A 57,671-nucleotide genomic window follows, 5' to 3' on the forward strand; every position below is an offset into this window, starting at 1 on the left:
TCTTATTCTTTTGTTCTAACATCTCTGTTAAAACGGCTGTCAATTCAATATGTCTACGAACGTGTTTCAATTTTATTTCGCTTGTATTTCAAAGCGGGTGCAAAAGTAGAAAACTTATTTCTAACTGGCAAATGTTTTTTGAAGTTTTTTTTAAGAAAATTTTACTTTCCTTTTCCACTTCTTATTTACCAATCTGTCAATGAACTTTCCGTGTTTTGCGGGGTGCAAATGTAACTTCTGTTTTTAAATCTCACAAGCTTTTTTGAATCTTTTTTTGAAAAAATTTTTCTTTCCAAAATTCGTTTGCTTGTCAGTATTTCAGTGAACGTCTATCGCTGTTGCGGGTGCAAAAGTAGCACCTTTATTTACATTTACAAGCCTTTTTTTTATATAATTGCAATCTTTTTTATAAAGCGCTGGTTTGGCGGTTTTTACAATGCAAAGTTTTTTTGGCTGTGTGGGAGTTTTGGTATCTTTTGCCCATGTTTTGCCTTGTTTTGCTTGGTTTTGCCGCAAAGGCACTAAGGCACGAAGGTTTTATGGTTTGCTTTTTTTATGGGTTCTTTGGGTTGAAAAAGTCTCAAAGCTGTATTTTGGACTGGTTTTGTTTCGTGAAAAGATGCCAGCTTTACTCTTAAACTCAGATTTTCTTCTCAAAACTACTGCCCTAGCCCCGATAGAAGTGGAAATCCTTTTGCTTTTTTCTTTAAAAAGCAAAAGATTGCAACGGATAGCGGGAATAGCTCCTTATAAAAACTAAACTCCAATTCTGCAAAATCCAAATTTCAATTGGTGATGGAAAGAATCTTCTCCTTATATAGGTAGCAAAAAATAAACCCGACAGTTTTGAAAACTGTCGGGTAGGGAAGAGTAAATCTACTCTTATATATAGTATGTAAAAACATACCTTATATATAAGTATGGATAATTAGTTTAGAGCGTCGATTACTTCTTTAGTGATTTGGATGCTTTTTAGTTTTTTCTGATGATCAAAAATTGGGCTGGTTACCATTAGTTCATCAATTCTTGAATAGTCGATGAACTTTTTGAGATCTGTAATTAGCTGTTCTTTGTTTCCTGTGAAAGTACATGCAGTCATTTGATCGACATGAAAACGTTCTTCCTCGCCCATTATATCATCTAAAGATGGTACAGGTGGCTGTAGCCCTTTGCGATCGCCACGAATGAGATTTAAAAACATCTGATATAAACTTGTTGATAGAAATTCAGCTTCTTCATTTGTATCGGCTGCTATAATATTGACACATGCCATTGTCTTTGGCTTATCTAAAGTGGCGGAAGCCTGAAAATTTTCACGATAAAACTCGAAGGCCTGAATCATTTGACGTGGTGCAAAATGCCCTGCAAAAGCATATGGTAATCCATAAGCAGCGGCAAGAGCTGCACTTTCCATACTTGAACCTAAAATCCAGATTGGAATATTTGAGCCTTCGGCCGGAAAAGCGCGCACTTTTGCTGTAGCATTTTCGACTGAAAAATAATCCTGAAGCTTGCTTACGTTTTGCGGAAATCGCTGCGCCTGTTCAAAAAAGTCTTTTCTAATTGCTTCGGCAGTTGGCTGGTCTGTTCCGGGCGCTCTACCTAATCCCAAATCAATTCGGTTTGGATAAAGCGTTTCTAAAGTTCCAAATTGTTCGGCTACTACTAAAGGGGAATGATTTGGCAACATGATTCCACCCGAACCTACACGGATATTTTGAGTTTGTCCAGCAATATATCCTATTAAAACGACGGTGGCGGTACTTGCAACATGTGCCATATTGTGATGTTCGGCCAGCCAAAAACGCTTGTAACCTAATTGATCCGCGAGTTGGGCTATGTCTTTTGTTTTTTGAAATGTTTCTTTTGCATTGCTATCTTGTGTGATGATAGCGAGTTCTAGTATGGAGATTGAAATTGGGTTTTTCATGAAAATTTTTGATTTATACAAAATTAATTCATTTATAGAGATGTCTTTTCTTTTCTAGTGTTAATAGAATTATAATGTTTTGCTGTGAAGTTAAAACGATAACAAATAAATATTTTAATAATTAATTATCGTTTTACAATAATTAATTATACATTTGCAACAACAAAACTAATTTAAGCGCAAATGAAAACCACCCATATTGTTTCTAAAATATTATTTTACGTTACTCGATTTCTGGCTATTGTTTATTTTACATTATCATTTTATTCTTTGCTTACTTTAAGTACGGGATGGTTTTTGAATTTTAAAGATGACGGAAAGTATTTCCAGATTTGTTATCCTTTTACAAATCATCCGCTAATGTTGGGAGATTACAATCTACCTTATATTATTTTTGATTTTCTATCGCCTTTAAGTCTTTACGGACTTTTCTTTTTATTGATTAGCAATGTGTTTAAAGTGTTTTTTCAGCCTAAATTATTTACTCAAAATGGTATTAAACATTTGAGAAGATTTTATTTGGGTAATTTATTTTTACCTGGTATCATCATATTTATTTCTTCTATTTTTGTTTCGCTTGATAATGAGATCTCAATATTTATTGTATTACATTTTATGTTGGGGATATTTGCTTATTTTTTAGCTGCTATTTTTAAACAGGGATTAAATCTTCAGAACGAACAAGACTTATTTATATAATCATGCCAATAATTGTAAATGTTGATGTAATGCTCGCGAAACGCAAGATGCAAAGTAAAGAGTTGGCTGAGAAACTAGGAATCACACCTGCCAATTTATCGATTCTTAAAACCGGAAAAGCCAAAGGAATCAGATTTGATACTCTGGAAGCTATTTGTAAAATTTTAGATTGCCAGCCCGGTGACATTTTAGAGTACGCAAGCGAATAAATCTTTTTAAATCTTAACAAAAAAAATCGACTCTTTGATGTCGACAGGGATTCTATTGCCTAATTTTTTTTAATAATTATTTCAATCAATCATAAATCAATCAAAAAATGAACAGTTTATCAATCAAAAATCTCAGCAAAATGTATGAGAACGGCACGCAGGCAATAAATGAGGTGTCGCTGGAAATTACTAACGGAATGTTTGGCTTGCTAGGGCCAAACGGAGCCGGGAAATCGACTTTAATGCGAACGATTGCAGCTTTACAGGAACCAACTACGGGAATTATTGAATTTAACGGCGTCAATATTCTTGAAAACCCAACGTTTATCAGACAGCATTTAGGATATCTACCACAGGAATTTGGGGTTTATCCTAAAATTTCGGCTTATCGTTTATTAGATCATTTAGCGATTTTGAAAGGAATGGTGAATAAACAAGAAAGAAATGATCAGATTCTAACTTTATTACAGCAAACCAATTTATTGCAATACAAAGACAAAGCGGTTCATTCGTTTTCTGGCGGAATGCGTCAGCGATTTGGTATTGCACAAGCCTTGCTGGGAAATCCGAAGATTATTATTGTCGATGAACCAACAGCTGGTCTTGATCCCGAAGAAAGAAATCGGTTCAATAATCTTTTAAGCGAAATTGGCGAAAGCATTATTGTGCTTTTGTCTACTCATATTGTTGAAGATGTTCGGGATTTGTGTACCAGAATGGCACTTATTTCAAGTGGAAAATTGATTTTAGAAGGCAATCCAACTGAAACAATCCATTTGTTGAAAGATAAAATCTGGATGAAAGCGATTCATAAATCTGAATTAGCAGAATATAAAACACATTTGAATATTATATCCTCGCATTTGAATTCGGGAAAATTGAATATTCATGTTTTTTCGGATCAGCAGCCAGATTCTGGTTTCAACTTAATTTCTCCTGATTTAAGTGATGTTTATTTTACTGTTTTATCAAATCAACTTAAAAAATAAGGTTATGCTTTTAAAATTAATACAATTTGAATGGCATAACAATACCAGAAACTGGAGTTTTTATGCCACATTTTTAGCTTACATAATCTTGGGATTTTTTATGAGTGCTTTTGCGAATTTTTCTTTTTCAGGCGCTTATAAAAATAGTCCTTATGTGCTTACTTACGCCATTGGCTTGATTTCTTTGACGACGATATTCTCGATTACGTTGCAAGTTGCGCAAAATTTTCTAAAAGAATATGAAACTAAATTCGACTCAATTATCTTCACCACTTCTATTTCTAAATTCAATTATTTAGGAAGTAAAATTATTGTCGCTTTTAGTATTGCCGTTGTTTCTTTTGGAATGTTTATTATCGGAATGGTGATTGGACATCAAATGCCCTGGCTTTCAAAAGATGAAATCGGTCCTTTTTATATTATTAATTATCTATGGCCTTATTTGGTTTTGGTAATTCCTAATATATTATTGTGCCTCTCTATTTTAACGACTTTGGCTTGGTTAACCCGAAGCAAACTCTTTATTTATGTTGGTGGTTTTCTGATTTACATTTTATATATCGCGGGTTCACTTTTCTCTAACTCTCCTATTTTTGCAAATGCATCGCCTTCATCTGCTGCTGCGATGTCTTTTGCTGCAAAAATAGATCCGTTTGGATTGGCTGCATTTTTGGAACAAACACGATATTGGAGTGCTATTGAAAAAAATAATAATCTTCTGGAGTTGTCAGGTAATTTTTTATTGAATCGAATACTGTGGATAAGTGTTTCTTTTTTATTATCATTTCTCTCTTATAAATTATTTTCTTTTCGAAAGATAAAAGTGAAAAAGGCAAAATCATCTAAGGTTTTAAAAACTGAAACTGCTTCATTTTCTATAGAATCTCCAAAAAATATCGAATGTAGAACTTTTAGACACAATTTCCTGGTTTTAAAAAGCTACATCAAAATGGATGTTTCCTTAATTATAAAAGGAATTCCGTTTCTTTTAATTTTACTTTTATTTTCTGGATTACTTTTAATTGAAATTTCAGATGAGATTGATGGCGGAATGAGATTGGCGCAAAACATAACCAATACGGCTTTGATGATTAGTACAATTATGGATCGTTTGCCTTTTATTCTCATTATTGTTTTACTTTTTTATAGTAATGAATTGATAAACCGAAGCGAAACTTCCCGATTTGAAATGTTGGAAAATTCAACTCCGTATCAACAGACGATAGTTTTAGGTTCTAAAATCATTTCACTTTTTACAATTCCGCTTCTTATAATTGCTTTCAGTATTTTAATTGGTTGTGGCTTTCAAATTGTTCGTGCAAATGCTTCTATAGAATTTGGACTCTATTTTTCTCTATTCTATTTTTTAGGTTTTCCTATTTTAATAATTTCTGTTTTAATTGTTTTTATTCAAACTGTTATATCTAATAAATATTTAGGTCTTTCGGCAGCGGCTCTTATTACGCTTTTGATAAGTAGCGGAATTGGGGAACAATTAGGGATTTTACATCCTTTATTAAGATTTGGAAATTCTTTTAAAAGAGAGTATTTTGATTTGAATGGTTTTGGAAAATATACTATTCCGTTTCATGTTTCGATGTTGTACAATTCTGGATTGGCTTTGATTTTATTAATTTTCACAGGAATTTTATGGAAACGAAATACTTCAATCCTGAAATCATTCCGAAGACATTCGTTTAATTCCTTTCAAAAAATAACTTTTGCTTTAGGAATTCTTCTTTTTATTGGTTTTGGAATTTATTTGTTTTATAAAACTAATATTGAATATCCGTATTTAACTGAGGAAGACCAGAACAATTGGAGCGAACAATATGAGTTGAAATTTAAAAAATATATTAATTTACCTCAACCAACGATAACTTCCGTTAAAAGTAATGTTGCTCTGTTTCCTGAAAAAAATAGTTATGAAGTGTCCGGGAAATATCAACTGATTAATAATTCTAAAAAACCAATTGATAGTTTACTCCTATATATAGATCGAAATTCAAAACTAACTTCAATTGAAATTCCGGATGCTGAAAAATTAAACGACGTTTCTCAATTCAATCATTATTGGTTTCGTCTAGCAAAACCGCTTAAACCTCAACAAAAAATGGAAATTTCATTTTCATTTAAATCAGGCTGGTCTCCGTTTAAAGGTCATACTTCTTTTAATTCGATTATAGAAAATGGTTCTTTTATGCGAATAAGTCGTTATTACCCAACTTTTGGTTATCAGGATTCGAATGAAATCAGCAGTAAAAAAGAACGTTTAAAAAGACATTTGAAACCTCAAACTCCACTAAAAAAACTAGAAGATAAAACACCAATTCCGTATAATTTTATTGATTATGATGCTGTGGTTTCTACTTCAACAAATCAAACTGCCATTGGTGTTGGTGATTTAATTGCAAAGTGGGCAAAAAACAATCGCAGTTATTTTCATTATAAATCAAATGGAAAGATTCCGTTTCGGTTTGCTTTCGCTTCCGCGGAATATCAAATTCAGCAATCAGATTATAAAGGAATTGCAATAGAAGTTTATTATGATAAACGACATTCCCGAAATGTTCCTAAACTGATACAAGATTTAAAAACCACTTTGGATTATTGTCAAAATAACTTTGGAAAATATCCTTATGAAACGATTCGCTATGTCGAAGTTTCTGCTTTCGCCGATGGTTTTGCTGCAACTTCTTATCCTTCGTCAGTATTTATGAAAGAGAATTTTGGTTTTTACAGTGATCTTTCCCATAAGTATAAAGAAGATGTTATCAACCAATTAACAGCGCATGAACTATCTCATGAATGGTGGGGAAATGCACAGATTAGTTCGGAACAAAAAGAAGGAAGCTGGATTTTGACCGAAACTTTAGCGCAATACACTGAACTCATGCTTTATGAAAAAGAACATGGTGTAGAGAAAACTCTTGAAACTTTAAAAATTCATCTGGATTTGTATTTAAGCAGCCGAAGTTACGATCCGGAAACACCTCTTTATAAAACAAATTACGATACACCGCATTTACCTTATGATAAAGGAATGCTTGTGATGCATCAATTGCAAATGTTAATCGGAGAGAAAAAATTAAATCTTGCCTTAAAAAACTTTCTGAATCATTATAAATATCCCAACCAAATTCCTGATTCTGAAGATTTATTAAAAGAAATTTATTCGGTAACTGATCAAAAATTATATTACAAATTAGATGAAATGTTTAAACAAATAATTACGTATTCATCTAATATTGTTTCGACTGAAAGCAATAAAAAGAATAGTTTTTATGAAATTTCTTTTAAAGTAAATTCTAAAAAATATTCTGAAAATGCAACCGGAAAAAGAAAACTGATTAAAAATGATTCTATAATTGATATTGGTGTTTACGATGAAAATGGTAAATTATTCTCTTATCCTTTTTTAATAAAAAACAATGTGGTTGAGGGAAAAATTAAACTTTTAACCAAACCTCAACTTATTGTTGTTGATCCGTATTTAAAAAATTTTGACACCTTTATTAAGGACAACGAAAAGGAAATTAACTAAAGTTTTGTCAAAGATTAGATTTTATTTCAGCAACTAATTAGTAAAAATCTGCGAAATCTGTGTGTGTTTTTATCTTAATTCATTTCTCTTTTAATTTCTAATTTCTTGATTTTTGAATTTAATGTTGATGGATGAATATCCAGGATTTCAGCGGCTCCGCCAATTCCGGATATTTTTCCATTGCATTTTTTCAGAATGTATAAAATATAATCACGCTCATTTTCTAAAATGGTTTTGATTGAAAATGATTCGTTTGCTTGTTCTGGATGCATTTTTGAAGATGTAGAAAGTTCAATGTCTTTAATTGTATTTCCGTCTGTAAGTAAAATAGCCCTTTGTATTACGTGTTCTAATTCACGAATATTTCCCGGCCAATTGTAATTTGTAATTTGCTGTAACGCAAAATCTGAAAGTAATGGAGATTTTCGCCCCATTTTTTCACTATATATTCTTATAAAATGATTCGCTAACTCAGGAATGTCTCCTCTTCGTTTTTTAAGCGACGGAACTATAATCGGGAAAACATGCAGGCGATAATACAAATCCATTCTAAATCTTCCGGCAGCTACTTCTTCTTCCAAATTTTTATTGGTTGCAGCAATTATTCGAACATTTATTTTTATAGGCGATGCTCCGCCAATTCTCTCGATTTCTCTTTCCTGCAAAACACGCAATAATTTTACCTGAAGTTCCATTGGCATCTCTCCTATTTCATCCAGAAAAATTGTTCCGCCATCGGCCAGTTCAAATTTCCCAATTCGTTTATCCATCGCTCCGGTAAAAGCACCTTTTTCATGACCAAAAAGCAATGATTCGGCCAAATTTTCAGGAATTGCACCACAATTTATAATTACCAAAGGTTTATCTTTCCTGGGCGACAATGCATGAATGCTTTGTGCTATCTTCTCTTTTCCCGTTCCGCTTTCTCCTAAAACTAAGACTGAAGTATCAGATGGTGCGACTTTTCTAATATAATCAAAAACAGTAATCATTTGAGGACTATTTCCAATAATCCCTTCAAAACCAATTGTTTTATCCGCGGGTTTTTCTTTTTTAATAATTGCTTCTTTTTGATCTGAGTCTGCATTTGTTTTGGGATACATTTTAGTAATAAACTGAACAAATGTATTTTCTAGATTACTCAAAACATTTATGTTTTCTGGAGAATAAACATTAAAATTTCGACTGTAAAAAGTAAAATGAAATTTTTGAATTGCTGCAATTGAAAGAGGAAAAACCAAATAAGATTTAATTCCAAAATTATGCGATATCAAACCTTTTATAGGTGCAACCTGAAAATTATTGATTAATGATTCTTCACTATAAACAACAGGCTTTAAATCTATTTTTGATTTTTTATAAGTCTCGTCTAATTCTTTTATAGAAATATCGGCAATTTTTGAAAACTTTTCGGGATTAATAATCTGGTAATCATCTATATTTTTACGCATGACGCCCAAATTTGCATAATGCGCTGTATTTAAAAAACCAACTTCTAAATAATCAAAAGAGATAAAAGTCTGCACCACTTTTGCAAATGCCAACAAAGCATCTTCCCATTTAAGATTGGATTTTATAATTTCTGCAATATTATTCTGCAACTGAAACTGCTGCATTAATTGCGATTCTAAACTATATTCCTGACGGTAAAAAGCAATTTCCAACGTTGTTAAAACATCCTGCTCGCGAAATGGTTTCACGATAAAACCATAAGGCTGGGTAATTTTAGCCTGATCTAAAATACTTTTGCTTGAATTGGCAGATATGTAAATGAATCCAATATGGTTTTCTTTTAAAATTTGAGCCAGTTCAATTCCGTTTCTGCTTCCTTTCAACATAATATCAACAAAAACCAAATCCGGTTTTTCTGTTTGAATTTGTTCCAAAGCCTGATCAACAGAACGTGAAATTCCGATTACTTCGTAATTTGCCTTTTCGAGAATTAACTGCAAATCATGAGCTTCAATAAATTGATCTTCAACAATTAAAATTCGTTTTTTTAAAGTAGGTTGAGATGAATTATTGGGAAACTCAGAAACCGTTTTCATAATTGTGGCATTTTTAGTGTTATAAACCTATAATTTGTTGGTATAAAATTAGTTAATTATTACAACTAAAATAACATTTTTATCAAATATAAATCATTAAAAACAACTTTAATGTGAATTTTCTTCATGTTTTTTCATAAGATCAGCTATCATTTGCTTTATATTTGTTTACAAAAACTTCCAAAAAACTAATTCTCACCAAATTATGAAGCAATTCTATTCTCTCTGTTTTTTACTCTCCATTATTCTTCCATCTTTGGCGCAAAATTCAGCATCAGTTGCTAAATATGATTTAAAGAAAAAAAGATTGCTCATTCAGGCTAGTTCAATGTATTTGTATAATGCTAATCAGGGTGCAATAGATGCAGACAGTGCTGTTGTTTTAGCTTGTAAAGCTTATAAATTACCTGTTTCATTAGCTTATGATGAAGGATTTAATGATGGCGGAAAACTAATTGGAAGCGAGTTTCTTGAAAAAAGAAATTTTAAAATGGCAGTAAAACTCCTGTCTACATTAAAAGGCGAAAATCGGATTATCTTATTGCTTCAGCTTGGAAATTTTTATCTTTTTAAACCCGGTACTAAATTTGAAGATCTCGAAAATGCAAAAATTTATATTACAGAAGCAGTTCAGCTTAGTAATAAAATAAAAAAATGGCAATATCAAAGTTTACTCTTATTAGGTAAGTATTATTTTCAGGCAAATAATCAGGCTGAAGGGAAAAAATATTTTCTGCAGGTTATTACCGAATGCCGAAAACAAAATGATAAACTCGGCCTTGCTAATGCTTTAGATGCTTATGGAACTCTTTTATCCAACTTAGATCCTGAAAAAGAAAAAATTCTGCAAGAAGCTGTCTCACTCTATGCTTCTTTAGGATTAGAAGAAAAAAGGATCGAAAATTATATGAAGATTACGACCATTTATTTTTGGACTGGGAGAATCAATGAAGCGAAAAAAAGATTTTACCAAAATTTGATTGATCTGCGAAAAATTAATTTTACGCATCAGCAATTTGCAGAAACAACAATTGTTTTTATTGAACTAAATCAGCGTAACATCCCAAGTGCACTCTACTATGCATTAAAAAGTGTTAAAAGAATGGAAACTGAAAAGGATTATACTTTTGGGGATATCTTTTATACTCGTTTGGGTGATGTATACCACATATACGGACATAATGAAGAGGCTCTTGAATTATATCAAAAAAGCATTAAAATTGGGCAACAAACCCTAAATAGTGGCACCTGGTACAAAAGTTTTTTAGCTGCCGTGGCCGCTTTGTCTCTAAAGAAAAACAATGAAGCTCTTGCTTATCTTAATACAGTAACTGCTGATTATCCCCCAAAAAGTATTTTTGATAAAATGCTGGTAGCTTTTACAAAAGCTAATTGTTACGCTACTTTAAAAAAGTATGATCTGGCAGAAAAATATTTTATCGAAATGGATTTTTATGCTAAACAATTAAAGACACCCGAAACCTTTAGAGAAGTTATTCATGCTTATGCCACGATGTCTTATTTTTACTCATTTACAAATAACGCACAAAAAGCCAAACTTTATGCCGATAAGGTTTTTATGCTCTCTAAAACCAACAATAAACATTACGACTCCGAAATTTTTCAGTATACATTGTATAAAATTGATTCCGCTAACGGTAATTATCTTGGTGCTTTAGAACATTACAGAAATGTAAAAAAACTAAGTGATTCTACACATGGCGTCTCGAAAACCAAGCAAATTGATGAGCTCAAAATTGAATATGAAACTAAAAATAAAGAACAAAAAATAAAATTTTTAAATGATCAGGATAAATTGCAAAAAAGTGAACTGCAAAAATCTAAACTTTTAAATAGTGTTTCTATCGGGAGTTTGATTTTATTACTTATTACAATTGGATTACTGTACAACAGATACCGATTAAAACAACGAAATCATGCCAAATTGGAACTAAAAGAAAAAGAAATCAACCAGAAAAATATAAACCTCAGACATTTACTGGATGAAAAAGAATGGCTTTTGAAAGAAATTCATCATCGTGTAAAAAATAATCTTCAAACGGTTATCAGTCTTTTAAATTCACAATCAGCATATTTGGATAATGATATGGCTTTGTCGGCCATAAAAAATAGTCAGCACAGAATTCATTCGATGTCATTGATTCATCAAAAATTATATAATTCTGAGAATATTTCGACGATTAACATGCCTAATTATATTAGAGAATTGGTCGAATATCTAAAAGAATCTTTTTCGCTTGGGCAAAGAATCAGATTTGAATTAAAAATAGATCAGCTGGAATTAGATGTTGCACAAGCCGTTCCGCTTGGGCTTATTTTGAATGAGGCCATTACCAATTCTATTAAATATGCTTTTCCTGATGAACGAAACGGGATGATTTATGTAACACTTGAAGCAACAACCGAGAATCATTATTTATTAACAATTTCGGATAACGGAATTGGAATTGATACTGATTTTAGTGCCAAAAAACTAAACTCGTTTGGAATGAGTTTGATAAAAGGTTTAAGTGATGATTTAGAAGCTAAATTTTCGATGGAAAACAATAACGGAACTATTTTGAAAATTGAATTTTCACAAGAATTTCCAATGAATAAAAAAGAAAAGTAATTTAAAACCTAAATTTGTAATGTTAAAATGAATTTCGATTTTAACCTTTTCCTAAAATGATACACAAAATTTTAATTATAGACGACGAAGAAAAACTTAGAAGTCTATTGGCACGCATTATAAAATCGGAAGGATTTGAAGTTATTGAAGCCAAAGATTTAAAATCAGGTTTTAAAAAATTGGAACAAACAGATATTGATGTCGTATTGTGTGATGTAAAATTACCGGATGGAAACGGCGTTGATTTTCTGCAAAATATAAAAGGAAGTTTTCCTTTGGTCGAAGTTATTTTACTTACCGCTTTTGGGAATATCCCAGATGGTGTTCAGGCCATGAAAAACGGCGCTTTTGATTATATTGTAAAAGGCGATGACAACGACAAAATTATTCCACTTCTTTATAAAGCTGTAGAAAAGGTACAATTACAAAAAAAAGTAAAACAGCTTGAAAAACGTATTGGTGATAAATATTCGTTTAATACTATTATAGGGAAATCAAAAGGAATTGAACAGGTTATTGATTTGGCAAAAAAAGTCGCCAAAACCGATTCGACTGTTTTACTAACAGGTGAAACCGGAACTGGAAAAGAAGTTTTTGCACAAGCAATTCATGAAAACAGTAATCGTGTTGGAAAATCTTTTGTGGCCTTAAACTGTAGTACTTTCAGTAAAGAAATTCTTGAAAGTGAACTTTTTGGACACAAACAAGGAGCTTTTACAGGAGCTTTAAAAGATAAAAAAGGATTTATTGAAGAAGCAAATGGCGGTACTTTATTCTTAGACGAAATTGGAGAAATGCCAATTGAACTGCAGGCCAAATTATTACGCGTTTTGGAAACCAGTGAATATATTCCCGTTGGAGATACGACTTCAAAAAAATCAAATTTTAGATTAATTGCCGCAACAAACCGAGATTTAAAAACAGAAAGTGATGAACATCGTTTTCGTTCTGACTTGTATTTTCGTTTGAATATTTTCGAAATAAAACTACCGCCACTGCGAGAAAGAATTAAAGATATAGCGTCAATAACTAATTATTTTGTCAAGCAATTTTCTGAAAAAACGAATAAAAAAACATTAAGTATTTCAGATGATTTTCTTCAGAAATTAGAAAATTATTCCTGGCCGGGAAATATTAGGGAACTAAAAAATGTAATCGAGCGTTCTGTCATTTTAAGCAATGAAGATATTTTAACTTCAGATGTTTTGCCTTACGAAATGCAGCATCAACCTGAAAAACCTACAAAATCAATGTCGGCTTTTTCGATGCAAAGCGTTGAAAAATTGCACATTCAGAAAGTTTTAAATTATACAAAAGGTAATAAAGCAGAAACGGCACGATTGCTGGAAATTGGGATTGCGACTTTGTATCGAAAGTTGGAAGAATTTGGGATTGAAAATTTAAAAATTTAAAAAATCCCAAATTCCAAATTCTAATATCAGTTTCAAACTAAGCTCCAGCGGAGCAAAATGTTTATAGCAAATATAATCTCCTTTTTGACCGAAGCTCCATCGGAGCGATATATCGATTGATAAGATGCCACCCCGATGGGGTTCTAACAACAAATCTATGTTTTTCTATAAATATCGCGTTCCTCCGGAACTCAAATTTTAAAATTAAATCCCTATCATTTCAATAAAAGCTTATCATTTTGATAGGCTTTTTTTATGCTTAATTTTTGGCACAAAACCACATTCCTTTTATTTACAATACTTTATCTACAACTTTACTTTTTCGGAACAAATTTTGGCATAAGGAGGAAGAACAAAAAAATTCATTCAAAATGAAAAATCAAGTCACCTCAATCTACAAACAAGCCGAACGCTTTGCCGAGATTACTAAAAAATCTATTATTTCTGGAAATATTGTACGAGCCAAAAAATGCCTGACACTTGCTGAACGGTTATTTATTACAGGAAGTTTTGAAACCAAAAATGCAATTTCGAATGTATACATTTTCTCGGTTTCTTCTTTTATGGAAATGCGTCACTGCAATATTTCACATCTCTTTCCACAAACGCTAAAAGCAGAATATATCAAACAAATTAATACTTCAGGTGTATAAAAAGTTTAATCGGTTAACTGTTTAATTGGTTAATCGGGTGACAATCTAAAATCTAAAATCTGAACTCTAAAATCTAAAATAATTATGATCACTTTTCTTTTACTCGCATTGGCAGTTTTACTGTTTGCTATTTGTTTTAAATCTGTTGAATTCTTTGAAAAAATCTAAATCATGACAGCACTATTTATTGTTTCCATCGCCGTTTTCTGCTATTTGGTTTATGTATTAATCAAACCCGAAAAATTTTAGAAAATGAAAAAGTCACAGTCAGGAAAAAAGCTGCTACTGTATGTATTTGCGGCTTGGACATTAGCCTTTGTAATACTCATTATGTCTTTATAAAGCTCCAAATTTTATTTAATTTCTAACAAACAAAATATGAACACAGAATTATTAGGCGTCATTAGTATTTTTATCGTTTCGATAGTTTTAGCAATTCCGGTTGGAAAATATATTGCTAAAGTTTTCCTGGGCAATAAAACTTTTATCGACCCGGTTTTCAATCCAATTGAAAAATTTATTTTTAAAATTAGTGGAATTAATTCCACAGAAGAAATGAACTGGAAACAACATTTAAAAGCACTTTTGAGTGTAAATATGGTTTGGTTCTTTCTTTGCTTTTTTGTTTTGCTTTTTCAGGGATCTCTATTTTTAAATCCTGATAATAATCCATCCATGACGCCGGATTTAGCTTTTAACACCGCTATTTCGTTCGTTGTAAACTGTAATTTGCAGCATTATTCAGGCGAAACCGGACTTTCATACTTGTCACAAATGGTTTTAATGTTCCTTCAATTTGTTTCTGCAGGTGTAGGAATGGCCGCTGCAGCAATGGTTTTCACTGCAATGCGAGAAAAAACAACCGACAAATTGGGTAATTTTTACAATTATTTTATCAAAAGCTGTACTCGCATTTTATTACCGCTTTCTGCGATTGTAGCGGTTGTTCTTTTATTTAGTGGTACTCCTATGACTTTTGAAGGCAAAGATACCATTACCACTTTACAAGGTGATTCGGTACAGGTTTCACGCGGGCCGGCTGCAGCGTTTATTGCTATTAAACATATAGGTACAAACGGAGGAGGTTTTTTTGGAGCCAATTCGGCACATCCTTTAGAAAACCCTACTTATTTTACCAATGCGGTTGAACTTTGGGCACAATTAATTATTCCGTTTGCGATGATTTTTGCTTTAGGTTTTTATCTAAAGAAAAAGAAACTAGCCTACGTAATCTTTGGCGTAATGACAGTTGGTTTTTTACTCCTTGTTATTCCGACTGTTATCAGTGAATTGAATGGAAATCCAACCATAGAAAAAATGGGAATTGCTCAGGCAACCGGAGCAATGGAAGGAAAAGAAGTTCGCTTTGGCCCAGCCATTTCAGGTTTTTGGAGTATTGCTACAACCGTAATTTCGACAGGTTCTGTAAACAGTATGCACGATAGTTCGATGCCAATTTCAGGAGCGATGCAATTGCTTGCAATGATGGTCAATGCCTTTTACGGAGGTTGTGGTGTTGGAATTCTGAACTTCTATATTTTCATTATTCTCGCTGTATTTATTTCCGGATTAATGGTCGGTCGAACACCTGAATTTTTAGGGAAGAAAATCGAAGCCCGCGAAGTTAAAATTGCTGCTTTTATTGCTATTCTTCATCCTTTATTAATTTTAGCGGGAACCGCTTTGGCTTCTTATTTTGCTGCAAATGATACCGCAATGGGCTATTGGTTTAGTGGAAACGCCACAGGCTGGTTAAACAATCCCGGAAACCACGGATTCTCAGAAATGCTATATGAATATACTTCGAGCGCAGCTAACAACGGTTCTGGTTTTGAAGGTTTAGGAGATAACAATCCGTTTTGGAATATTACTACAGGAATCGTTTTATTGTTAAGTCGTTTCATTCCAATCATCGGACCATTAGCAATCGCAGGATTATTGGCGAATAAAAAATACATTCCTGAAAGTGCAGGAACTTTAAAAACTGATACTACCATTTTTGGAGTTATGGTTTTTGCCGTAATCGCAATTATTGCAGCTTTATCGTTCTTCCCGGCATTGGCGCTTGGGCCTTTAGCTGAATATTTTATACTAAAATAGAAATGCTGAATATTTTAAACATAGCCCGTGGTTTCAACCACGGGAAACGAATTGCAGGGATAAAGATTGTGATATACGTTGCTCCCTGTGGTTAAAACCACTGGCTATGTTTACAATTGATGAATTTATTTCCGCATAACATTTAACAAATAACATTTAACTTTTTACAAGAAAATGACAACTAATAAATCCGCATCATTGTTTGAAAGCAAACAGGTAAAAGAAGCCTTAGCGCAGTCTTTTGTCAAATTGAATCCAAAATTGATGATCAAAAATCCGGTAATGTTTACCGTAGAAATTGGAACCGCCATTATGTTTGCTGTTTGTATTTCCATTTTAATGGGCGCAACAGATCAAGGTAGTTTCACTTATAATTTAATTGTGTTTTTAATTTTACTTGCCACACTTTTGTTTGCCAATTTTGCCGAAGCCATTGCCGAAGCCAGAGGAAAAGCACAAGCCGACAGTTTAAGAAAAACCCGTGAAGAAACTCCGGCAAGACAAATTTTGCCAAACGGAGAAATCAAAAACATCAGTTCATCTGAATTAAAAAAAGGAGATGTTTTTGTTTGTGAAGCCGGTGATTTAATCGCTACCGATGGTGAAATTATCGAAGGTTTGGCAACTATTGACGAAAGTGCTATTACCGGAGAAAGCGCTCCTGTAATTCGCGAAGCCGGAGGTGATAAATCTTCCGTTACCGGAGGAACAAAAGTGTTATCTGATAAAATAAAAGTAATAGTAACTTCTGAACCCGGTGAAAGTTTTCTGGATAAAATGATTGCTTTGGTTGAAGGCGCAAGCCGTCAGAAAACACCAAACGAAATTGCATTAACTATTTTATTGGCAGCATTTACCTTAATCTTCGTGATTGTTTGTGTTACGCTAAAACCGTTTGCAGATTATGCGAATGCGCCAATTACAATCGCTGCTTTTATTGCCTTATTCGTTTGTTTGATTCCAACCACAATTGGTGGTTTACTTTCTGCGATTGGTATTGCGGGAATGGACAGAGCATTGCGTGCCAACGTAATTACAAAATCTGGAAAAGCGGTTGAAACTGCCGGAGATATTGATGTTTTGCTTTTGGATAAAACCGGAACAATCACAATTGGAAACAGAAAAGCAACCAATTTTTATCCTGCAAAAGGTATTTCAGAAGAAGATTTTATAAAGTCTGCAGTGTTAAGTTCACTAGCAGATGACACTCCGGAAGGTAAAAGTATCGTGGAACTGGCAGGTGCCGAAATTGCCAATAAATTATCAATTGAAGGTGCTACTTTAATCAAATTTACCGCAGAAACCAGAACTTCCGGAGTTATTTTAAAAGACGGAACCAATATTAGAAAAGGAGCTCAGGATGCTGCAAAAAATATCGCAAAACAAGCCGGAAATTCTTTTCCCGAAGATACCGCTCAAAAAGTAATTGACATTTCAACAAACGGAGGAACGCCGTTGGTTGTTATCAAAAATAATCAGGTTCAAGGCGTTATCGAATTGCAGGATATTATTAAAACCGGAATGAAAGAACGTTTTGACCGATTGCGAAAAATGGGTGTAAAAACAGTTATGGTCACGGGAGATAATCCGCTTACGGCGAAGTTTATTGCCGAAGCTGCCGGTGTTGATGATTTTATTGCCGAAGCAAAACCTGAGGATAAAATGAACTACATCAAAAATGAGCAAAACTTAGGGAAATTGGTTGCCATGATGGGCGACGGAACCAATGACGCTCCTGCTCTTGCGCAAGCCAACGTAGGTGTTGCCATGAACAGCGGAACTCAGGCGGCAAAAGAGGCCGGAAACATGGTCGATCTTGACAATGATCCAACGAAATTAATCGAGATTATCGAAATTGGAAAACAGCTTTTAATGACACGTGGAACTTTAACTACTTTTTCTATTGCAAATGACGTTGCGAAATATTTTGCTATTGTTCCTGCTCTTTTTATTACTGCGATTCCTGCGCTTCAAGGTTTGAATATTATGCATTTGCATAGTCCGGAAAGTGCCATTTTATCGGCTGTAATTTTTAATGCGATTATCATCCCAATATTGATTCCGTTGGCGTTGAGAGGAGTTGATTACAAACCAATTGGAGCAAGTGCAATCCTTAAAAGAAACTTATTGATTTATGGTTTAGGCGGTTTGATTGTTCCTTTTATCGGAATTAAATTAATTGATTTGCTTGTTGCACTTTTTATTTAAGGTTCTGAGATGCTAAGGCTCTAAGGTACTAAGGTTTCCTATTAGAGTCGTAAAATCTAAACCTTCAAACTCAAATTAAAAACGCGGACTTTGATTACTCGGCTTGGAAAAAAAACTTAGAAGCTTAGAATCTTAGTCCCTTAGAATCTCAAAACATGAAAACTATATTCTCACTATTAAAACTTACCGTACTTATTTTAATTCTATTTGCGGTTATTTATCCTCTTGCAATTTACGGAATTGCACAATTTGCTCCGAATCAAGGAAAAGGAGAAACGATTTCGGTTAACGGAAAAGTGGCTGGTTACCAAAAAATTGGTCAAAAATTCGATAAGTCGAATTATTTCTGGGGAAGACCCTCAGCTGTAGATTACAATGCTGCCGGAAGTGCCGGAAGCAACAAAGGACCAAGCAATGCCGATTATTTGGCTTTGGTTCAAAAAAGAATTGATACGCTTTTACTTGTTCACCCATACTTGAAAAAATCTGATATTCCATCAGATATGGTTACGGCTTCTGGAAGCGGATTGGATCCGAATATTTCTCCGGAAGGCGCCTTGATTCAGGTGAAACGTGTTGCTAAAGAGCGAAAATTAGCTGAAGCTAAAGTAAAAGCTTTGGTGGAAGCGAATATTAATACTCCGAAAGTAATGGGAACTCCAACGGTTAATGTTTTGGAATTGAATGTGGCTTTGGATGAGCTTTCTAAAAAAGGCTCTTAGGTTCTGAGTTGCTAAGTTACAAAGGTTTTAAAAACCTGTCGGGTTTGACAGAGCGTTATTAGTCTTTGCGAGGAACGAAGCAATCTCACTTGCAAAATCGACAATGACTTGTAATAGTGTGGTTGCTTCGTTCCTCGCAATGACAAACTGAAATGTTATATAATTAATACCTACAAGGTTTTGAAAACCTTGTAGGAAACGAAAATGCCTTTTTTACCCCAAAAGCCCTAGCCCCGATAGTAGTGGAAATCCTTTTTCTTTTTTCTTTAAAAAGAAAAAGATTGTAACGGATAGCGGGAAATAGCTCCTTAAAAACCTACAAATAATAAACTAATGAGGATGAGATTGCTTCGTCCTCGCAATGACAAACAAAAATGAAAAAAATTATACTTACCGCTTTAATCGCATTTGGTTTTAGCAATTTACACGCACAGGAAGAAACAAAAAGTCCGTTTACATTTTCAGGATATGTAGACGTTTATTACAGTTATGATTTTGCGAAACCGGAAGATCATACGCGCCCGGGATTTTTTTACAGTTACAACCGAAGCAATGAAGTGAACCTGAATTTAGGTTTGGCAAAAGTGAATTATTCGAAAGAAAATATTCGTGGAAATTTTGCTTTGATGGCGGGAACTTATGCGCAATATAATATGTCGCCGGAACAGGATTTATTGAAAAATGTTTATGAGGCTAATGTTGGTGTGAAGATTTCGCAAAGTCATAATTTATGGATTGATGCGGGAATTATGCCTTCGCATATTGGTTTTGAAAGTGCAATTGGAAAAGATTGCCAGACTTTAACCCGAAGCATTTTGGCTGAAAACTCTCCGTATTATGAAGCGGGCGTAAAAATTGGCTACACATCAGAATCTGGTGCGTGGTATTTGGCCGGAATGTATTTGAACGGCTGGCAGCGAATTCAGAAAGTCGACGGAAATCAAACGCCTGCTTTTGGAACGCAAATTACTTATAAACCAACAGATAAAGTGGTTTTGAACTGGAGTACGTATATTGGAAATGAACAGCCGGATATTGACAAAAAATGGCGTTATTTCAACAACTTTTACGGACAATTTAAATTTACGGATAAAACAAATATTACGGCTGGTTTTGATGTTGGATCACAGCAATCAGCTAAAAATAGTAACAAATACGATACTTGGTTTTCACCGGTTTTGATTCTGCAATACAAACCAACAGATAAAATTCAGTTGGCTGCACGTGGCGAATATTACAGTGACGAAAAAGGTGTTATTATCGCAACAGAAACGCCAAACGGATTTAAAACTTACGGATTTTCAGCTAACTTTGATTACTTAGTTTCTGATAATGTAATGTTTAGAATCGAAGCCAGAAATCTTTCGAGTAAAGATCAGATATTCACAAAAGACAATCTTCCAACGGATACAAATACGTTTGTAACGACTTCGCTGGCGATTAGTTTTTAAACATTAAAAATTATTTTTTACCATTAAGATATTAAGTTAATGAAGGCAAAATTTAATTTTCTCAATAGGCTCATTTAGTCAAAGCTTAACTTTCTTAATATCTTAATGGTAAAATAAAAAAAACTTAGTGCCTTAGCGCCTTCGTGGCAAAAACATATGGAACAGGAAAAAAATAACGCACAGCACTTTCTCGATTTAATTCAGAAATCACGAAAAGGAAAGTTTAAAGTCTACATTGGGATGAGCGCCGGTGTGGGGAAAACTTTTCGTATGCTTCAGGAAGCGCATTCGTTGTTGAAAAACGGAATTGATGTGAAAATTGGCTACATCGAAACGCATATGCGCAAGGAAACGCATGAACTTTTAGCTGGTTTGCCCGTGATTCCGCGGCGAACCATTTTCTATAAAGGAAAACAGCTTGAAGAACTTGACGTACAGGCGATAATTAACTTAAGACCCGAAGTTGTTATTGTCGATGAATTGGCGCACACGAATATTGAAGGAAGCAAAAACGAAAAACGCTGGCAGGATGTTTTGGAGATTCTGGAAGCGGGCATTAATGTGATTTCGGCAGTAAACATTCAGCATATTGAGAGTTTAAATTCAGCTGTAAAACGCATTACGGGAATTGATGTTCAGGAACGAATTCCTGATAATGTTTTGCGTTTGGCTGATGAAGTGGTGAATATCGATTTAACATCGGAAGATTTGATTGCGCGTTTGAAAGAAGGAAAAATTTATACGGCTGATAAAATTCAGACGGCTTTGACCAACTTTTTTAAATCGGAACAAATTCTGCAATTGCGGGAATTGGCTTTAAAAGAAGTGGCAAGTCAGGTAGTTCGAAAAGTCGAAAACGAGGTGCCTCAACTGCACGCTTTAAAACAAGAAAAACTATTGGCATGCATTAGCAGTAACGATAAAACAGCAAAAATCGTCATTCGAAAAGCCGCACGTTTGGCGAGTTATTACAACGGTTCGTGGTATGTTTTGTATGTAGAAACTCCGAAAGAAAGCAGTACCAAAATTGCTTTAGACAAACAACGGCATTTGATTAATAACTTTAAACTGGCCGTGCAATTAGGCGCAGAAGTGATTAAAACAGAAAACAAAAATATTGCCGATGCGATTTTAATGACCGTTGAAGAAAAACAAATTACAACTGTCTGCATCGGGAAACCGCATTTGAATTTATTTAAAGTAATTTTGTCTACGACGATTTTCAGACGCTTATTAAATAGCTTGTCTTTATCTAATGCTGACCTTGTTATTTTGTCTTGAAATGTTTTAAACCATATAAGTCATATAAGTTCATTTTAATAGGGGCGTTGAATTTAACCGCAAAGTTCGCAAAGGTTACGCAAAGTTCATTTAAGATTTTGCTCGTAGCAAGGTCACAAACTTTCTTATATTTTCTATTCTTTGCGTCAATATTGCGCATTTTTATATTTTCTTATATGACTTATATGGTTCAAAAAAAAAATTAAATGTTTTATAAAATGAGAATTAAAACTAAATTAAATCTGGGAGTTGGGTTATTATTTTTACTAATAATTATACTCACATTGGTAAGCGCTTTTTATATTTTTTCGATAAAAAAAGATACTGAAAATATTCTGAAAGCGAATTATAATACGCTGGAATATTCCCGTAATATGCTTTTGGCATTAGATGAAATTAACGCTAATAAAGAAAATGCGATTGTTACTTTTAAAGAAAATCTCTTAAACCAAACGAAAAATGTTACCGAAGCCGGAGAGAAAAAAGGCACCGATAGTCTACAGAAAAACTTTGCTCTTTTAGAAAAAAACAGTGCTGATGAAAGTTTAAAGATGCAAATTCGCCAGGATATTTTTGAAATCATGAAACTCAACATGAATGCCATAAAACAGAAAAGCGACATTGCCAAACATACCGCCGAAACTGCCAATTTATGGATTGCCATTGTGGGAACTTTGTGTTTTTTAATCGCCTTTAATTTATTGATTAATCTGCCTCATAATATCGCCAATCCTATTAAGGAATTAACGCTGAGTATTAAAGAAATTGCGAACAAAAATTATTCAGAACGTGTTCATTTTACCAATCACAATGAATATGGAGATTTGGCAAAATCGTTTAATACCATGGCGCAAAAACTTCAGGAATATAACAATAGTAATTTGTACAAACTCTTCTTTGAGAAAAAACGACTGGAAACTTTAATCAATAATATGCACGACCCAATTATTGGTTTGGATAATCAGGGAATTATTTTGTTTGCGAATGATGAAGCGCTGAAAATTATTGGCCTAAAACTGGAAGATGTTATTGGGAAATCAGCTTCTGATTTGGCATTATCCAATGATTTAATACGTTCGTTAATTTTAAAAGAATTAGATTCTGATTCGCAGAAAAAGAAACCTTTGAAAATTTTTGCTAACGGAAAAGAAAGTTATTTCGATAAGGAAACGATCAATATCACGATAACGCCAACGGGTGAGGAAAAAGAAATTAATATTGGAGATGTTATTATTCTGCGAAATATTACGCTGTTTAAAGAGCTTGATTTTGCCAAAACCAATTTTATTGCCACGGTTTCACACGAATTAAAAACGCCAATCGCTTCGATAAAACTGAGTTTGCAATTGCTTCAAAACAATAAAACGGGCGACATGAACGACGATCAGAAACAATTGGTCGAAAGTATTAAAGATGATAGTCAGAGGCTATTGAAAATTACAGGCGAACTGTTGAACTTATCACAATTGGAAACCGGAAATATTCAGTTGAATATCGAAAAAAGCAATCCGTATGCTATTGCAAATTACGCTGTTGAAGCCGTTAAAATTCAAGCAGAACAAAAACAAATAAGACTTATCATTGATGCCGATGAAAACTTGCAGGATGTAAAAGCCGACAGTGAAAAAACAGGATGGGTTTTAATTAATTATTTATCGAATGCTATAACTTATTCTTCTGAAAAAAGTACAATTTTGATCAAATTAAAAAATGAAAATGATCAGATTCTATTTCAGGTTATCGATACCGGAAAAGGAATTGATGCCAGATATAAAGATAAAGTTTTCGACAAATATTTTCAGATTCCGGGAAGTCAAAAATCCGGAACGGGATTGGGTTTAGCCATTAGCAAAGAATTTATCGAAGCGCAAAATGGGATAATTGGTGTTGAAAGTAATTTAGGTTTAGGGAGTACGTTTTGGTTTTCGTTAAAAGTTTAAAAAAAGAGCCAGCGGCTCGACCAATTTTGTAGGGCTGGATTTTAATCCAGTTCCCACATAAAAACATGTAAACATCTAATTTTATAGTTTTTAAAAAACCCAGCGGAGCGATATCAACGAACGAATATGCCACCCCGATGGGGTTTATTTACGTGTGATAATAATTTTCTATAAATATAGCATCCCTTTGGGATTTAATTTATATTGTCTTTGAAATTGATATTTGACATTTCCATTGAAAATCAATTTGGGGCAGAGGTATTATTTTTAATCTCCATCACCTCTCTTTTTACCTCCAAAAGCAAATCTTTCATACTTTGCGATTCCGTTTGTTCGTGTCGTTTATCGCTGCGGCCGATGTTGCATTCATATTCCCAGATTTCTAAAATATCTGAGGCTTTTACTTCATAATTTGGATAAAAACGATTGTCTGATTCCAGAACTAAACTATTTTTTTTGTTCTTGTTGAGACGCTTGTAAACCATTCCTTCGTTTTTGGTAATCAGGATATAGGTTTTGCCATCCATCACCTCTCCCAGCCTTTCTACATAACGACCGATAATAATAGAACCATCTTCGTGTGGCGGCATCGAATCTCCTTCCACAGGAAATCCGCGGTGTTTTCCTGGTCCCAAAAACGGTAGCGAAACTTGCTGCAGACTTTCAATATATTCCGGATCGGCGTATCCGTTAAGATAGCCTGCTTTTGCTTTTTGAGATACAATTTCAATATAATTCTCTCCAAAACTATCTACTTGTATGGGCAAAATAAGTCGGTTGCCTTCTAATTTTATCAAGTTTTCTATATTGATTTTACGTATATCGACAGATAATAATAAATCGATACTCATATGAAAATATAAAGCGATTTGCTTTAAAATATCATACGGTGCTTCTGAAGTTCCGTCTTCGTATTTAACGTATCTTCCTCTGGTAATTCTAAGGTTTTCAGCTAATTTTTCCTGTGATATTTTATGCTTAACCCTCAATGCTCTGATATTGTCTGAAAATAAGGACATAATTAATTTGTTATAATTTGGAACAGCAAATATACAAAAAAATGTTATCATCTGTACTAATTTTGTATCTACAAAAACAAGGAAATGACACGGGCGATTGTACACATGGATTTGGATACCTTTTTTGTATCCTGCGAAAGATTAACCAACTCAGAATTAAGAGATAAAGCTCTAATTATTGGTGGTGGTGATCGCGGTGTTGTGGCTTCTTGTTCGTATGAGGCAAGACGTTTCGGAGTTCGTTCTGCGATGCCTATTCACATGGCGATGAAACTTTGCCCGCAAGCCAAAATCATCAAAGGCGATATGGAATTATATTCGAAATTATCGCATGATGTAACGCAGGTAATTCAGGAAAAAGCGCCGATAATGGAAAAAGCCAGTATCGATGAATTTTATCTTGATATTACGGGAATGGACCGTTTTCACGGAAGTTATAAATGGACCAATGAACTGGCTCAATCTGTTATTAAAGAAACCGGATTACCCATTAGTTTTTCATTATCAATCAATAAAACGGTTTCTAAAATTGCTACAGGCGAAGGCAAACCAGTTGGAAATTTACAAATTCCTGAAAATGAAGTACAGGCTTTTTTGAATCCGTTATCGATTCAGAAAATTCCAATGGTGGGCACGGTGACTTTTCAGCTTTTATCCCGAATTGGCATTCGAACCATACAAACTTTATCTGAAATGCCTGCTGAAGTTTTACAGCAAATGATTGGTAAAAATGGTTTGGATATCTGGAAAAAAGCCAACGGAATTGATCACACCCCGGTTGAACCTTATACAGAAAGAAAATCTATTTCGACCGAACATACTTTTTCGCAGGATACAATTGATATCGTCAAACTTAAGTCGTTATTAGTAGGAATGGTCGAAAAACTGGCTTTTCAACTTAGATCAGAGCAATGGTTAACCTCAACAATTACGGTTAAAATACGCTACGCCAATTTTGATACCGAAACCAAACAATGCAAAATTGCTTATACATCTGCCGATCATATTTTGACCAAAAACGTAATCGATTTGTTTGATAAGGTTTACCAACGACGAATGCGTTTGCGCCTAATTGGTATTCGCTTTAGCGGATTGGTTCGCGGCACTTATCAAATTGATCTTTTTGAAGATACTCAGGAAATGTTATCGCTTTATGCGGCGATGGATAAAATGAAAAGCCGTTATGGTTTTGATGCCGTAATGCGCTGTGCCGGTGCGCACTTTAAACCAAATAATAAAGATGAAATTTTAAAACGTAACAAATAATGTATCTTAATTGTCATTCTTTTCATTCGCTTCGCTACGGCACGATTCCTCTCAAAAAACTCATTGAGGAAGCGGTTTCTTGTGGTGTAAAAGCAATGGCACTTACAGATATTAATACCGTAACAGGAATTTATGATTTTATAAGAGAATGTGATAAAGTCGGGATAAAACCTTTGGTTGGAATGGAATTTCGCTGCAATCATCAGTTTCGATATATTGGTCTGGCTAAAAATGCAAGCGGCTTGGGTGAAATGAATCTTTTTTTGACGGAACATAATTTCAGCGGAGAACCTTTGCCGCTAATTGCTCCCAAATTCGAATCGGTTTTTGTTATTTATACTTTAGAAAATGCTCCGGCAACACTTCGTGAAAATGAATTTATCGGAGTTCGTCCTGATGAAGTTTTAAAGCTTTTAACATCAGAACACAGAAATAACATTTCGAAAATGGTTGTGCTGCAGTCGGTAACTTTTAGCAATAAAAAAGAATTTAATCTGCATAAAATTCTGCGGGCGATTGATACCAATATCATTCTTTCGAAACTAACAGAAGCTGATTATTGCAAAACTTCTGAGAAAATGCTGCCTTTAGAATCGCTCTTGCCTTTTTATGAAAGTTATCCGGAAATTATAGAAAACACGCAAAAAATAATCGATTCCTGTAATTTTCAATATGATTTTACAACGCCAAAAAACAAAAAGTTCTTTACTGAAAATCGCCAAGGTGATATAAAAAAGCTAACTGAATTGGCATTTGAAGGATTTGAATGGCGATATGGAAAAGGAAATGAACAGGCAAAAAAGCGCATAGAAAAAGAACTTAAAGTAATTGACAAACTTGAATTTAGCGGTTATTTTTTAATTACCTGGGATATTGTTCGCTACAGCAACAGTCAGGGTTTTATGCATATTGGCCGAGGCAGTGGCGCCAATAGTATTATTGCGTATTGTTTGGGAATTACAGATATATGTCCGTTGGAATTGGATTTGTATTTTGAACGCTTTTTGAATTTAAATCGAAAAAGTCCGCCCGATTTTGATATCGATTGGAGCTGGAAAGAACGCAACACTATTTTAGAATATATATTTGATAAATACGGCCGCGATCATGTTGCTTTTTGCGGAACAAATGTCGAATTTAAACACCGATCTATTTTTAGGGAAGTAGGAAAAGTGTTTGGCCTTCCGAAAGAAGAACTGGACATGCTCGCCAAAAATCCGAAAGAATTGCATGAAACAAATTCTATCGTAAAACTGGTTCAGGAATACAGCATTATGATGAATAAATATCCTAATCAGCGCAGTATGCACGCTTGTGGAATTATTATTTCCGAAGAACCAATTACAAATTATACGCCATTGGAAATGCCGCCAAAAGGTTTCCCAATCGTACTTTTTGATATGCATATTGCGGAAGAAATTGGTTTCGAAAAATTCGATATTCTGAGTCAGCGCGGGATCGGTCATATTGATGACAGCGTAAAATTGATTGAAAAAAACAGGGGCATCAAATTGAATATTCGCGATACTTCAATTTCTAAAGATGAAACTGTATGTAATATTCATTTGGCGCAAGGCAAAACGATTGGCTGTTTTTATATTGAAAGTCCGGCGATGCGTGGTTTATTACGCCGATTGAATTGTGATAATTATAAAATTCTGGTAGCGGCTTCGTCTATTATTCGTCCCGGCGTTGCGCAATCCGGAATGATGAAAGAGTATATTTTTCGTCATAATAATCCGGATCAGTTCGAATATTTTCATGAGGTTTTTAAAGAACATCTTGGTGAAACGTACGGCATTATGGTGTATCAGGAAGATGTTATTAAAATCGCTCAACATTATGGCGGACTTTCTGCTGCCGATGGTGATATTTTACGTCGCGCCATGTCCGGAAAAGGGCGATCTATGGAGGCGTTACAAAAAGTAAAAGATAATTTCTTTGCTTCTTGTGCTCAAAAAGGACATCCTGAAATGCTGAGTCAGGAAATTTACCGTCAGATTGAATCGTTTGCAGGGTTTTCGTTTTGTAAAGCCCACTCTGCCTCTTATGCCGTAGAAAGTTATCAGAGTTTATATCTCAAGATTAATTATCCCGTAGAATTTATGACGGCGGTTATCAACAATCAGGGGGGATTTTACAGAACTGAAGTTTATGTACACGAAGCACGCATGTCTGGTGCAACGATTATGAATACGTGTGTCAATAAAAGCGAATATCAAACCACTGTTTATGGCACTGATATTTATCTTGGTTTTATGCATTTGCAGGGTTTAGAATCAAAAACGGCAAACTTGATTGTATCAGAAAGAGAGAAAAATGGTAATTATATTTCTTTAGAAAATTTTATCAATCGTATACCAATTGGAATCGAAAGCATGAAAATCCTTATTTTTATTGGTGCTTTTCGCTTTACAGGAAAAACAAAAAATCAACTTTTGGTTATTGCGAGTTTGCTTTTAAATAACTTCAAACCAGAAAACAGAAGTTTAATGTTATTGCAGGAACCTGTTAAAGAATACAAACTCCCAACTTTAGAACGTTCTGTTTTTGAAGATGCTTTTGATGAAATTGAATTACTGGGTTTTCCGGTTTCCTGTACGGTTTTTGACCTTTTGCAAACCAAACATCGGGGCGATATTATGGCCAAAGATTTAGTCACGCATCATAAAAAACAAGTACGAATGCTGGCTTATTTAGTTTCGAGAAAACAAGTACCTACCAAAAAAGGAAACATGTATTTTGGAACCTGGATTGATCATGAAGGCACTTATTTTGATACGGCACATTTTCCGGATTGTCTGGTTCAATATCCTTTTCAGGGCGGAGGCTGTTATCTTTTGCTGGGAAATGTTGAAGTTGATTATCATTTTCCGACAATCACAATTACCAAAATGGCCAAAATGCCTTTTATTCCAGATCCGCGTTATATGGATGCTAAAGATCAGTTTAAAACACAGCAATTAATAAAAGAAGATGTTAGCCCAACTCATCGCGAACCGTATCCGCAGGCACATGAAATTAATTTGCCACGACATCGGATGAAATTTTCAAAATAAAAGAATTCAAAAAAATAAAAATTAAGCTCAATTGTTTTAAAAGATAGAATTTACAAGAATAAAAATAGGTTTCACGTTATATAATAAAGATGAAAAAGCTGGAATATGCCATAGTAGATATTGAAACCACAGGTGGTAATGCCAGTGGCAGCCGCATTACAGAAATTGCCATTATTATTCATGACGGAACAAATGTAATTGACCGATTTGAAACACTCGTTAATCCGGAAAAGGAAATTCCGATTTCGATTTTTGCGTTAACGGGCATTAATAACGAAATGGTAGCTAACGCTCCTATATTTGATGATATTGCAGAGAAAGTACTGGAAATGCTTACAGATCGCGTTTTCGTTGCACATAATGTCAACTTTGATTATTCTTTCGTACGCCATCAACTTGAACAAGCGGGGTTTAAGTGGACGGCGAGAAAATTGTGCACCGTTCGCGCGGCAAGAAAAATAAGACCTGGATTCTCGTCTTATAGTTTAGGAAATCTTTGCAATTCATTAGATATAAATTTAGAAAACCGACATCGTGCCGGTGGTGATGCCGATGCGACAGCAATATTATTTTCCCGATTACTGGAATGGGATTATGAAGGCGAAATCGACAAAATGATCAAGAAAACAGCACAAGATCAACGTTTACCTCCTAACCTTCCGCCTGAAGATTTTAATCAATTGCCTGAAAAACCCGGCGTTTATTACTTTTATAATCAGATGAAAAAGGTTATTTATGTTGGAAAAGCAATTAACTTAAAAAAACGGGTAGCTTCTCATTTTAGCGGACATAAAATTAATCCGCAAAGGCAAAACTTCTTGCGCGATATCTACAGTATTTCTTTTGAAATTTGTGGCAACGAGCTAATGGCTTTACTTTTAGAATGTACAGAAATTAAAACACTTTGGCCAACATACAACAGAGCATTAAAACGTTTTGAGGCAAAATATGGCCTATATCAATATGAAGCCCGCAGTGGATACAAATATCTGGCAGTTGGAAAACTAAGCAAATTTCAGGTTTGCATTCATGAATTTAATAGTCTGTATGACGCAATAAATGTATTGCGAAATCTGGCTGAACAGTTTGAAATTGATCAACGATTTTGCAAATATTCTAAACAGGAAGAAGCCGAATTTTTTCCAAACCAAGACATTAAAATATTACCTGATGTGACGATTCATAACGATCAGGTTGAAAATGCCATTGAATTTTTATTAAGCAACAGACCCACTTTTGCTATTATAGACAAAGGCAGATCTGCAGAGGAGCGCAGTTTCATTTGGGTTGAAAATGGACATTTTTATGGAATGGGCTACATAGCATCTGATATTACAATTATTGAGCCATCAGATATAAAAGATTATATCACACCTTATAAGAGCAATCAATATATAACACATTTAATTTATGCTTATGCTGAGAAATATCCACGGAAAGTATTTTTCAACAAGCACTTCCTGAAATAAAAACACAAACCTCATCTCAATTAAATGCTTAATAATCAGTAAATTTAAGAATACAATTAATTTAAAGATACCATGAAAATAGCAACATATAACGTAAACGGAGTCAACGGACGCTTAAATGTTTTACTGCGCTGGTTGGAAGAAGCAACTCCAGATATTGTTTGTCTGCAGGAATTAAAAGCACCGCAAGACAAATTTCCCATTAAAGCGATTAATGACGCAGGTTACAATGCCATTTGGCACGGTCAAAAGCAATGGAATGGTGTTGCAATTTTAGCCCGAAATATGGAAATTGAAGAAATAACACGCATTCTTCCCGGCGATGAAGAAGATATTCAGAGTCGGTATGTTGAAGCTTTGATTAACGGAATAGTAATAGCGTGTCTTTATCTGCCAAACGGAAATCCGTGGCCGGGACCTAAATTCGAATATAAACTAAAATGGTTTGATCGTCTGGCTCATCGTGCTGAAACCCTTTTAAGTTTAAAAACTCCTGTAATACTTCTTGGCGATTACAATGTGATGCCAACAGAACTAGATGTATATAAACCTGAAAAATGGGTAAATGACGCGCTTTTCAGAACTGAAGTTCGGGAGGCTTTTAAGAATATTGTTTCGCAAGGATGGACAGATGCTATTAGGAAATTATATCCTGAGGAGAAAATTTATACTTTTTGGGATTATTTTAGAAATGCTTATCAGCGAGATGCAGGACTTAGAATTGATCACTTTTTATTGAGTCCGCAAATTGCAAAACAACTACGCTCCGGAGGCGTTGACCGGCATGTGCGAGGCTGGGAAAAAACAAGCGATCATGCGCCTGTTTGGATTGAAATTGACACAAAATAAATGGAAACCATGACACTATTTAATGACACCGAATTATTTACCACTGGTTTGGGAGGAAAAAAAGTATTTGATCTTCCTGACGCAGAACTTATTTTGATTGATAATTTCTTCAGTAAAGAAGAATCTGACCGTTTTTATGAAAAACTGCTTCATCAAACCAAATGGAGAGAATATGAAATGGAAATTTATTACAAAACTTATACAGCTCCAAGATTGATTGCCTGGTATGAAGACAAAGACAATTACGGATCAAGTCCGAATGGGCTTGACTGGACGTATGAATTGCTGACAATCAGAAGCCGGGTAGAGAAAGAAACGCAGCTTGATTTTAATGCCGTATTGCTCAATTTATACCGAAACGGCAAAGATGGCGTGGGATGGCATAGCGATAAAGAACACAATACGGGACAAAATCCGATTATTGCTTCGGTGACTTTTGGAGAGACGAGAATGTTCAGACTGCGTCATAAATTCAGAAAAGATATTCCGCAGGTTGAGATTCCTTTACATCATGGTTCTTTTCTGCTAATGGCAGGAACAACCAACAGTTTTTGGCAGCATGAGGTTCCTAAAACAGCCCGAAATGTGTTACCCAGAATCAATTTGACTTTTAGAAGGATTTATCGAAAAGAAGATAACGTAAAACATTTTCACACTAGAAATAGTGTACAAAAATTCCTCCTCTAAAAGTTAAAACACTCACAGTATGAACCTTTTATTAGGCATACCGTATTTTTTTTAGTACTTTCGCACCCTTTTTTTCATATATATAATACCAAAATGGCTTACTCAAACAATGATTTAATGCGTTTTTTAGATGCACAAAATAAACTTTATCTTACTGCTTTTTCTGAAATCAAAAAAGGAAAAAAAGAGACACACTGGATGTGGTTCATTTTTCCTCAATTAAAAGGATTGGGCACCAGCGATACTGCAAATTATTATGCCATTAATGATCTAAAAGAGGCTTCTGCATTTTTAGATCATCCTATTTTAGGGAAACATCTTATAGAAATATCAGAATTGCTTTTGACTTTTAAAAGAAAATCAGCAGATGGTATTTTTGGAGATCTGGACGCTCGAAAACTTCGTTCGTCAATGACTCTTTTTTCTTTGGCAGAAAATACAAATCCAATATTTAAGGAAATACTGGATGCTTTTTTTTCCGGAGAAGAAGACCCGCTTACTTTGACCATTATTAATTCAACTATAAAACCTTCTATTGAATCTCCTGTTTTTTAACCGTAAAGTTTAGACAAAATTCATCAGGAATGGTTTTCTGCTCGCAAATTCGCTAAGGCGCAAAGTTTATTTTCTTTGCGATTCTGACGAGTTTGCGAGATTTTTTTTTCGTCAAATTCTAAGATTTCCTGTTGTTGTTCTCTTTTAATAATTGATTATTTCGCACCATAATTAATTCTATATTAGTAGTTACTAAATCAATCTCTTAAATCAACCAAAATGACCGAAAAAATCAAAACCCTTCAGACAATACATTTTGCACTTTGTGCAGGATTAATAGTTGCTTATTTTGTAATAGGCGAAATTTCAGTTGAAAAATTAAAAACAATTCCTACCATAGATTCTTCGTCAATTGTATTTGCTATAATACCTTTTTTAGCCATTATCATGGCTAATTTTCTATTTAAATCACAATTAAAACAAGTCGATCGAAATTTGAAACTCGAAGATAAATTACCCGTTTATCAAACGGCTTCGATTATTCGCTGGGCAATTCTTGAAGGTGTTGCCTTTATAATATTAATTTTGAAACCGGATTTTTTAATATTTGGAATACTTGTTATAATATATCTTATCTTTTTGAGACCAACAGAAGAAAAGATAACTAACGATTTTTCAGAATAATGATTTTGTCGTAAGGGAAGCAAGATTTCACACAAATTCTTCAAGAAAAACAACTTTCAAATCTCTCTTTTTTACATTTTACTATTTCACAATTCTCATAACGAAATTTCACTAAACTAAAATAAATTAGCGAAATATAGTACTTTTCAATAAGCTAAAAACACGCGTAATTACTACTCTTTCAGCATTTCTTCGCTGTGGCATATATATTGGTTTCTTATAAAAAATTAATCTTAAAACCACTTTACGATGAAGAATCTTGACTACCAAAAAATAGTATTAACCCTGTTTATTATTTTAGCAAATACCACTATGAAAAGCTATGCACAAGTTGATTACGCAACAGATCCTCATTTGACACCTGCGGTAAAAGAATTTTTGAAACCATTAAATTCAGGAGGAGCACCCTTAGAATCACTTCCGGTTGCCGATGCCCGAAATGTACTTGTTGGTGCACAAAATGCATTTAAAGTTGATTTATCAGGAATCGAAGAATCTGAAAAAGAAATTACTGCCGATGGATATAAAATAAAGCTCAACATTGTTCGTCCAAAAGGAGCAAAAGGAAAGCTGCCTGTTTTCATGTTCATTCATGGCGGAGGCTGGGTTTTGGGTGATTATCCCACACATAAACGTATGGTTCGCGATTTAAGTGTACTTACGGGTTATGTTGGCGTTTTTGTAAATTATTCACTTTCGCCGGAAACTAAATATCCACAACCTGTAAATGAAGTTTATGCAGCAGCAAAATGGATTGCTGCGCACGGAAATGAAATAAATGTTGACGGAAGCAAATTGGGGATTGTAGGTAATAGCGCCGGCGGAAATTTAGCCACTGCAAGTGCTTTAATGGCAAAAGAAAAAGGAACGCCATTATTTAAAGTTCAAATTTTATTCTGGCCTGTAACCGATGCAAATTTTGAAACAGAGTCGTATAAATTGTATGGAAAACAGCGCTTTTTAACCAGCACTTTGATGCAATGGATGTGGGACCAATATGTTGATCCATCAAAAAGAAAAGAAATTTACGCTTCGCCTTTACAAGCTAGTTTAGCGCAGTTAAAAGGTTTACCTCCAACCTTGATCCAGGTTGCAGAAAATGATATTTTAAGAGATGAAGGCGAAGCTTACGGGCGTAAACTGAGCGATGCAGGAGTGGTTGTAACAACAATTCGTTACAATGATGTAATTCATGATTTTGGTTTATTGAATGGTTTAGCAGAGATTCCGCAAACGAAAACTTTGTTTCTTCAGGCTGCCGCCGAACTTAAAAAATATTTAAAATAATTGTATCACCAGACATATTTATAAAAAGAAAGCGCCTTGAAAAACTAGGCGCTTTTATATATTTAAAGTTGTCTTAAAATTTTCTCGTTGGAAAAATCCTTAGAATCTTAGCAACTTACAACCTTAGCATCTTTACTTAATTTTCTTTCGGTTTTGTTAAATAATAAACCGGAATTCCGATTAACATAATTAAAATTCCCCACCCACAGGTTGAAAATTTTGTAATTAATAATGAAATACAAATTGCAGTTGCAATTACGATATATAACATTGGTAAAAACGGATATCCAAAGGCTTTATATGGTCTTTCTGCATCTGGCATTTTTTTACGCAAAATAAAGATTCCGTAGATTGTTAAGATGTAAAAAATCAAAACAATGATGATTACAAAGTCTAATAAATCTCCATATTTCCCTGTTAAACACAAAGCCGAAGCCCAGATACATTGCGCCCATAACGCCCATTCAGGAACGCTTGCTTCATTAAGAACTGCTGCTTTTTTAAAGAATAAACCATCATTTGCCATCGTATAATATACTCTTGCGCCCGCCATGATTAATCCGTTGTTGCAGGCAAAAGTCGAAATCATAATCATAATTGCAATAATCAACGTTCCAATATTTCCAAAAATATATTGAGAGGCCACTACTGCTACCCTATCAGATTTTGCTGTTGCAATTTCATCTAGTGGAATTACAGCCAAATACATCAAATTTGTTAAAACATAAATAATTGTTACGATAAAAGTTCCAAGAAACAAACTAAAACCAACATTGCGTTTCGGATTCTTAATTTCTCCCGCAATAAAAGTTACTCCGTTCCAGGCATCACTCGAAAACAATGACCCTACCATTGCAGCAGAAATCCCTGTAATCAAAGCCGTACCGCTTATTGGCAACCACGAACCACTTTCGGTATTATAAGAACGTGTTGTCCAGGCATCTGCCCAGTTGGCATCCCATATTGATGATTTTGCTGCAAGCGTTAATCCAAAAACGATTAAGCCTACTAATGATAAAATTTTGATAATCGTAAGAACGGTTTGAAGAATTTTTCCGTTTTTAACACCGCGACTATTAATATAAGTCAATAAAACAATTGTAAAAATCGAAACAATTTGTGCGGCATTCAATTTAAAAGAACCTAATTCAAAAAGTATATTTTCATCACTTAAAGGTTCATAAAGGTAAGCTGCAAATTTTGAAAAAGCCACACCAACGGCAGCAATCGTTCCGGTTTGAATAACCGCAAAAAAGCTCCAGCCGTATAAAAAGGCAATTAATTTGTTGTAAGCTTCTTTTAGATAAACGTATTGTCCGCCTGCTTTAGGGAACATTGCACTTAGTTCTCCATAACTTACAGCAGCAATAATGGTAATTAAGCCTGAAATAAGCCAAATTAGCGTTAGCCATCCCGCAGATCCGACCTGCCTTGCGATATCGGCGCTTACAATAAATATTCCTGAGCCAATCATAGAACCTACTACAAGCATAGTTCCGTCTAGTAATCCTAACTCTCTTTTAAAATTTTCCTGGTTTTCTTCTTGCATTATTTTGTTTTTTGGGTTGGTTAAAGATATACTTTTTTCTGAAATTCTGGATTTTAGTTTTACAGATTTTAGATGCTATAAATATTTTGGGCGTGTCCCTTCGGGTCGGGCTTTCGGCTATATCTTTTGTTCCGTTTCACTTCACAAAAGGATATCGCCTCTATCCCTCACGCAATTTCGTTTTTATAAGAACGTTTTATGCAATAATTTATTTATTTTTTCGATAAAATCTTTATATTCCAATAAGTTACATCTGACTATTAAATAATTTATCAAACACTGAATCAAAATGGAAAAATATAAAAATCTGAAAGGAGATTCCGGAGTTCAATCTTATGAAATAGGTTCTGATTTTATTATTGTTCACTTCAAAAATGATGGAAGTTACTTATACAACTACGACATTCCGGGTTCATCTCATGTAGAACGAATGAAAAAACTGGCCACTAAAGGTAAAGGGCTTAGTACTTATATTAGTACAATTGTAAAAAAGAAATTCGCTGAAAAAATAAATTAGTTATACATTAAACAAAATAGCATGATTTTAAAAAAGATTCAAATTTTGACAGTACTATAACAACCAAAAAAATATTGTTATTTTAATTTGATTTCTTAGAGATAGTTGAATTATCATCACAGAAAAACAGTATAATTAATTAAAAAACAATATGTTATATAAATATTTTTCTTAAAAAACATAAGCTAACAAGAAAAAAAAGCTATTTGTAAAACTGTAATATTTTTTCACTAAATTTGATTTAACAGATGGAATGATGTTAAAATTCAAAAATTTTATTAACATTCGTTTAATAAAATCCAATAATCAGCCCCGGAGATTATTGTTAAAATATTCTTTGCCCAGAATATATTAAAAACTGAAATAAAGTTATTAACCTACAAATCAGAAGCTATGTCTAAATTTCAAGTTTTTAAAAAGTTACGTTTTGCAAATGTTTTCATTCTTCTTTTAATAGTTTTTGCTTGTTGTGCTTTATTAATTTGTATTAACTTTTTCACCATCAAAACATTGTCTGCAACCAGGGCTTATGTAAATGGTGAATCACATTATTCAAAAGGACAAAAAGATGCTTCCCGCCATTTAATAACCTATTTATATACTAAAGACAAAAACCAATGGAAATTATATCTTGAAGAACTAAAAGTTCCGCAAGGCGACGGAACCGCCAGAGTTACACTATTAAAAGCCGGAGATAATGAAATTGCACGCAAAGCATTACTTATTGGCAGAAATCATCAGGAAGATTTAGACGATCTTGTTTGGTTATTTATAAATTTTAAAAAGGTTTCATTTTTAGCAAAAGCTATTCACGAATGGGAACAGGGCGACAAATTAATATTCAAATTATTCATTATAGGAGAACAAATTAATGCTAAAATAAAACATGACATACTAACTACCGCCGACCAACAAAAATTTCTTCAGCAAATTAGTACAATAAGTGACAAACTCACTATTAATGAACGCAACTTTTCGAATACATTAGGCGAAGGAACACGCAAAATAAAAGATTTACTGATTTTTACTAATGTTTTTTTTATTCTGATTATCATTTGCAGCGTCTGTCTTTATTATTCGATAATGGTAAAACGCCTCATTGTTTCTAAAAAAGAAATAGAAGTTAAAAATGAAAATTTAATATTGGTTAATCATGAACTTGATCGTTTTGTTTACAGTGCATCACATGATTTGAGATCTCCTATAACTTCTTTAAAAGGATTAATTAAAATCACCCAGGAAGAAGACAATTTGAATCAAATTAGGGAATATTTGACTTTAATGCATACAAGTCTAGCGAGGCAAGACCAGTTTATTAGTGATATTATTGATTATTCTAAAAATAAGCGAAAGCAAATCATCATGGAACCTGTTAGCTTACAGGAAATATTTGACGAAGCAATCTCACAATTAATGCATTTTGAAAATGCCCGCCAAATTTCGATAACAAAAGAATTATTTGTGGATGAAATCCTAAGTGATGGCTTACGTTTAAAAATTATTATCTCCAATTTACTTTCAAACGCCATTAAATATGCAGACAATACCAAACAGCAAATGTTCATTTCTATTAAAACTTACATTGCTGATGGTTGTAATAAAATTGAAATATCTGACAACGGAATTGGAATTAAAGACGAATTTAAAGACCACATTTTTGAAATGTATTTTGGAACAAACAAAAATAAAGGATCAGGACTGGGGCTATATATTGTAAAAGAGGCCGTTGAAAATATTAGAGGAAATATTCATGTCTTGTCTGAAAACAATATCGGAAGTAAATTTATTGTAACAATCCCTAACTATCATGGATCTTAAACCTGTATTTTTATTAATTGAAGACAACCTGATCGATCAGCTCGTTATCAAACAGCTCATAAAAAAATCTCTTGATAGTGACATAAACATCACTAACAATGGCAGAGAAGGCTTGCAGTGGTTATACAACCACCAGGACTTAAATCAAACTTTAATTATTTTATTGGATATACAAATGCCAATAATGAATGGCTTTGATTTTTTAGAAGAATACGATAAATTAAGCGACGAATTTAAAAAAGAAATTCAGATTTATGTACTTTCATCAACTTTAGATTCTGAAGAAATAAAAAAAATTAAAGAGAATAACTATGTAACTGAGTTTTTAAATAAACCTTTTCCAATTGAGGATTTCAAAAAGAAACTGCATTTTAATTAATTTCTCTATTATTGCAAAACTCTGTTTACTTGTGAAAAAGCTCGTTGATAATACGGTTCTTTTGTTGACGAAATCATTACACCGCCATGAGTTGAGGAATGAACAAATTTAATTTCACCATCAACAACTTCCACTACCATTCCAACATGATTAATTTGTCTTCTTCCATTTGTTTTAAAGAAAATCAAATCACCTTTTTGGGCTTCATCAGTAGTAACTTTCATTCCAATTCGGGATTGCTCTATTGAACTTCGTGGCAATTTAATATCAAAAGTACTAAAAGTCGAAATCATTAAACCTGAACAATCAAAACCTGCTTTTGTAGTTCCGCCTGATCGATATCGCGTTCCGATATTCTCTGTAGCGTTTACAATTAATTGATCGACTAATTCAGAATGATTACTCACTTTTATAATTGTACTTGTTGAATCAGTCTGAATTGTCGGAGGTGTATTTTCTGCAATTTGCGTTTCTGATGATGTCGCTATTGTCTCTTTTATTTCTTGTGGAGAAACCGAAGCTGCTGCAGCATCTGCTTTTACCTTTGAAGTTCTAATTTTCAAAACATAACCAACCGGTAATTTCCCTTTAATAAATGGATTTTGTCTTTCTAATTCAGCTACTGTTAATCCATATCTTTTTGCAATTGCATATTTAGTTTCTTTTGGCTGAACTTCTACAACCACTTCAACATCTCTTACAATTTTAAGATCATCAACTGGTTTTTCTGGAACTGCAACTGAATTGGATGGAATAATAATTTGTTGCCCAATTTTTAAACCTTCTGTCTCTAGAAGCGGATTGGATTTTTTTAAATCTTCGACCGAAATATTGTATTTTTTGGATATCCCCCACAGCGTTTCTTTAGCCAAAACCTCGTGTGTTCCAGAAGCATTATTATTTACAGCAACTTCATTTGTTGTTGCTGCAATAGTTTGATTTGTATTTGGAATTAGCAAAACCGAGTTTAGCTTTAAAATTTTAGGTGCATTAGGATTTGCATCTATAATAGCTTTAGGTTTTACTCCGTACTTTTTTGCAATTGTAGTGATATTATCACCTTTAGAAATAGTGTGTTTAATGTATTTCTCTTGTGAAAAAACACTAAAACTTAAAAACAACATTATGACGACTAACTTAAAATTCATTTCTTGGGGGGAATTTTTTTTAAATTTTGTAGTTCATTTTATAAACTCAAAAAAAGAACGATTCTTTTACTAATAAGGCGAATTTAACATTTTTATGTAAAAAAAGTATCTTTTTTAACAACTTATTAAGTTCAAATTAACAAAATTCACCGGATTTAAAAGTAATAAACTCAAAATCATTACATTAAACAAAACATATAAACTTCGTTATTAAATCAAAAAATATAAGTTTTATCCTGCAAATATAATCTTTTTTTTATAATACTATATTACAGCTTACCTGAAATAAAAAACGCCCTGTTTTCACAAGGCGTTTTTTAGTATAAATAAATCTTGCCGATTAAGCTTTTCCGGCAGCAATTAAATTTAATGCTGAACCTGCAACGAACCAGCCAATCTGACCTGCATTGTAAGTATGGTTTGCCAAAATAATATCTGTAGAACCATCTGTATGAAGAAACTCTAATGTTAACGGTTTTCCGGGAGCGAACTCAGTTAAATCAGTAAAGTTAATTGTATCATTTTCCTGAATTTTATCGTAATCTGCTTCATTAGCAAAAGTTAATCCTAAAAGCCCTTGTTTTTTAAGGTTTGTTTCATGAATACGTGCAAATGATTTTACTAATACTGCTTTAACACCTAAGAAACGTGGCTCCATAGCAGCATGCTCACGAGAAGAACCTTCACCATAATTGTGATCTCCCACAACAATTGATGGAACTCCGGCAGCTTTGTATGCACGAGCGACGGCAGGAACTGCATCATACTCTCCTGTTAATTGGTTTCTAACAGAATTTGTTTTTTGGTTAAATGCATTTACAGCACCAATCAACATATTGTTAGAAATATTATCTAAGTGCCCACGGAAACGCAACCATGGTCCAGCCATAGAGATATGATCGGTAGTACATTTTCCGAATGCTTTGATTAACAATTTAGCACCTGTAATATTTTTACCATCCCAGGCATCAAACGGGGCTAATAATTGCAAACGTTCTGATGTTGGATCTACCACAACCTGAACACCTGAACCATCTTCAGCAGGAGCCTGAAATCCAGGATCTTCGGCATCAAAACCTCTTGGAGGCAATTCGTCTCCTGTTGGCGCTTCAAGCATTACTTCTTCTCCATCTTCATTGATTAAAGTATCTGTTAATGGATTGAAACCTAAATCACCAGCAATAGCCATAGCGGTTACCAATTCAGGAGAACCCACGAAAGCTAAAGTATTTGGATTACCATCTGCACGCTTTGAGAAGTTACGGTTAAAAGAGTGAACGATGGTATTTCTTTCTTCTTTCTCTGCCCCATCTCTGTCCCACATACCAATACATGGTCCGCAGGCGTTAGCAAAAACGGTAGCGCCAATTTTTTCGAAAGTATCTATAAACCCATCTCTTTCAATTGTATAACGAACTACTTCAGAACCTGGAGTAATAGTAAACTCAGATTTAGTTTTTAAGTTTTTAGCACTTACTTGTCTTGCCAAAGAAGCGGCACGAGCAATATCTTCATAAGAAGAGTTTGTACAAGAACCAATCAAACCAACCTGAATTTGCAATGGCCAGTTATTTTTGATTGCTTCTTCTTTCATTTTAGAAATTGGAGTTGCCAAATCCGGTGTAAAAGGACCGTTTAAATGTGGCTCTAATTCTGATAAATTGATTTCAATTAACTGATCAAAATATTGTTCCGGGTTAGCATAAACTGCCGGGTCTCCTGTTAAGTAAGAAGCTACTTTATCTGCAGCATCTGCAACATCAGCTCTACCTGTAGAACGAAGGTAACGACCCATAGAATCATCATAACCAAAAGTTGAAGTTGTAGCTCCAATTTCAGCCCCCATATTACAAATAGTACCTTTTCCTGTACAAGACATAGAAGTTGCACCTTCACCAAAATATTCAACGATTGCACCAGTACCACCTTTTACAGTAAGTATACCAGCCACTTTAAGAATAACATCTTTTGGAGCAGTCCATCCTGATAATTTACCAGTTAGTTTTACTCCAATTAATTTAGGAAATTTTAATTCCCAAGCCATACCAGACATAACATCTACGGCATCAGCACCACCAACACCAATTGCCACCATTCCTAAACCACCTGCATTTACAGTATGAGAATCGGTACCAATCATCATTCCGCCCGGGAAAGCATAATTTTCAAGTACTACCTGGTGAATAATTCCAGCTCCTGGTTTCCAGAAACCTATTCCGTATTTATTAGAAACTGACGATAAGAAATCGAAAACTTCGTTACTTTGTGTTTTTGCTCTGGCCAAATCGGTTGCAGCATCCACTTTTGCCTGAATTAAGTGATCACAGTGAACTGTTGTAGGAACAGCAACTGTTTTCTTTCCGGCATGCATAAATTGTAATAATGCCATTTGAGCTGTTGCGTCCTGACATGCAACACGGTCCGGTGCAAAATCAACATAATCAACACCTCTTCCAAACGCCTTCGTTGGATTTCCATCCCAAAGGTGATTGTACAAAATTTTCTCCGTTAAAGTAAGTGGACGACCAACAATCTCGCGTGCTTTATCAACACGACCAGGCATGTTCTCATACACTTTTTTTATCATTTCAATATCAAAAGCCATAAGTTATAATTGTTTTGTTTTTTTTATTTTGAACACGACAAGGTACAAAAAATAGAGGAGCCAGAAAAGAAAAAGCCCGAGTTTATCACTCGGGCTTTTTATATATAATGATTATAACTAATCGTATTATTACATCACTAGCTGCTTGCTAGAAGGCGCAAACTTAGTCAAACTAATACCTTCTACTGCAGATGTATATTCATCCATTGTAGGCGTTCTACCAAGAATTGTAGACAAAACTACTACTGGTGTTGAAGAAAGCAATGATTCTCCTTTTTTACCCTCAGTATCTTCTACTACTCTTCCCTGGAACAAACGTGTAGAAGTTGCCATTACAGTATCTCCTTTTGCCGCTTTTTCCTGGTTACCCATACAAAGATTACATCCTGGACGTTCTAAGTATAACATGTTTTCGTATTCTGTACGCGCAGCACCTTTAGGAGCATTATCATCAAATTCGAAACCTGAGTATTTTTGTAAAACTTCCCAGTCTCCTTCAGCTTTAAGCTCATCTACAATGTTATAAGTTGGCGGAGCAACTACAAGTGGAGCTTTAAACTCAACTTTTCCATGTAAATCTTCTATATTTTTAAGCATTTGAGCAAGGATTTTCATATCTCCCTTGTGAACCATACAAGAACCGATAAAACCAAGATCTACTTTTTTCACTCCTCCATAAAAAGAAAGAGGCCTGATTGTATCATGCGTATATCTTTTAGAAACATCAACATTGTTAACGTCAGGATCTGCAATCATTGGCTCAACGATTTGATCAAGATCAACAACTACTTCAGCATAATACTTAGCATTTGCATCTGGAGTTAAGGCAGGTTTCTCAGCTGATTTAATTTCAGAAATTCTCTTATCAGCTTTATTAATCAATCCCTGAAGAACTTGTTTATGATTATCCATCCCTTTGTCGATCATGATCTGGATTCTTCCTTTTGCAATCTCTAGTGAATCAATCAAAGTATCATCCTCAGAAATACAGATAGAAGCTTTTGCTTTCATTTCTGCAGTCCAGTCTGTAAATGTAAATGCCTGATCAGCAGTAAGAGTACCAAGATGAACTTCAATAATTCTTCCCTGGAATACGTTTTCACCACCAAATTTCTTAAGCATTTGAGATTGTGTTGAATGAACTACATCACGGAAGTCCATATAACCTTTCATCTCTCCAATAAATGTTACTTTTACTGATTCCGGAATTGGCATTGAAGCCTCACCAGTAGCAAGCGCAAGAGCAACTGTTCCTGAGTCAGCACCAAAAGCAACACCTTTTGACATTCTTGTATGAGAGTCACCACCAATAATGATAGCCCACTCGTCTATTGTAATATCGTTTAAAACTTTGTGAATTACATCTGTCATTGAATGATAAATGGCTTTCGGGTCACGTGCTGTAATTAAACCAAAATCATTCATAAATTTCATCAATTTCGGAATATTTGCCTGCGCTTTTTTATCCCATACCGAAGCAGTATGACAACCTGATTGGTAAGCACCATCAACGATTGGCGAAATAACTGTAGCCGCCATAGATTCTAATTCCTGAGCAGTCATAAGACCAGTCGTATCTTGCGAACCTACAATATTAACTTCTACACGAACATCAGAACCAGCGTGTAATACTTTACCCGGAGTGATACCAACAGCATTTCTGTTAAAGATTTTTTCTACTGCTGTAAGACCTTGTCCTTCAATAGAAATTTCTTTTGACGGAGCAAATACAAGAGGAGCTTCAATATCTAAAATTTTTGCCGCTAATGTTTGAAGTTTTTTACCAAATACGATTGCGTAAGATCCGCCAGCTTTAATGAATTCCATTTTTTGAGGCGTGAATGCCTTAGAAATATCAATTAATTCTTTATCGCCGTTATAAAGTTTTTTCGTTTTTGTATTTATTGTTAATACAGTTCCTGTAGCAACAGAGTATGCTTCTTCCAAAACAGGTTCATTATTCTCATTACGAATAACATCTCCATTTGCATCAAGCTTTTTAACCCAGTTTTTAAGATCTAAACCAATACCACCTGTAACATCAACAGTTGTTAGGAAAATTGGAGAAATACCGTTTGTTCCTGCAACGATTGGAGCAATATTAATAAATGGTACATACGGACTTGCTTGTTTACCTGTCCAAAGTGCCACGTTATTTACACCTGACATTCTTGACGAACCAACACCCATTGTACCTTTCTCCGCAATCAACATCACACTTGCATTAGGATACTGCGCTTGTAACATCTTGATTTCGTCTTGTGCCTGAGGAGTAATCATACATTTACCGTGAAGTTCACGATCAGAACGAGAGTGAGCCTGATTACCCGGAGATAATAAATCTGTAGAAATATCTCCTTCGCCAGCGATATAGGTAACTACTTTAATTTCTTCCACTACTTCTGGTAATGAAGTAAAAAACTCTGCTTTTGCATAGCTTTCCAGAATTTCTCTGGCAATTGGATTTTCACTTTTAAATGCTTCTTTTAAACGGTCTGTGTCTGCCTCATAAAGGTAAACTTGTGTTTTAAGAACATTTGCAGCCTCTTTTGCAATAGCAGCATCATTACCAAGCGCTAAATCAAGTAAAACCTCAATTGAAGGTCCACCTTTCATGTGTGATAATAACTCAAAAGCAAAAGCAGGTGTTATTTCTTTTACTACGGATTCACCAAGAATGATTTCTTTTAGAAATTTAGCTTTCAGACCAGCTGCGCTCGTCGTTCCCGGTACAACATTATAAATAAAGAACTTAAGAGAATCTTCTCTGTATTCATTATTCAAATCTTTAATTTGTTCAATGATTTCGCTTAATAATTCAGCACCATCAATTGGTTTCGGGTGAAGCCCTTGACCTTTTCTTTCTTCAATTTCTTGGATGTAATCCTGATAAATGTTCATGGTAGAGGTATTTCTAGGTATTTTTATTTTTTTGTTCGCAAATTTAGCTATTAAAGCCGAGAATTAAAAAAAATATAACAGAAGTCGCCTTTTCAAAAATTATTATTGTTAAAAAACGATTTTGACCGCTTGTTAATGCGAAAATATTAATTTTGAAATAAAAAAATGAATTATTGATATTTTAAAATCTTTTCTTTAACAAAGTCGGAATTTGTTGTTATAAACAAAGTCTGTTTTGAGCCTGTTTTAAGCAAAGAATCTTTCTAAATTAGAATTTACATCGTTATAGTTGACATTAAATTCACTTTTTCGATGATTTTAAAATAGAATTTTATCGAAGTTTTATTAAAGATTATTTTACGATATAAATTTCCAAATCAAACAAAAAAAAGCCTAACAATTTAATGTTAGGCTTTTCGCAAACTTTATTAGTTTTATAATAATTTCTGAATAATAATTTCTTCCGTTATTCCTTCAGCGTCAGCTTTGTAATTTTTAATAATTCTGTGGCGTAAAATACCAATTGCAACTGCTTTTACATCTTCGATATCAGGTGAAAATTTCCCGTTAAAAGCGGCATGTGCTTTTGCTGCCAAAATTAAATTTTGAGACGCTCGTGGCCCAGCTCCCCAATCTAAATAATTCTTAACAAAATCATTTGTCAGCTTATTATCCGGACGTGTTTTACTTACCAGTGTAATCGCATACATCTTACAAGAATGAATTAATTTAAAAGGTCGACCGAAAAGCAATAAAAACTACAAATTATGAATTACAAAAAAAGATGCAATTTTAAAATTGCATCTTTTTTAAAGACTTAAAAATTACCAGCAAGCACGACAAGAATTATTACAATCACCGTCACATGATGTCATTGGGCTTTGTTTATGAGTATAAGTGTCTTCTTCTATTTTCCCTCCATTAATTTTTTCCAAATTTAATTTAGTGACTACTTCTTTGTTTAAAGTCAACTCATCGATTGATTTTTTCTTTTTCATAATTTGTTATAGTTTATAATTAATAAGATTCAAATATATAGAATAATTTATTTATCTTTCTATATTTGTAATAAAAAATTGCATAATAAATTACAATTTAACAAACCTAATATTATTTAATCAGTAAAACAAAAGCATGACAAGTCTAGTAGAAACAAATCTAAAAAAAAAACTAAACGAAATATACGAAATACTTAAAACTAATAATAACACCGAGAATTTAGGAGTATTGACAGGACTCTCAGGAATATCACTTTTCTTCTTTCATTATTCAAGGCTAAATAACGACGATAATGCTTCTGAAATTGGCATCGAATTGATTGAAAGTTGCTTTAATAAAATAAACAATGGATATAATTATCCAACTTATTGTAGCGGAATAGCAGGTTTTGGATGGTTTTTAGAGCATTTATGGGAAGAAGATTTTCTTGATTTCAACAATGATAAATTATTAATTGATTTAGAAGATTATCTTCTTATTAAGATGAACTATGACTTACAAAATAATAATCATGATTTTTTACATGGGGGTATCGGTTATGGATATTATTTTTTAAAGCGTTATAAAAATACCAAATCAGAAGACTTGAAGCACAAGTATAGAGAGAATATCCTAAAAATAATACATTATTTTAATGAAAAATCAGAAAAAGAACACAATATGATAAAGTGGAGTTCTGAACTTAACTCTGAAAAGAAAAACATAGGTTACAATTTAAGTCTTTGTCATGGTATACCAAGTATTATTAATTTTCTATCTAGACTACATGAATATGAAGATTTCAAACCACATGTAAGAAGTATGATAGAAACGGGAGTAAATTACATCCTCAGTTGTAAGAATAAGAGCGAAACCTCAACTTCAATATTCCCTAACATTCAAACAAATAATAATAATAATAATAATAATAATAATAATAATAAGATTACAAACAGCAGACTCGCCTGGTGTTATGGTGATTTAGGTATTGGAATAACATTATGGCAAGCTGCAAAAACTTTAAATGACGAACCTTTATTAAAAACATCAATTGAAATACTAATACATTCATCACACAGAATTGACCTTGAAGATAACTTAGTTAATGATGCAGGATTATGCCATGGAGCTTTCGGAATAGCATTAATTTTTAACAGGATATTTAAAAATACTAACAATGAAATATTTTACAAAACTTCTCTTTTTTGGTGTAATGAAGGTTTAAAAATGGCTTCCCATAAAGATGGATACGCAGGATACAAAAAATACTTGAGCGAAAAAAATATATGGGAAAAAGAAATTTCCTTATTGGAAGGAATTGCTGGAATTGGATTAGTTATTATAGAAATTTTGAATCCATCAAATTCGAAATGGGATGAATGTTTAATGTTAAGCTAATAAATAATGAATAATAATAATAATAATAATAATATACCCTATAAGCATTTTGAAAATTACATCCTTAGGACTCCATTACTACCCTTGAATTTTTATAAAAGCACAACTAATTCTCAAGAAATCCAAAAAGATACATTTATAAATTTATTAAAAAACCCAGCAATTAATGAATCAATATATTTAGCATCCCCTGAATTCTATAATGAAATTGAAAAATGGATAAATGGAACTTTAAATGAAAGTCAAGAAATTAAGATTAAACATTCAGTTCTAAAGTACATTTCCAGACTATCGTCAAGGTGCACCCCCTTTGGCTTATTTGCTGGCTGTTGTTTAGGGACAATTTCCAAGGAGACAAATATTGTTTTAAAAAAATATGATCAGAATTTAAGACATACAAGATTTGATATGAATTTTTTAGTTGCTTTATCTCAAAACATTGCAAATCTTGAAAGCATTAAATCTCAACTTCAATTCTCTCCAAATAAAACAATTTATCATGCAGGAAAAAACATTAGATATATAGAGTACTTTTATATAAAAGGAAAACGAAATCACCAAATCGTATCCCTTTACAACTCTCAATATATATCGAAAATATTACACTTTTGCAAAGATGGTTCACTTATAAAAGATATTATATCCGAAATTGTCTCAGAAAAAATAGATCTAGATTCCGCAACCGAATTTGTAAATGACTTAATTAAAAATCAAATTTTAGTCAGTAATTTAGAACCATCTGTTACTGGAATAGAATTTTATGATCAGATTATACAAATATTAAAACATTTAAACAACACTGAGGATCTAATAATAGCCTTAAACAGAATAAAACTATTAATTAGTGATCTTGATACTATTATTGGAAATCCGATAATAAAATATAAAGAAATAATCCAATTAGTTGAAAATTTAGGCACAGAATTCGACTCAAAATATTTGTTCCAGACAGATATGATATTGAACTACACAGACAACTCTCTTAATGAAAAAATAGTAGAACAAGTAAAAAAAGGAATTTCGGTTTTAAATAAATTAAACGCAAAATCTGAAAATAAAAACTTAATAGAATTTAAAAAATCATTTTTAGAACGCTATGAAGGCAGAGAAATATCATTGCCAAATGTTCTTGATACTGAAATTGGAATTGGATATGAACAAACAAATAATGAGGGCGACCTAAACCCTTTAATAGACGATCTTAATCCAGACGACAAAAACAAAGAAAACACTCAATACTTCACCTCAACATATAATCGTTTCTTCCATCAAAAAATTATGGATGCATATATAAATGACGACTATATTCTCAAAATAAATGAAAATGAATTAAATAAGATTGAAAATAAATGGGACCATCTGCCTGACACAATGTCCACAATAATAGAGTTAGTAAATATTGATGGCCAAGAAAAAATAAAATTCAGTAGTATTGGCGGTTCAAGCGCAGCAAATTTACTATCAAGATTTTGCCACGCTGATATAAATATACACCAATATGTAAAAAAGATAGTTGAAGTTGAAAAAAAAATAAATAATACTAAAATTTTAGCTGAAATTGTACATCTTCCCGAATCAAGAGTTGGAAACATTCTTATGAGACCAAATTTTAGAGATTATGAAATACCATATTTAGGAAATTCAACTTTAGATAAAGAATTTCAGATACAAATAAATGATCTATATGTATCTATAAAAAATAATAAAATAATTTTAAGATCAAAAAAGCACGATAAAGAAGTCATACCAAGACTTACAAATGCTCATAATTACTCTTCGTTATCCCTTCCTATTTATCATTTTTTATGTGACTTACAAACTAGTGAAAGAACTAATAGCATAAATTTTAACTTAGGAAGTATCTCAAATGAATATAATTTTATTCCAAGAATTGAATTTGAAAATATCATATTTCAAGAAGCAACATGGAATATTAGTTCTAATGACATGAAAAATATTTTTAAACATTTTGAAAATGATAAAAATTTATTAAATGAAATTAAAGAGTTCCAAAAGAAAAGAAAAATACCTAACCTAGTTTTACTAGTAGAAAGGGATAATCAATTATTAATTGATTTAACTAATTTAACATCTTTAAGAATGTTCTTAGAAATAATAAAACCTCGAAATGATTTTAAAATAATTGAATTCTTATTTAATGAAGAAACTAAAGTTAAAAACATTAACGAAGAATATTATACAAATGAAATTATTTTATCCTTTTATAACGTCAAAGAATAAACATGGTAACAAAAATAAAAACACAACGAAGTTTTATAATAGGCGATCAATGGTTATATTATAAAATATACACTGGATTTAAAACATCTGATGTTATTTTAACAGAAATCATTAAACCTATTACAACTGAACTACTCAAAAACAACCTGATTGATAAGTGGTTTTACATACGATATTCAGACCCTAAAAACCATCTTAGAATTCGCTTTCATTGTTCAGAAAACAAGAATATCTTTGAAGTTATTAATAAATTAAACCCCTATTTAAAGGAATATTTGATGTCTGATTTGATTTGGAACATACAAATCGACACATATCAACGAGAAATTGAACGATATGGTGAAAATACGATAGAATTATCTGAAGAATTATTCTTTCATGATAGCAATATGATTATAGAATTTATTGACTTGATTGAGGGAGAAGAAGGCGAAGAAATAAGATGGCTATTCTGTTTAAAAGCTATTAATAAATTTTTAGATGATTTTAGATATTCAAACCGAGAGAAATTAAATCTTTTAGAAAATCTAAAAATTGGTTATGCCAACGAATTTGATTTGACAAAAGTTCAAAGAATTCAAGTGAATAGTAAATATAGAAATAACCGAAAAATCATAGAAGATTTTATGCTTTACACAATCAAAGACAACGAAAAATATATTGAAATTGAAGATCTATTAAATACCAAAAGTGATTTCACAGCCAACATTATAAAAAAGATAATAGATATCAACAAAAATGAAACATTAAATTTAAACAGTTTTGTAAGCAGTCACATACATATGCTAACCAACAGACTTTTCAAGTCAAAAGGTAGATTAAATGAAATGGTAATTTATGATTTTTTATATAGATACATCGATTCAATAGAAGCCAGAAACAAACAAAGAATATGAAATCTTTTTAGACAACTTAATCGCAATTGCATACAGAAACAAAAAAAAGCCTAACAATTTAATGTTAGGCTTTTCGCAAACTTTATTAGTTTTATAATAATTTCTGAATAATAATTTCTTCCGTTATTCCTTCAGCATCAGCTTTGTAATTTTTAATAATTCTGTGGCGTAAAATACCAATTGCAACTGCTTTTACATCTTCAATATCAGGTGAAAATTTACCATTAAAAGCAGCATGTGCTTTTGCTGCTAAAATTAAATTTTGAGACGCTCGTGGCCCAGCTCCCCAATCCAAATAATTTTTAACAAAATCATTTGTCAGCTTATTATCCGGACGTGTTTTACTTACTAATGATACAGCATATTCAATAACATTATCTGCCACAGGAATTCTACGGATTAAATGTTGAAAATCGATAATTTCCTGTGCTGTAAACAATGGATTTATAGTTGTTTTAGCATCAGAAGTTGTACGTTTTACGACTTGCACTTCTTCTTCAAAACTAGGATATTCTAATTTTATAGCAAACATAAAACGGTCTAACTGGGCTTCCGGCAACGGGTAAGTTCCTTCTTGCTCAATTGGGTTTTGAGTGGCTAATACAAAATAAGGCAAATCTAATTTATGGTTTTCACCAGCGATTGTTACAGAACGTTCCTGCATCGCTTCAAGTAATGCTGCTTGCGTTTTTGGTGGCGTTCTATTAATCTCATCAGCCAGGATAATATTAGAAAAAACAGGTCCTTTTATAAATTTAAACCTTCTGTTTTCATCTAAAATTTCACTTCCCAAAATATCAGATGGCATTAAATCCGGTGTAAATTGAATCCTTTTAAAATCTAAACCTAATGCCTGAGACAAAGTATTTATTAATAATGTTTTTGCTAATCCCGGTACACCTATCAAAAGAGCATGTCCTCCCGAAAATATACAAAGTAAAATTTGATCTACAACGGCGTCCTGCCCTACAATTATTTTTGCTATTTCGGTTTTTAATTCGTTACGTTTTTGAACTAAATTATGAATTGCTGTTACGTCAGACATTTATGAATATATTTAAAATTAAAAAGAGCTAGTGCTATGAAATCATAAAACTAACTCTTTTTATTTATTTAATAAAAATTATTTTTTCAACCAATTATTTGTAAAAGTACAATCTCTGTATTCTCCAATAATTTTGATATAGGTATCTTTTATTTTTTCGTCAAACCATTTAGCAATGGCATTGATTTGTTTTTCTTTTAATGCTAATTCTTTAATTTTAGTATAATCTTTAGCATAATCTGCTGTATGTTCTTCGATTCTGTTGGTAACAGTAATTAACTTATAGGTCTTTTTACCTTTTTCATCTGTGTTTAAAAGTGGCTGAGAAATTTCAGCATCTTTTAAATTAGAAACCTGACTATATAATGTCGGATCCATTTTAGTCAATTCAAAACGTGTGTCTTGTGTATTAGGATTCACTAAAGTACCTCCATTTGCTCTTGTTTCTTTTTCATCAGATTCTGTTCTGGCTGCATCAGCAAAAGAAATTTCCTTACTTTCAATCTTTTTTCTAATGTTTATGATTCTTTCTTTAGCTTCTTTCAAAGCATCTTCAGAAACAGTTGGCGCTATTAAAATATGACGTAATTCAACTTCCTGCCCTTTTATTTTATCCACCATAATAATATGATATCCATAAATCGTCTTAAAAGGTTCCGAAATTTCTCCTTCTGCCAAACTAAAAGCAACATCCTTAAACTCTTTTACAAAAGGAGTTTTTCTGGTCATTTTATAAAACCCTCCATTTGGTGATGATGATGGATCCTGCGAATACAGCACTGCTTTGGTAGCAAAACTAGATCCATCTAATACATCTTTTCTAATACCATTTAATCGGTCAATAACCTTTTGCTCGTCTTCTTTTGAAACTTTTGGTTCTACAACAATTTGTGCCACTTCCATTTCAGCTCCAAAAGTTGGTAAATCCTCTTTTGGTATTTTTTTAAAGAAATTACGAACTTCTTCTGGTGTAATCTCAACAGCATCAATAATCTTTTTCTGCATTTCAGAAGCTAACTTTTGTTCTTTTAAGATATCCGCAAAATAAGTTTTGAATTCTTCTACAGAGTTTTTCTTATAATAAGCTACAACTTTGTTGATGTCTCCAACTTGCTGCATCATGTAGTTTAAACGCTCTTCCATCATACTTCTTACTTCAGCATCACTTACAATAATACTATCCTGAATAGCCTGATGTGCATATAATTTATCCTCTAAAAGTTTACCAAGCATTTGGCATCTTGTAATATCTTTTGTAGAACCTCCCTGACTGGTAATTTCTAAATATCCTTTATCAATATCAGAATCTAAAACAATATAATCTCCAACAGTTGCAATAATACCGTCAATTTTTTGCTTCTGCCCAGAAGGAACTTCAACTGGTTTTTCTGCTACAACATCCGGAATAATTTCCTGTGCTGAAATAAATGAGTTGAAAAAAAGTAAAAAACATATTGTTAACCCAAATTTGTAATCAATTGTTTTTAGCTGAATTTTTTTTAATAACATTATTTTAAATTTAATTTGAATGCTTTAGACTTTATTTAAACTACCAATTCATTTATTTGTCTTTCAAAAATTTATTCTGAAACATTAAATAATTAACTTCTAGTTTCTTCTAACTTATAACGAACAAAAATAACAATTCAATTACATAATACAACTATCAGCAATACTATTAACAAAAAATTATGGGATAGTTGGTAAATCCAATTAATAAGAAGTTGTTTATCAGCAGAAATACTTCAAAATAAAACCTCCAAATAATAAAGTTCATATTGATATAATTGCATTTTATTTTATGAAGGAATGTTGAAAATTTTACATCTTAAATTAAAAGTTTTCAACACTACAACGTTTTCGTAATATAAATATTTTCCTATAATTTACAACATCATAATATTTACATACTTTAGATACGTAATTAGGATTTTATACATGCTGAAATTAAGAATAATTTACTTTTAGTATAGATATGCCATACAATTACAACTTTATAAATCTAACCTTAACCAAATCATTATTATGAAAAAACCTTTTGTAAAATTTTATTGCTTTGTTGCAATTACTGCATTGTTTTGCGCTTGTTCTGACAATGAAACATCTGAAAATGGCGTAAGTACAGCGAGTAAAGAATTCAAAATCATCAATGTAACACATCATGACGGAAAACCTTTTAGCACAGGAGAAACCCAATCATCACTAACAGGCAAATATGTTGATAATCCTGGTGGAGGTGTTATGATGCAGGCCTTTTATTGGGATGTTCCAGCGGGCGGAAACTGGTGGAATACTGTTACTACTAAATTAACAGACTGGTCTAATGCCGGAATTGGATCTGTATGGCTTCCTCCGGCCTCAAAGGCACAAAACGGCGCATTTTCTATGGGATATGATCCAACGGACTATTTTGATTTTGGAGATTACAACCAAAATGGAACAACAGAAACCAGATTTGGCTCTAAAACCGAATTGGTAACTTTAATCACAAAAGCACATACTGAAAACATGAAAGTATATGCTGACATCGTAATCAATCACAATAGCGGTGGCCAATCTGAAGCAAATCCGTTTACAGGAACCAATACTTGGACTAATTTCAATGGAATTTCATCAGGAAAATTCAAACGTACTTATACTAATTTCTATAAAAATAGTTACGGAAATAATGACGAAGGCTCTTTTGGAGGCTTTCCAGATTTATGTCATGCTGATCCGTATGTTCAGGATTGGTTATGGAAAAGAGCTGACGGAGTTGGTAAATATTATAAAAACACCATGAAATTTGATGGCTGGAGATTTGACTACGTTAAAGGTTTTGGTTCTTGGGTTGTTAGAGACTGGAATGCAAATGTAGGTGGGTTTTCTGTAGGTGAATTATGGGATTCTAATGTAAACATATTAAATGACTGGGCGAATAATGCTAATAGTTCTGTATTTGATTTTGCTTGCTACTACAAAATGAATGATGCTTTTGATGGAAATAATCTGGCCCTTTTAAATGACGATATGATGTGGAAAAGAAATCCATACAAAGCGGTAACTTTTGTAACCAATCATGATACGGATGAAATTTCGAATAAATTATTGGCGTATTCTTATATTTTAACGCATGAAGGATATCCAACAATTTTCTATAGAGATTATGAGGAATGGCTGGATAAGAGCAAATTAAACAATCTGATCTGGATTCATAATAACAAAGCAACAGGAACAACTTCTATTCTATATTCTGATAATGATGAATATGTTGCCAGACGAAATGGATATAATGGAAATCCGGGATTAGTAGTTTATATCAACAATTCATCGTCCTGGCAAGAAAGATGGGTTGAAACCAATTGGGCAAATACTCAAATTAAAGATTTTACCGGAAACTCAACATGGTATCCAACTACGCAGTCAGACAAATGGGTAAAAATACAATGTCCTCCAAAAGGATATTCAGTTTGGTCAATTAATCAGTAATTTAAAATGACTAATGTAAGGCTGTTTTTATAACAGCCTTATATTTTTTCTTAAGAAAGACTTCCCAAATTAAGAAGTGAATATTTTTATTAAGCGGTAATTAATAGTACTTTTGCAACCTATTTATACAAAATATGAGCTTTTTAAAAGAAATACAACGCAGAAGAACATTTGGAATTATATCGCATCCCGATGCCGGTAAAACGACTTTAACTGAGAAATTATTGTTGTTTGGAGGGGCAATTCAGGAAGCTGGTGCTGTAAAAAATAATAAAATTAAAAAAGGAGCAACAAGTGACTTTATGGAAATCGAACGCCAAAGAGGGATTTCGGTTTCAACATCTGTACTTGCTTTTAATTATAAAGACAAAAAAATTAACATTCTTGATACTCCGGGACACAAGGATTTTGCAGAAGATACTTTTAGAACCCTAACTGCTGTTGATAGCGTTATTGTTGTAATTGACGTTGCAAAAGGGGTCGAGGAACAAACGGAGAAATTAGTTGCCGTTTGTAGAATGCGTAATATTCCGATGATTGTTTTCATCAATAAATTAGACCGTGAAGGTAAAGATGCTTTTGACTTAATGGATGAAGTGGAACAAAAATTGGGATTAAAAGTTACACCTTTAAGTTTCCCTATCGGAATGGGTTATGATTTTCAGGGAATTTATAATTTATGGGAAGAAAACATCAATCTTTTTAGCGGTGACAGCCGTAAAAACATAGAAGAAACTATCGCTTTCTCTGATGTTCAAAACAACCCTGAGTTAGATAAAATCGTTGGTCAAAAAGCAGCTGACAAACTTCGTGAAGAATTAGAATTAATCGATGAAGTTTATCCAAAATTTGAGCGTCAGGATTATTTAGATGGAAAAATTCAGCCCGTATTTTTTGGTTCAGCCCTAAATAATTTTGGAGTGCGCGAATTGTTGGATTGTTTCGTAACAATTGCCCCTTCTCCAAGACCAAAAGATTCTGAAACTCGTTTGGTTGATCCAAAAGAAGAAAAAATGACAGGTTTTGTATTTAAAATCCATGCTAATATGGATCCAAAACACAGAGACCGTTTGGCTTTTATTAAAATTGTTTCGGGAACTTTCGAAAGAAATAAACCTTACTACCACGTTCGTCAAAAGAAAAATTTAAAATTTTCGAGTCCGAATGCTTTCTTCGCTGAGAAAAAAGAAATTGTAGACATTTCTTATCCAGGTGATATTGTAGGTTTGCATGATACAGGAAACTTTAAAATTGGAGATACTTTGACAGAAGGCGAAATCATGAGTTTTAAAGGAATTCCAAGTTTCTCTCCTGAACACTTTAGATATATCAACAACGCTGATCCAATGAAAGCCAAGCAATTGGACAAAGGGGTTGATCAGTTAATGGATGAAGGTGTCGCGCAGTTATTTACTTTGGAAATGAACAATCGTAAGGTTATTGGTACGGTTGGAGCACTTCAATATGAGGTAATCCAATATCGTTTAGAGCATGAATATGGCGCGAAATGCACATATGAAAACTTTCCTGTACATAAAGCTTGTTGGGTAAAACCTGACGATGCTAAAAATGATGAGTTTAAAGAATTTAAACGTATCAAACAAAAATTCTTAGCACATGATAAATACGGTCAATTGGTATTTTTAGCTGATTCTGATTTTACAATTCAAATGACTCAAAATAAATATCCAACTGTAAAATTATTTTTCACTTCAGAGTTTGATTAATCTTTCAGTTTAAAACATACTATAAAAAAAGCGCTAATTTAAATATTAGCGCTTTTTTTTAATCTGAATTAAATCAACCTTACTAAGTCATTATATTCTAAAGTTAAACCCCTTACTCTATTAAGAATATCTAAATTAAACTAATAGAATCGTATCAGGAAATTTAGTCGATAAAGTGAAATAAAAAACGGACAAACTACAATATTCTGTATTTTGATTTTAACAAAAAAAAGCCCCATTACTGGGGCTTTTTATATTATGCTTGTCCCGCAGGACCAAAATTAAGCGGTATCGGTGCTTGTTCAGTGTCTTTGATCTCGCCGTGAGCTACTTCAAAACGATGAATATTTTCACCAATTGCTTTTAAT

At 33.2% G+C, this 57,671-nt stretch carries 42 protein-coding genes and 1 pseudogene (1 of these 43 running past the window's edge); 31 read left to right on the plus strand and 12 right to left on the minus strand.

The annotated features are described in order from the left end of the window. Positions 1–421: 421 nt before the first annotated feature. Positions 422–760 (plus strand): hypothetical protein, encoded by a 339-nt coding sequence (locus SD960_RS21325; RefSeq protein ID WP_318805886.1) that lies wholly within the window; start codon positions 422–424, stop codon positions 758–760. 168 nt (positions 761–928) lie between these two features. On the opposite strand, the gene SD960_RS21330 is transcribed toward SD960_RS21325, so the two are convergent. After that, the gene (locus SD960_RS21330) at positions 929–1,930 is read right to left on the minus strand and encodes an LLM class flavin-dependent oxidoreductase (protein WP_318805887.1); all 1,002 of its coding nucleotides are present in this window, start codon (positions 1,928–1,930) and stop codon (positions 929–931) included. 183 nt (positions 1,931–2,113) lie between these two features. On the opposite strand from SD960_RS21330, the gene SD960_RS21335 reads away from it, so the two are divergent. The 4 genes from SD960_RS21335 to SD960_RS21350 all read left to right on the plus strand — a co-directional run bounded on the left by SD960_RS21335 (position 2,114) and on the right by SD960_RS21350 (position 7,371). Next, complete coding sequence (locus SD960_RS21335) at positions 2,114–2,629, plus strand: DUF2975 domain-containing protein (RefSeq protein ID WP_318805888.1); 516 nt, start codon at positions 2,114–2,116, stop codon at positions 2,627–2,629. Between the two features lie 2 nt (positions 2,630–2,631). After that, entirely contained in the window at positions 2,632–2,838 is a 207-nt protein-coding gene (locus SD960_RS21340; RefSeq protein WP_318805889.1) for a helix-turn-helix transcriptional regulator, read from the plus strand. Between the two features lie 107 nt (positions 2,839–2,945). After that, on the plus strand, positions 2,946–3,827 hold the full coding sequence (locus SD960_RS21345) for an ABC transporter ATP-binding protein (RefSeq protein ID WP_318805890.1): 882 nt from the start codon (positions 2,946–2,948) through the stop codon (positions 3,825–3,827). A gap of 4 nt (positions 3,828–3,831) precedes the next feature. Then, positions 3,832–7,371 (plus strand): ABC transporter permease/M1 family aminopeptidase, encoded by a 3,540-nt coding sequence (locus SD960_RS21350; protein ID WP_318805891.1) that lies wholly within the window; start codon positions 3,832–3,834, stop codon positions 7,369–7,371. A 74-nt stretch (positions 7,372–7,445) separates the two neighbouring features. Here the strand turns inward: SD960_RS21350 and SD960_RS21355 are convergent, their stop codons facing one another. After that, positions 7,446–9,419 carry a sigma 54-interacting response regulator gene (locus SD960_RS21355; protein WP_318805892.1) on the minus strand — a complete coding sequence of 658 codons (1,974 nt, stop codon included), beginning with the start codon at positions 9,417–9,419 and terminating at the stop codon, positions 7,446–7,448. A 205-nt stretch (positions 9,420–9,624) separates the two neighbouring features. On the opposite strand from SD960_RS21355, the gene SD960_RS21360 reads away from it, so the two are divergent. The 10 genes from SD960_RS21360 to SD960_RS21405 all read left to right on the plus strand — a co-directional run bounded on the left by SD960_RS21360 (position 9,625) and on the right by SD960_RS21405 (position 23,818). After that, a complete protein-coding gene (locus tag SD960_RS21360; RefSeq protein WP_318805893.1) occupies positions 9,625–12,051 on the plus strand; it encodes a sensor histidine kinase in 2,427 nt (808 codons plus the stop codon). Between the two features lie 56 nt (positions 12,052–12,107). Further along, positions 12,108–13,463, plus strand: a complete 1,356-nt coding sequence (locus SD960_RS21365; protein ID WP_318805894.1) for a sigma-54 dependent transcriptional regulator — start codon at positions 12,108–12,110, stop codon at positions 13,461–13,463. Positions 13,464–13,834: 371 nt separating this feature from the next. Beyond that, entirely contained in the window at positions 13,835–14,116 is a 282-nt protein-coding gene (locus SD960_RS21370) for a hypothetical protein (protein ID WP_318805895.1), read from the plus strand. A gap of 171 nt (positions 14,117–14,287) precedes the next feature. Then, a complete protein-coding gene (gene kdpF, locus SD960_RS21375) occupies positions 14,288–14,365 on the plus strand; it encodes a K(+)-transporting ATPase subunit F (protein WP_318805930.1) in 78 nt (25 codons plus the stop codon). A gap of 129 nt (positions 14,366–14,494) precedes the next feature. Further along, the gene (gene kdpA, locus SD960_RS21380; protein ID WP_318805896.1) at positions 14,495–16,216 is read left to right on the plus strand and encodes a potassium-transporting ATPase subunit KdpA; all 1,722 of its coding nucleotides are present in this window, start codon (positions 14,495–14,497) and stop codon (positions 16,214–16,216) included. Between the two features lie 174 nt (positions 16,217–16,390). Then, the gene (kdpB, locus tag SD960_RS21385) at positions 16,391–18,424 is read left to right on the plus strand and encodes a potassium-transporting ATPase subunit KdpB (RefSeq protein ID WP_318805897.1); all 2,034 of its coding nucleotides are present in this window, start codon (positions 16,391–16,393) and stop codon (positions 18,422–18,424) included. A gap of 155 nt (positions 18,425–18,579) precedes the next feature. Then, complete coding sequence (locus tag SD960_RS21390; protein ID WP_318805898.1) at positions 18,580–19,146, plus strand: K(+)-transporting ATPase subunit C; 567 nt, start codon at positions 18,580–18,582, stop codon at positions 19,144–19,146. Positions 19,147–19,520: 374 nt separating this feature from the next. Beyond that, positions 19,521–20,597: a porin gene (locus SD960_RS21395; RefSeq protein ID WP_318805899.1), complete on the plus strand. Its 1,077-nt coding sequence runs from the start codon at positions 19,521–19,523 to the stop codon at positions 20,595–20,597. A 156-nt stretch (positions 20,598–20,753) separates the two neighbouring features. Continuing rightward, positions 20,754–21,878, plus strand: coding sequence for a sensor protein KdpD (locus SD960_RS21400; RefSeq protein WP_318805900.1), 1,125 nt, complete (start codon positions 20,754–20,756; stop codon positions 21,876–21,878). A gap of 218 nt (positions 21,879–22,096) precedes the next feature. After that, a complete protein-coding gene (locus SD960_RS21405) occupies positions 22,097–23,818 on the plus strand; it encodes an ATP-binding protein (protein WP_318805901.1) in 1,722 nt (573 codons plus the stop codon). Positions 23,819–24,060: 242 nt separating this feature from the next. Here SD960_RS21405 and SD960_RS21410 read toward each other — a convergent pair whose 3' ends face one another. After that, complete coding sequence (locus SD960_RS21410; RefSeq protein WP_318805902.1) at positions 24,061–24,837, minus strand: LexA family transcriptional regulator; 777 nt, start codon at positions 24,835–24,837, stop codon at positions 24,061–24,063. Positions 24,838–24,921: 84 nt separating this feature from the next. On the opposite strand from SD960_RS21410, the gene dinB reads away from it, so the two are divergent. The 8 genes from dinB to SD960_RS21450 all read left to right on the plus strand — a co-directional run bounded on the left by dinB (position 24,922) and on the right by SD960_RS21450 (position 34,633). Continuing rightward, the gene (dinB, locus tag SD960_RS21415; RefSeq protein ID WP_318805903.1) at positions 24,922–26,103 is read left to right on the plus strand and encodes a DNA polymerase IV; all 1,182 of its coding nucleotides are present in this window, start codon (positions 24,922–24,924) and stop codon (positions 26,101–26,103) included. Next, positions 26,103–29,162 (plus strand): DNA polymerase III subunit alpha, encoded by a 3,060-nt coding sequence (locus SD960_RS21420; RefSeq protein WP_318805904.1) that lies wholly within the window; start codon positions 26,103–26,105, stop codon positions 29,160–29,162. Before dinB ends, SD960_RS21420 begins: the two co-directional genes overlap by 1 nt. Before the next feature lie 89 nt (positions 29,163–29,251). Beyond that, the gene (locus SD960_RS21425) at positions 29,252–30,631 is read left to right on the plus strand and encodes an exonuclease domain-containing protein (protein ID WP_318805905.1); all 1,380 of its coding nucleotides are present in this window, start codon (positions 29,252–29,254) and stop codon (positions 30,629–30,631) included. A 72-nt stretch (positions 30,632–30,703) separates the two neighbouring features. Continuing rightward, complete coding sequence (xth, locus tag SD960_RS21430) at positions 30,704–31,480, plus strand: exodeoxyribonuclease III (protein WP_318805906.1); 777 nt, start codon at positions 30,704–30,706, stop codon at positions 31,478–31,480. Between the two features lie 9 nt (positions 31,481–31,489). Next, entirely contained in the window at positions 31,490–32,167 is a 678-nt protein-coding gene (locus tag SD960_RS21435; RefSeq protein ID WP_318805907.1) for an alpha-ketoglutarate-dependent dioxygenase AlkB family protein, read from the plus strand. A 93-nt stretch (positions 32,168–32,260) separates the two neighbouring features. Then, positions 32,261–32,722 (plus strand): DUF1810 domain-containing protein, encoded by a 462-nt coding sequence (locus tag SD960_RS21440; RefSeq protein WP_318805908.1) that lies wholly within the window; start codon positions 32,261–32,263, stop codon positions 32,720–32,722. Between the two features lie 219 nt (positions 32,723–32,941). Beyond that, positions 32,942–33,346 carry an MFS transporter gene (locus tag SD960_RS21445; protein WP_318805909.1) on the plus strand — a complete coding sequence of 135 codons (405 nt, stop codon included), beginning with the start codon at positions 32,942–32,944 and terminating at the stop codon, positions 33,344–33,346. A 249-nt stretch (positions 33,347–33,595) separates the two neighbouring features. Beyond that, positions 33,596–34,633, plus strand: a complete 1,038-nt coding sequence (locus SD960_RS21450; RefSeq protein ID WP_318805910.1) for an alpha/beta hydrolase — start codon at positions 33,596–33,598, stop codon at positions 34,631–34,633. A gap of 136 nt (positions 34,634–34,769) precedes the next feature. On the opposite strand, the gene SD960_RS21455 is transcribed toward SD960_RS21450, so the two are convergent. Then, positions 34,770–36,182 (minus strand): APC family permease, encoded by a 1,413-nt coding sequence (locus SD960_RS21455; RefSeq protein ID WP_318805911.1) that lies wholly within the window; start codon positions 36,180–36,182, stop codon positions 34,770–34,772. A gap of 289 nt (positions 36,183–36,471) precedes the next feature. Here SD960_RS21455 and SD960_RS21460 point away from each other — a divergent pair, with 289 nt between their 5' ends. The 3 genes from SD960_RS21460 (at position 36,472) to SD960_RS21470 (ending at position 38,896) form a co-directional block, all read left to right on the plus strand. Then, complete coding sequence (locus SD960_RS21460; RefSeq protein WP_318805912.1) at positions 36,472–36,699, plus strand: hypothetical protein; 228 nt, start codon at positions 36,472–36,474, stop codon at positions 36,697–36,699. Positions 36,700–37,092: 393 nt separating this feature from the next. Beyond that, positions 37,093–38,517, plus strand: coding sequence for a HAMP domain-containing sensor histidine kinase (locus SD960_RS21465; protein WP_318805913.1), 1,425 nt, complete (start codon positions 37,093–37,095; stop codon positions 38,515–38,517). Continuing rightward, positions 38,507–38,896: a response regulator gene (locus SD960_RS21470; protein ID WP_318805914.1), complete on the plus strand. Its 390-nt coding sequence runs from the start codon at positions 38,507–38,509 to the stop codon at positions 38,894–38,896. Before SD960_RS21465 ends, SD960_RS21470 begins: the two co-directional genes overlap by 11 nt. 8 nt (positions 38,897–38,904) lie before the next feature. Here SD960_RS21470 and SD960_RS21475 read toward each other — a convergent pair whose 3' ends face one another. From SD960_RS21475 to SD960_RS21495, 5 genes and pseudogenes are all read right to left on the minus strand, one after another. Beyond that, positions 38,905–40,044 (minus strand): NlpC/P60 family protein, encoded by a 1,140-nt coding sequence (locus tag SD960_RS21475; protein WP_318805915.1) that lies wholly within the window; start codon positions 40,042–40,044, stop codon positions 38,905–38,907. 340 nt (positions 40,045–40,384) lie between these two features. Further along, entirely contained in the window at positions 40,385–42,649 is a 2,265-nt protein-coding gene (locus tag SD960_RS21480; protein ID WP_318805916.1) for an aconitate hydratase, read from the minus strand. Positions 42,650–42,778: 129 nt separating this feature from the next. Next, on the minus strand, positions 42,779–45,550 hold the full coding sequence (locus tag SD960_RS21485; RefSeq protein ID WP_318805917.1) for a bifunctional aconitate hydratase 2/2-methylisocitrate dehydratase: 2,772 nt from the start codon (positions 45,548–45,550) through the stop codon (positions 42,779–42,781). A 434-nt stretch (positions 45,551–45,984) separates the two neighbouring features. Continuing rightward, positions 45,985–46,257, minus strand: a pseudogene (locus tag SD960_RS21490) (AAA family ATPase); the annotation flags it as partial. A 117-nt stretch (positions 46,258–46,374) separates the two neighbouring features. After that, entirely contained in the window at positions 46,375–46,548 is a 174-nt protein-coding gene (locus SD960_RS21495; protein ID WP_318805918.1) for a class I lanthipeptide, read from the minus strand. Between the two features lie 136 nt (positions 46,549–46,684). Between SD960_RS21495 and SD960_RS21500 the strand changes: the two genes are divergently transcribed. The 3 genes from SD960_RS21500 to SD960_RS21510 are packed head-to-tail and all read left to right on the plus strand — an operon-like array spanning position 46,685 to position 51,063. Next, positions 46,685–47,926 (plus strand): lanthionine synthetase C family protein, encoded by a 1,242-nt coding sequence (locus SD960_RS21500; protein WP_318805919.1) that lies wholly within the window; start codon positions 46,685–46,687, stop codon positions 47,924–47,926. A 6-nt stretch (positions 47,927–47,932) separates the two neighbouring features. After that, complete coding sequence (locus SD960_RS21505; protein WP_318805920.1) at positions 47,933–50,167, plus strand: lantibiotic dehydratase family protein; 2,235 nt, start codon at positions 47,933–47,935, stop codon at positions 50,165–50,167. 2 nt (positions 50,168–50,169) lie between these two features. Continuing rightward, entirely contained in the window at positions 50,170–51,063 is an 894-nt protein-coding gene (locus tag SD960_RS21510) for a thiopeptide-type bacteriocin biosynthesis protein (protein ID WP_318805921.1), read from the plus strand. A gap of 91 nt (positions 51,064–51,154) precedes the next feature. Here the strand turns inward: SD960_RS21510 and SD960_RS21515 are convergent, their stop codons facing one another. Together SD960_RS21515 and SD960_RS21520 are read right to left on the minus strand one after the other, a co-directional pair. Further along, positions 51,155–52,108 carry a MoxR family ATPase gene (locus tag SD960_RS21515; protein ID WP_318805922.1) on the minus strand — a complete coding sequence of 318 codons (954 nt, stop codon included), beginning with the start codon at positions 52,106–52,108 and terminating at the stop codon, positions 51,155–51,157. A 78-nt stretch (positions 52,109–52,186) separates the two neighbouring features. Beyond that, positions 52,187–53,617 (minus strand): peptidylprolyl isomerase, encoded by a 1,431-nt coding sequence (locus SD960_RS21520; protein ID WP_318805923.1) that lies wholly within the window; start codon positions 53,615–53,617, stop codon positions 52,187–52,189. A 516-nt stretch (positions 53,618–54,133) separates the two neighbouring features. On the opposite strand from SD960_RS21520, the gene SD960_RS21525 reads away from it, so the two are divergent. Together SD960_RS21525 and SD960_RS21530 are read left to right on the plus strand one after the other, a co-directional pair. Then, complete coding sequence (locus SD960_RS21525) at positions 54,134–55,576, plus strand: alpha-amylase (protein ID WP_318805924.1); 1,443 nt, start codon at positions 54,134–54,136, stop codon at positions 55,574–55,576. Positions 55,577–55,710: 134 nt separating this feature from the next. Next, on the plus strand, positions 55,711–57,303 hold the full coding sequence (locus tag SD960_RS21530) for a peptide chain release factor 3 (protein ID WP_073397291.1): 1,593 nt from the start codon (positions 55,711–55,713) through the stop codon (positions 57,301–57,303). 256 nt (positions 57,304–57,559) lie between these two features. Here the strand turns inward: SD960_RS21530 and SD960_RS21535 are convergent, their stop codons facing one another. Further along, positions 57,560–57,671 carry the 3' portion of a DUF3467 domain-containing protein gene (locus SD960_RS21535; protein WP_318805925.1) on the minus strand. The gene runs 200 nt beyond the window's last position, so 112 of the gene's 312 nt are visible here — the last part of the coding sequence; its start codon lies beyond the right edge, outside the window — the gene reads right to left on this strand; its stop codon occupies positions 57,560–57,562.

Origin of the sequence: Flavobacterium sp. MMLR14_040, from assembly GCF_033657265.1 — a bacterium.
Lineage (GTDB): Bacteria > Bacteroidota > Bacteroidia > Flavobacteriales > Flavobacteriaceae > Flavobacterium.

What these genes read in the sequence shown, in the direction of transcription:
- SD960_RS21460 (WP_318805912.1), top strand. Translation starts at nt 36,472, where the DNA reads ATGGAAAAATATAAAAATCTGAAAGGAGATTCCGGAGTTCAATCTTAT.
- SD960_RS21485 (WP_318805917.1), bottom strand. Translation starts at nt 45,550, where the DNA reads ATGAACATTTATCAGGATTACATCCAAGAAATTGAAGAAAGAAAAGGT.
- xth (WP_318805906.1), top strand. Translation starts at nt 30,704, where the DNA reads ATGAAAATAGCAACATATAACGTAAACGGAGTCAACGGACGCTTAAAT.
- SD960_RS21330 (WP_318805887.1), bottom strand. Translation starts at nt 1,930, where the DNA reads ATGAAAAACCCAATTTCAATCTCCATACTAGAACTCGCTATCATCACA.
- kdpB (WP_318805897.1), top strand. Translation starts at nt 16,391, where the DNA reads ATGACAACTAATAAATCCGCATCATTGTTTGAAAGCAAACAGGTAAAA.
- SD960_RS21505 (WP_318805920.1), top strand. Translation starts at nt 47,933, where the DNA reads ATGAATAATAATAATAATAATAATAATATACCCTATAAGCATTTTGAA.
- SD960_RS21395 (WP_318805899.1), top strand. Translation starts at nt 19,521, where the DNA reads ATGAAAAAAATTATACTTACCGCTTTAATCGCATTTGGTTTTAGCAAT.
- SD960_RS21440 (WP_318805908.1), top strand. Translation starts at nt 32,261, where the DNA reads ATGGCTTACTCAAACAATGATTTAATGCGTTTTTTAGATGCACAAAAT.
- SD960_RS21530 (WP_073397291.1), top strand. Translation starts at nt 55,711, where the DNA reads ATGAGCTTTTTAAAAGAAATACAACGCAGAAGAACATTTGGAATTATA.
- SD960_RS21525 (WP_318805924.1), top strand. Translation starts at nt 54,134, where the DNA reads ATGAAAAAACCTTTTGTAAAATTTTATTGCTTTGTTGCAATTACTGCA.
- SD960_RS21510 (WP_318805921.1), top strand. Translation starts at nt 50,170, where the DNA reads ATGGTAACAAAAATAAAAACACAACGAAGTTTTATAATAGGCGATCAA.
- SD960_RS21365 (WP_318805894.1), top strand. Translation starts at nt 12,108, where the DNA reads ATGATACACAAAATTTTAATTATAGACGACGAAGAAAAACTTAGAAGT.
- SD960_RS21465 (WP_318805913.1), top strand. Translation starts at nt 37,093, where the DNA reads ATGTCTAAATTTCAAGTTTTTAAAAAGTTACGTTTTGCAAATGTTTTC.
- SD960_RS21360 (WP_318805893.1), top strand. Translation starts at nt 9,625, where the DNA reads ATGAAGCAATTCTATTCTCTCTGTTTTTTACTCTCCATTATTCTTCCA.
- SD960_RS21355 (WP_318805892.1), bottom strand. Translation starts at nt 9,419, where the DNA reads ATGAAAACGGTTTCTGAGTTTCCCAATAATTCATCTCAACCTACTTTA.
- SD960_RS21495 (WP_318805918.1), bottom strand. Translation starts at nt 46,548, where the DNA reads ATGAAAAAGAAAAAATCAATCGATGAGTTGACTTTAAACAAAGAAGTA.
- SD960_RS21500 (WP_318805919.1), top strand. Translation starts at nt 46,685, where the DNA reads ATGACAAGTCTAGTAGAAACAAATCTAAAAAAAAAACTAAACGAAATA.
- SD960_RS21425 (WP_318805905.1), top strand. Translation starts at nt 29,252, where the DNA reads ATGAAAAAGCTGGAATATGCCATAGTAGATATTGAAACCACAGGTGGT.
- SD960_RS21475 (WP_318805915.1), bottom strand. Translation starts at nt 40,044, where the DNA reads ATGAATTTTAAGTTAGTCGTCATAATGTTGTTTTTAAGTTTTAGTGTT.
- kdpA (WP_318805896.1), top strand. Translation starts at nt 14,495, where the DNA reads ATGAACACAGAATTATTAGGCGTCATTAGTATTTTTATCGTTTCGATA.
- SD960_RS21445 (WP_318805909.1), top strand. Translation starts at nt 32,942, where the DNA reads ATGACCGAAAAAATCAAAACCCTTCAGACAATACATTTTGCACTTTGT.
- SD960_RS21350 (WP_318805891.1), top strand. Translation starts at nt 3,832, where the DNA reads ATGCTTTTAAAATTAATACAATTTGAATGGCATAACAATACCAGAAAC.
- SD960_RS21515 (WP_318805922.1), bottom strand. Translation starts at nt 52,108, where the DNA reads ATGTCTGACGTAACAGCAATTCATAATTTAGTTCAAAAACGTAACGAA.
- SD960_RS21335 (WP_318805888.1), top strand. Translation starts at nt 2,114, where the DNA reads ATGAAAACCACCCATATTGTTTCTAAAATATTATTTTACGTTACTCGA.
- SD960_RS21420 (WP_318805904.1), top strand. Translation starts at nt 26,103, where the DNA reads ATGTATCTTAATTGTCATTCTTTTCATTCGCTTCGCTACGGCACGATT.
- SD960_RS21470 (WP_318805914.1), top strand. Translation starts at nt 38,507, where the DNA reads ATGGATCTTAAACCTGTATTTTTATTAATTGAAGACAACCTGATCGAT.
- SD960_RS21405 (WP_318805901.1), top strand. Translation starts at nt 22,097, where the DNA reads ATGAGAATTAAAACTAAATTAAATCTGGGAGTTGGGTTATTATTTTTA.
- SD960_RS21400 (WP_318805900.1), top strand. Translation starts at nt 20,754, where the DNA reads ATGGAACAGGAAAAAAATAACGCACAGCACTTTCTCGATTTAATTCAG.
- SD960_RS21340 (WP_318805889.1), top strand. Translation starts at nt 2,632, where the DNA reads ATGCCAATAATTGTAAATGTTGATGTAATGCTCGCGAAACGCAAGATG.
- SD960_RS21435 (WP_318805907.1), top strand. Translation starts at nt 31,490, where the DNA reads ATGACACTATTTAATGACACCGAATTATTTACCACTGGTTTGGGAGGA.
- SD960_RS21370 (WP_318805895.1), top strand. Translation starts at nt 13,835, where the DNA reads ATGAAAAATCAAGTCACCTCAATCTACAAACAAGCCGAACGCTTTGCC.
- SD960_RS21450 (WP_318805910.1), top strand. Translation starts at nt 33,596, where the DNA reads ATGAAGAATCTTGACTACCAAAAAATAGTATTAACCCTGTTTATTATT.
- SD960_RS21455 (WP_318805911.1), bottom strand. Translation starts at nt 36,182, where the DNA reads ATGCAAGAAGAAAACCAGGAAAATTTTAAAAGAGAGTTAGGATTACTA.
- SD960_RS21390 (WP_318805898.1), top strand. Translation starts at nt 18,580, where the DNA reads ATGAAAACTATATTCTCACTATTAAAACTTACCGTACTTATTTTAATT.
- kdpF (WP_318805930.1), top strand. Translation starts at nt 14,288, where the DNA reads ATGACAGCACTATTTATTGTTTCCATCGCCGTTTTCTGCTATTTGGTT.
- SD960_RS21345 (WP_318805890.1), top strand. Translation starts at nt 2,946, where the DNA reads ATGAACAGTTTATCAATCAAAAATCTCAGCAAAATGTATGAGAACGGC.
- SD960_RS21480 (WP_318805916.1), bottom strand. Translation starts at nt 42,649, where the DNA reads ATGGCTTTTGATATTGAAATGATAAAAAAAGTGTATGAGAACATGCCT.
- dinB (WP_318805903.1), top strand. Translation starts at nt 24,922, where the DNA reads ATGACACGGGCGATTGTACACATGGATTTGGATACCTTTTTTGTATCC.
- SD960_RS21520 (WP_318805923.1), bottom strand. Translation starts at nt 53,617, where the DNA reads ATGTTATTAAAAAAAATTCAGCTAAAAACAATTGATTACAAATTTGGG.
- SD960_RS21410 (WP_318805902.1), bottom strand. Translation starts at nt 24,837, where the DNA reads ATGTCCTTATTTTCAGACAATATCAGAGCATTGAGGGTTAAGCATAAA.